Annotated in this window: 47 protein-coding genes and 1 pseudogene (1 of these 48 running past the window's edge); 20 read left to right on the top strand and 28 right to left on the bottom strand. The window is 73.8% G+C overall.

Features of this window, described 5'->3' with window-relative positions; all coding sequences use genetic code 11:
- The 3 genes from ACF1AK_RS19965 to cpt form a co-directional block, all read left to right on the top strand.
- A partial coding sequence (locus tag ACF1AK_RS19965; RefSeq protein WP_391500103.1) for an ABC transporter ATP-binding protein occupies positions 1 to 464 on the top strand: 464 nt, incomplete at its 5' end.
- A gap of 74 nt (positions 465 to 538) precedes the next feature.
- Positions 539 to 3097: an ABC transporter permease gene (locus ACF1AK_RS19960; RefSeq protein ID WP_391500102.1), complete on the top strand. Its 2559-nt coding sequence runs from the start codon at positions 539 to 541 to the stop codon at positions 3095 to 3097.
- A 225-nt stretch (positions 3098 to 3322) separates the two neighbouring features.
- On the top strand, positions 3323 to 3865 hold the full coding sequence (gene cpt, locus ACF1AK_RS19955) for a chloramphenicol phosphotransferase CPT (RefSeq protein WP_391500101.1): 543 nt from the start codon (positions 3323 to 3325) through the stop codon (positions 3863 to 3865).
- A gap of 149 nt (positions 3866 to 4014) precedes the next feature.
- On the opposite strand, the gene ACF1AK_RS19950 is transcribed toward cpt, so the two are convergent.
- The 5 genes from ACF1AK_RS19950 to ACF1AK_RS19930 all read right to left on the bottom strand — a co-directional run bounded on the left by ACF1AK_RS19950 (position 4015) and on the right by ACF1AK_RS19930 (position 7275).
- Positions 4015 to 4527: a DinB family protein gene (locus tag ACF1AK_RS19950; protein ID WP_391500100.1), complete on the bottom strand. Its 513-nt coding sequence runs from the start codon at positions 4525 to 4527 to the stop codon at positions 4015 to 4017.
- A gap of 257 nt (positions 4528 to 4784) precedes the next feature.
- The gene (locus tag ACF1AK_RS19945; RefSeq protein WP_391500099.1) at positions 4785 to 5051 is read right to left on the bottom strand and encodes a DUF4235 domain-containing protein; all 267 of its coding nucleotides are present in this window, start codon (positions 5049 to 5051) and stop codon (positions 4785 to 4787) included.
- A complete protein-coding gene (locus ACF1AK_RS19940) occupies positions 5048 to 5572 on the bottom strand; it encodes a DUF3618 domain-containing protein (RefSeq protein WP_391500098.1) in 525 nt (174 codons plus the stop codon). The genes ACF1AK_RS19945 and ACF1AK_RS19940 overlap by 4 nt, the downstream gene beginning before the upstream one ends.
- Positions 5569 to 5985 carry a phage holin family protein gene (locus tag ACF1AK_RS19935; RefSeq protein ID WP_391500097.1) on the bottom strand — a complete coding sequence of 139 codons (417 nt, stop codon included), beginning with the start codon at positions 5983 to 5985 and terminating at the stop codon, positions 5569 to 5571. Before ACF1AK_RS19935 ends, ACF1AK_RS19940 begins: the two co-directional genes overlap by 4 nt.
- A gap of 261 nt (positions 5986 to 6246) precedes the next feature.
- Entirely contained in the window at positions 6247 to 7275 is a 1029-nt protein-coding gene (locus ACF1AK_RS19930; protein ID WP_391500096.1) for a YihY/virulence factor BrkB family protein, read from the bottom strand.
- Positions 7276 to 7467: 192 nt separating this feature from the next.
- Here ACF1AK_RS19930 and ACF1AK_RS19925 point away from each other — a divergent pair, with 192 nt between their 5' ends.
- Complete coding sequence (locus ACF1AK_RS19925) at positions 7468 to 8238, top strand: hypothetical protein (protein WP_391500095.1); 771 nt, start codon at positions 7468 to 7470, stop codon at positions 8236 to 8238.
- Positions 8239 to 8811: 573 nt separating this feature from the next.
- A complete protein-coding gene (locus ACF1AK_RS19920) occupies positions 8812 to 9486 on the top strand; it encodes a hypothetical protein (protein ID WP_391500094.1) in 675 nt (224 codons plus the stop codon).
- Between the two features lie 72 nt (positions 9487 to 9558).
- Here ACF1AK_RS19920 and ACF1AK_RS19915 read toward each other — a convergent pair whose 3' ends face one another.
- Together ACF1AK_RS19915 and ACF1AK_RS19910 are read right to left on the bottom strand one after the other, a co-directional pair.
- The gene (locus tag ACF1AK_RS19915; RefSeq protein WP_391500093.1) at positions 9559 to 10458 is read right to left on the bottom strand and encodes a DUF1963 domain-containing protein; all 900 of its coding nucleotides are present in this window, start codon (positions 10456 to 10458) and stop codon (positions 9559 to 9561) included.
- Positions 10455 to 10850 (bottom strand): hypothetical protein, encoded by a 396-nt coding sequence (locus ACF1AK_RS19910; RefSeq protein WP_391500092.1) that lies wholly within the window; start codon positions 10848 to 10850, stop codon positions 10455 to 10457. The genes ACF1AK_RS19915 and ACF1AK_RS19910 overlap by 4 nt, the downstream gene beginning before the upstream one ends.
- 472 nt (positions 10851 to 11322) lie before the next feature.
- On the opposite strand from ACF1AK_RS19910, the gene ACF1AK_RS19905 reads away from it, so the two are divergent.
- Entirely contained in the window at positions 11323 to 11799 is a 477-nt protein-coding gene (locus ACF1AK_RS19905; protein ID WP_391500091.1) for a DNA starvation/stationary phase protection protein, read from the top strand.
- Between the two features lie 263 nt (positions 11800 to 12062).
- Here the strand turns inward: ACF1AK_RS19905 and ACF1AK_RS19900 are convergent.
- The 4 genes and pseudogenes from ACF1AK_RS19900 to ACF1AK_RS19885 form a co-directional block, all read right to left on the bottom strand.
- Positions 12063 to 12170: pseudogene (locus tag ACF1AK_RS19900) on the bottom strand (IS5/IS1182 family transposase); the annotation flags it as partial.
- 162 nt (positions 12171 to 12332) lie between these two features.
- Positions 12333 to 13004 (bottom strand): DUF1963 domain-containing protein, encoded by a 672-nt coding sequence (locus tag ACF1AK_RS19895; protein WP_391500090.1) that lies wholly within the window; start codon positions 13002 to 13004, stop codon positions 12333 to 12335.
- Between the two features lie 400 nt (positions 13005 to 13404).
- Positions 13405 to 13599 (bottom strand): ATP-binding protein, encoded by a 195-nt coding sequence (locus ACF1AK_RS19890; RefSeq protein ID WP_391500119.1) that lies wholly within the window; start codon positions 13597 to 13599, stop codon positions 13405 to 13407.
- A 1-nt stretch (position 13600) separates the two neighbouring features.
- Positions 13601 to 13762 (bottom strand): hypothetical protein, encoded by a 162-nt coding sequence (locus ACF1AK_RS19885; protein ID WP_391500120.1) that lies wholly within the window; start codon positions 13760 to 13762, stop codon positions 13601 to 13603.
- Positions 13763 to 14083: 321 nt separating this feature from the next.
- On the opposite strand from ACF1AK_RS19885, the gene ACF1AK_RS19880 reads away from it, so the two are divergent.
- The 3 genes from ACF1AK_RS19880 (at position 14084) to ACF1AK_RS19870 (ending at position 15422) form a co-directional block, all read left to right on the top strand.
- Positions 14084 to 14458, top strand: a complete 375-nt coding sequence (locus ACF1AK_RS19880) for a hypothetical protein (RefSeq protein WP_391500089.1) — start codon at positions 14084 to 14086, stop codon at positions 14456 to 14458.
- A 194-nt stretch (positions 14459 to 14652) separates the two neighbouring features.
- On the top strand, positions 14653 to 14964 hold the full coding sequence (locus tag ACF1AK_RS19875) for a tetratricopeptide repeat protein (protein ID WP_391500088.1): 312 nt from the start codon (positions 14653 to 14655) through the stop codon (positions 14962 to 14964).
- An 86-nt stretch (positions 14965 to 15050) separates the two neighbouring features.
- On the top strand, positions 15051 to 15422 hold the full coding sequence (locus tag ACF1AK_RS19870; RefSeq protein WP_391500087.1) for a hypothetical protein: 372 nt from the start codon (positions 15051 to 15053) through the stop codon (positions 15420 to 15422).
- 627 nt (positions 15423 to 16049) lie between these two features.
- On the opposite strand, the gene ACF1AK_RS19865 is transcribed toward ACF1AK_RS19870, so the two are convergent.
- On the bottom strand, positions 16050 to 16391 hold the full coding sequence (locus tag ACF1AK_RS19865) for a DUF6193 family natural product biosynthesis protein (RefSeq protein ID WP_391500086.1): 342 nt from the start codon (positions 16389 to 16391) through the stop codon (positions 16050 to 16052).
- A 240-nt stretch (positions 16392 to 16631) separates the two neighbouring features.
- Between ACF1AK_RS19865 and ACF1AK_RS19860 the strand changes: the two genes are divergently transcribed.
- Positions 16632 to 16754 (top strand): hypothetical protein, encoded by a 123-nt coding sequence (locus ACF1AK_RS19860; RefSeq protein ID WP_391500085.1) that lies wholly within the window; start codon positions 16632 to 16634, stop codon positions 16752 to 16754.
- Positions 16755 to 16808: 54 nt separating this feature from the next.
- The gene (locus ACF1AK_RS19855) at positions 16809 to 17339 is read left to right on the top strand and encodes a MarR family winged helix-turn-helix transcriptional regulator (RefSeq protein WP_391500084.1); all 531 of its coding nucleotides are present in this window, start codon (positions 16809 to 16811) and stop codon (positions 17337 to 17339) included.
- Here the strand turns inward: ACF1AK_RS19855 and ACF1AK_RS19850 are convergent.
- Positions 17267 to 18322, bottom strand: coding sequence for an LLM class flavin-dependent oxidoreductase (locus ACF1AK_RS19850; protein WP_391500083.1), 1056 nt, complete (start codon positions 18320 to 18322; stop codon positions 17267 to 17269). The two genes, ACF1AK_RS19855 and ACF1AK_RS19850, sit on opposite strands and share 73 nt — an antisense overlap.
- A gap of 268 nt (positions 18323 to 18590) precedes the next feature.
- Here ACF1AK_RS19850 and ACF1AK_RS19845 point away from each other — a divergent pair, with 268 nt between their 5' ends.
- Positions 18591 to 19652: a serine aminopeptidase domain-containing protein gene (locus ACF1AK_RS19845; protein WP_391500118.1), complete on the top strand. Its 1062-nt coding sequence runs from the start codon at positions 18591 to 18593 to the stop codon at positions 19650 to 19652.
- A gap of 475 nt (positions 19653 to 20127) precedes the next feature.
- On the opposite strand, the gene ACF1AK_RS19840 is transcribed toward ACF1AK_RS19845, so the two are convergent.
- The 5 genes from ACF1AK_RS19840 to ACF1AK_RS19820 form a co-directional block, all read right to left on the bottom strand.
- Positions 20128 to 20784, bottom strand: coding sequence for an HNH endonuclease family protein (locus ACF1AK_RS19840; protein ID WP_391500082.1), 657 nt, complete (start codon positions 20782 to 20784; stop codon positions 20128 to 20130).
- A 230-nt stretch (positions 20785 to 21014) separates the two neighbouring features.
- Positions 21015 to 21872: an iron uptake transporter permease EfeU gene (gene efeU, locus ACF1AK_RS19835; protein WP_391500081.1), complete on the bottom strand. Its 858-nt coding sequence runs from the start codon at positions 21870 to 21872 to the stop codon at positions 21015 to 21017.
- Between the two features lie 56 nt (positions 21873 to 21928).
- Positions 21929 to 23260: an iron uptake transporter deferrochelatase/peroxidase subunit gene (gene efeB, locus ACF1AK_RS19830; protein WP_391500080.1), complete on the bottom strand. Its 1332-nt coding sequence runs from the start codon at positions 23258 to 23260 to the stop codon at positions 21929 to 21931.
- A gap of 129 nt (positions 23261 to 23389) precedes the next feature.
- Positions 23390 to 24529 (bottom strand): iron uptake system protein EfeO, encoded by a 1140-nt coding sequence (efeO, locus tag ACF1AK_RS19825; protein WP_391500079.1) that lies wholly within the window; start codon positions 24527 to 24529, stop codon positions 23390 to 23392.
- Between the two features lie 304 nt (positions 24530 to 24833).
- Positions 24834 to 25700: an ABC transporter ATP-binding protein gene (locus ACF1AK_RS19820; RefSeq protein WP_391500078.1), complete on the bottom strand. Its 867-nt coding sequence runs from the start codon at positions 25698 to 25700 to the stop codon at positions 24834 to 24836.
- 308 nt (positions 25701 to 26008) lie between these two features.
- Here ACF1AK_RS19820 and ACF1AK_RS19815 point away from each other — a divergent pair, with 308 nt between their 5' ends.
- Entirely contained in the window at positions 26009 to 28132 is a 2124-nt protein-coding gene (locus ACF1AK_RS19815; RefSeq protein WP_391500077.1) for an AMP-binding protein, read from the top strand.
- A gap of 102 nt (positions 28133 to 28234) precedes the next feature.
- On the opposite strand, the gene ACF1AK_RS19810 is transcribed toward ACF1AK_RS19815, so the two are convergent.
- Both ACF1AK_RS19810 and ACF1AK_RS19805 read right to left on the bottom strand, forming a co-directional pair.
- Positions 28235 to 29569 carry a hypothetical protein gene (locus ACF1AK_RS19810; RefSeq protein ID WP_391500076.1) on the bottom strand — a complete coding sequence of 445 codons (1335 nt, stop codon included), beginning with the start codon at positions 29567 to 29569 and terminating at the stop codon, positions 28235 to 28237.
- Between the two features lie 23 nt (positions 29570 to 29592).
- Complete coding sequence (locus ACF1AK_RS19805; protein WP_391500075.1) at positions 29593 to 30024, bottom strand: GNAT family N-acetyltransferase; 432 nt, start codon at positions 30022 to 30024, stop codon at positions 29593 to 29595.
- A gap of 163 nt (positions 30025 to 30187) precedes the next feature.
- Between ACF1AK_RS19805 and ACF1AK_RS19800 the strand changes: the two genes are divergently transcribed.
- On the top strand, positions 30188 to 31783 hold the full coding sequence (locus tag ACF1AK_RS19800) for a M4 family metallopeptidase (protein ID WP_391500074.1): 1596 nt from the start codon (positions 30188 to 30190) through the stop codon (positions 31781 to 31783).
- Positions 31784 to 31994: 211 nt separating this feature from the next.
- Positions 31995 to 32618 carry a dihydrofolate reductase family protein gene (locus ACF1AK_RS19795; protein WP_391500073.1) on the top strand — a complete coding sequence of 208 codons (624 nt, stop codon included), beginning with the start codon at positions 31995 to 31997 and terminating at the stop codon, positions 32616 to 32618.
- 9 nt (positions 32619 to 32627) lie between these two features.
- Here ACF1AK_RS19795 and ACF1AK_RS19790 read toward each other — a convergent pair whose 3' ends face one another.
- The 6 genes from ACF1AK_RS19790 to ACF1AK_RS19765 all read right to left on the bottom strand — a co-directional run bounded on the left by ACF1AK_RS19790 (position 32628) and on the right by ACF1AK_RS19765 (position 40370).
- Positions 32628 to 37046: a hypothetical protein gene (locus ACF1AK_RS19790; protein WP_391500072.1), complete on the bottom strand. Its 4419-nt coding sequence runs from the start codon at positions 37044 to 37046 to the stop codon at positions 32628 to 32630.
- Positions 37047 to 37066: 20 nt separating this feature from the next.
- Positions 37067 to 37396 carry a hypothetical protein gene (locus ACF1AK_RS19785; protein ID WP_380294123.1) on the bottom strand — a complete coding sequence of 110 codons (330 nt, stop codon included), beginning with the start codon at positions 37394 to 37396 and terminating at the stop codon, positions 37067 to 37069.
- A gap of 134 nt (positions 37397 to 37530) precedes the next feature.
- Positions 37531 to 37866: a hypothetical protein gene (locus ACF1AK_RS19780; RefSeq protein ID WP_391500071.1), complete on the bottom strand. Its 336-nt coding sequence runs from the start codon at positions 37864 to 37866 to the stop codon at positions 37531 to 37533.
- Positions 37867 to 37925: 59 nt separating this feature from the next.
- Positions 37926 to 38900: a glycerophosphodiester phosphodiesterase gene (locus ACF1AK_RS19775; RefSeq protein ID WP_391500070.1), complete on the bottom strand. Its 975-nt coding sequence runs from the start codon at positions 38898 to 38900 to the stop codon at positions 37926 to 37928.
- Positions 38901 to 39049: 149 nt separating this feature from the next.
- Entirely contained in the window at positions 39050 to 39511 is a 462-nt protein-coding gene (locus ACF1AK_RS19770) for a pyridoxamine 5'-phosphate oxidase family protein (protein ID WP_391500069.1), read from the bottom strand.
- 121 nt (positions 39512 to 39632) lie between these two features.
- The gene (locus tag ACF1AK_RS19765; protein WP_391500068.1) at positions 39633 to 40370 is read right to left on the bottom strand and encodes a phosphotransferase family protein; all 738 of its coding nucleotides are present in this window, start codon (positions 40368 to 40370) and stop codon (positions 39633 to 39635) included.
- Positions 40371 to 40449: 79 nt separating this feature from the next.
- Between ACF1AK_RS19765 and ACF1AK_RS19760 the strand changes: the two genes are divergently transcribed.
- Positions 40450 to 41241, top strand: a complete 792-nt coding sequence (locus ACF1AK_RS19760; RefSeq protein WP_391500067.1) for an SDR family oxidoreductase — start codon at positions 40450 to 40452, stop codon at positions 41239 to 41241.
- 711 nt (positions 41242 to 41952) lie between these two features.
- Here ACF1AK_RS19760 and ACF1AK_RS19755 read toward each other — a convergent pair.
- A complete protein-coding gene (locus tag ACF1AK_RS19755) occupies positions 41953 to 42192 on the bottom strand; it encodes a hypothetical protein (RefSeq protein WP_391500066.1) in 240 nt (79 codons plus the stop codon).
- Positions 42193 to 42544: 352 nt separating this feature from the next.
- On the opposite strand from ACF1AK_RS19755, the gene ACF1AK_RS19750 reads away from it, so the two are divergent.
- Positions 42545 to 43357, top strand: a complete 813-nt coding sequence (locus tag ACF1AK_RS19750; protein ID WP_391500065.1) for a hypothetical protein — start codon at positions 42545 to 42547, stop codon at positions 43355 to 43357.
- Positions 43358 to 43606: 249 nt separating this feature from the next.
- The gene (locus ACF1AK_RS19745; protein WP_391500064.1) at positions 43607 to 44047 is read left to right on the top strand and encodes an NUDIX domain-containing protein; all 441 of its coding nucleotides are present in this window, start codon (positions 43607 to 43609) and stop codon (positions 44045 to 44047) included.
- 125 nt (positions 44048 to 44172) lie between these two features.
- Here the strand turns inward: ACF1AK_RS19745 and ACF1AK_RS19740 are convergent, their stop codons facing one another.
- Positions 44173 to 44748, bottom strand: coding sequence for a GNAT family N-acetyltransferase (locus tag ACF1AK_RS19740; protein WP_391500063.1), 576 nt, complete (start codon positions 44746 to 44748; stop codon positions 44173 to 44175).
- 276 nt (positions 44749 to 45024) lie between these two features.
- On the opposite strand from ACF1AK_RS19740, the gene aroA reads away from it, so the two are divergent.
- Both aroA and ACF1AK_RS19730 read left to right on the top strand, forming a co-directional pair.
- On the top strand, positions 45025 to 46269 hold the full coding sequence (gene aroA, locus ACF1AK_RS19735; RefSeq protein WP_391500062.1) for a 3-phosphoshikimate 1-carboxyvinyltransferase: 1245 nt from the start codon (positions 45025 to 45027) through the stop codon (positions 46267 to 46269).
- 317 nt (positions 46270 to 46586) lie between these two features.
- A protein-coding gene (locus ACF1AK_RS19730; protein ID WP_391500061.1) for a lysozyme crosses the window boundary here: on the top strand, positions 46587 to 46632 show its start. The gene runs 905 nt beyond the window's last position; only the first 46 of its 951 coding nucleotides appear in the window; it begins with the start codon at positions 46587 to 46589; its stop codon lies off the right edge, out of view.

Here is a 46632-nt window from a genome sequence, read left to right as displayed (position 1 = left end):
AGGCCTTCAACCTGCTGCCCACCCTCACCGCCCTGGAGAACATCACCCTCCCGATGGACATCGCCGGCCGCAAGGCCGACAAGCAGTGGCTCGACCGGGTCGTCGAGACCGTCGGCCTGTCCGGCCGCCTCTCCCACCGCCCCAGCCAGCTCTCCGGCGGCCAGCAGCAGCGCGTCGCCTGCGCCCGCGCCCTCGCGAGCAAGCCCGACATCATCTTCGCCGACGAACCCACCGGCAACCTCGACTCCCGCTCCGGCGCCGAGATCCTCGCCTTCCTGCGCAACTCCGTGCGCGAACTCGGCCAGACCGTCGTCATGGTCACCCACGACCCCGTCGCCGCCTCCTACGCCGACCGCGTCGTCTTCCTCGCCGACGGCCGCATCGTCGACGAACTGACCCACCCCACCGCCGACGCCGTCCTGGACCGCATGCGCCGCTTCGACGCCAAGGGCCGCACCAGCTGACGCCCCGCGTCCGCCGCCCGAGCCGTTCCCGAACCGGCCGCCGTCCCCACGACCCTCAGGACTGACACCACTCCATGTACCGCACCGCCCTGCGCAACGTGCTGGCCCACAAGGCCCGGCTGCTGATGACGGCGCTCGCCGTCCTGCTCGGCACCGCCTTCGTGGCCGGCACCCTCGTCTTCACCGACACCTTCGGCAACGCCATGCGCTCCCAGAGCGCCAAGAGCTACACCGACATCGCCGTCACCGTCAGCGACGGCGCCGCCGTCGGCAAGGGGTACGACCACGGCAACCGGACCGGCGGCGGCCCCTCCCTCACCGAGGACACCCGCAAGGCGATCGCCGCGCTGCCCGGCGCCGCCGAGGCCCGCGGCGTGGTCAGCGGCTTCGCCGGGATCGCCGACCGCAAGGGCGCACTGATCGGCAACGGCTTCTCCACCACCGGCACCAACTACGTCCCCGGCGCCGACGGCACCGACCCGCGCTACCCGCTGGTCGACGGCCGCGGCCCGCGCACCTCCGGCGAGGTGGCGCTGGACGCCAAGACCGCCGAGAAGGGCGACTACAAGGTCGGCGACACCGTGCGCGTCGCCGTCAACGGGCCGGTCATGGAGCTGACGCTCACCGGCACCGTGACCACCAACGACCCACGGGTGCTCTCCGGCGGCTCGCTCGCCGCCTTCGACACCGCCACCGCCCAGCAGCTCTACCTGGCGCCGGACCGGTTCGCCGAGATCGACGTCAAGGCGAAGCCCGGCACCGACGACACCGCGCTGCTCGCCGCCGTCGAGCGGACCCTGCCCGCCTCCGACGACGTGGAGGCCCGCACCGGCCGCGAACTCGCCGACGAGCAGGACAGGATGATCGAGGCCGGCACCAAGGGCATGTCCACCGCCCTGCTGATGTTCGCCGCCATCGCGCTCTTCGTCGGCGTCTTCATCATCGCCAACACCTTCACCATGCTGGTCGCCCAGCGCACCAAGGAGCTCGCGCTGCTGCGCGCCGTCGGCGCCAGCCGCAAGCAGATCACCTTCTCCGTGCTGGCCGAGGCCGTGCTGGTCGGCCTGACCGCCTCGATCGGCGGCCTGCTCGCCGGCATCGGCATCGCCGCCGGGCTGCAGTCCGTGATCGGCTCGCTGGACACCGGCATGCCCACCGGCCCGCTGGTGATCGCCCCGTCCACGGTGATCGCCTCGGTCCTCGTCGGCACCGTGGTCACCGTGCTCGCCGCCTGGCTGCCCTCGCTGCGCGCCTCCCGGATCGCGCCGGTCGCCGCGATGAGCTCGGCCGAGCAGCCGGCCACCCAGAAGTCCCTGCTGGTGCGCAACGTCATCGGGCTGTTCTTCGCCGCGGCCGGCATCGCTGCCCTGTTCGGTGGCGCGGCCGCCAAGGAGGTCAATGTGGTCGCCCTCGGGGCGGGCGCGCTCATGATCGGCGTCTTCGTGCTCACCCCGCTGCTGTCCCGCCCGATGATCGCACTGTTCGCCCCGGCGCTGCGCAAGCTGTTCGGCACCCCCGGCAAGCTGGCCCGCGAGAACGCCGTGCGCAACCCGCGCCGCACCGCCGCCACCGCCTCCGCGCTCACCATCGGCGTCACCCTGATCACCGCGCTGACCGTGGTCGGCGCTTCGGTGAACAAGGCCGTCGACGAGGCCACCGAGGTCGACCTGAAGGCCGACTACGCCGTCGCCATGGAGAACTTCTCCATGCTCTCCCCCGAGGTCTCCGGCCAGATCGCCAGGACCTCCGGGGTCACCGTGGTCAGCGCGGTGCGCGAGGTGCCGGTCAAGGCCGTCGCCGATGGCGACACCACCTGGCTGACCGCCGTGGACGCCACCACCTTCGAGCAGCTGGTCGACCTCAAGGTCACCACCGGCGCCGCCGACTCCCTCCGGCAGGGCAAGCTGCTCGCCACCACCGGCTACGCCGAGCACAACGACCTGACGGTCGGCTCGACGCTCGACATCACCTACCCCGACGGCAGCCGGGGCACGCTGGCCGTCGGCGGCCTGGTCGAGCCGAACACCGAGGTCTCCGGGGTCATCGCCCCCGAGCAGGTGGTCGGCGCGCACGCCGCCGCCGGCTCCGGCCTGAAGAAGGTCCTGGTCAAGGGCGCCGACGGCGCGACCCCCGAGCTCAAGCAGGCGCTGCGCGACGCCACCGGTGGCAACCCGCTGATCAGCGTCAAGGGCGAGAAGGACATCAAGGCGGAGAACAGCCAGCTGGTGACCGCCCTGCTGAACATCATGTACGGCCTGCTGGGCATGTCCGTGGTGGTCGCGGTGCTGGGCGTCATCAACACCATGGCGATGTCGGTGTTCGAGCGCCGCCGGGAGATCGGCATGCTGCGGGCGATCGGCCTGGACCGACGCGGCATCAGCCGGATGGTCCGGCTGGAGTCGCTGATGATCGCGCTGTTCGGCGGCGTGGTCGGCGTGCTGCTCGGCATCGTCACCGCCTGGGCCGGCACCCGCACCCTGGCGGACTCGTTCAAGAACATGACCCTGGTGGTCCCGCCGGGCAGGATCGCCTTCTTCCTGGCCGCCGCCGCCGTCATCGGCCTGCTGGCCGCCCTCTGGCCGGCCCGCCGCGCCGCCCGGATGGACATCCTGGGCGCGATCAAGAGCGAGTAGCCGCCACCGCCCCCGCACCCACGGCGCCCGCCGGGATCACTCCCGGCGGGCGCCGTGCTGTCATGAGGAGGCCGGCCCGGCGCAGGCCTCCGCCGGCGGTGCCGAGGGCCCGGCCGCGGACGGCACCCCGGCGTCCTGCCCCTGGAATCCGCCTGCCCTGCCGGGGTGTGCCGGTTCGTCCGAAAAGATGTTGGATTGCTCCCCGGACCACCTTAGAGTGGCGCGATGGCGACTCAAGTGATCATTCTCAACGGCGGTTCCAGTTCGGGGAAGACCGGTCTGGCCCGCTGCCTCCAGGCCGTCCTGCCGGACCCCTGGCTGACGTTCGGGGTGGACACGCTGATCCAGGGCATGCCCCCGTCCGTCCTGGCCTCGGAGGAGGGGATCGACATCGGCACGGACGGCTCGGTGTCGGTGGGCGACGGCTTCCGGGAGTTGGAGGACGCCTGGATGGCGGGGATCGCGGCCATGGCCCGCTCCGGGGCGCGGGTGATCGTGGACGAGGTCTTCCTCGGCGGCCCCGCCTCCCAGCAGCGGTGGCGGCAGGCCCTGGCAGGGCTCGACGTGCTCTGGGTCGGAGTGCGGTGCGAGGCGGAGGTCGCGGCGTGGCGCGAGGTCACCCGCGGTGACCGGGTCACCGGAATGGCAGAGGCCCAGGCCGAGGCCGTCCACCAGGGCGTGCACTACGACCTGGAGGTGGACACGGCCGGTGCCGAGTCCGTGGAGTGCGCGCGGCTGATCGCGACTCGGCTCGACCGACCCGCCTGACCGCTCCTGCACCGCCGGCAGGCCCGGAGCCGCCCCACCCGGAGGGACGACCCGCCAGCACGGTGACGGAGATGCGCACCCGCGAGAGGACCGCCGGGCGCCGCGGCGCCCGGCGGTCCTGCGCCCGTGCCGGGCAGCATGATCCGGCGCTACACGCCGGTGGCGCCATCGATGCGTTCCCGGACCAGGTCGGCGTGGCCGTTGTGGCGGGCGTACTCCTCGATCATGTGGACGTAGATCCAGCGAAGGCTGACGTCCTGCCCCATGAAGCGACCTGTATCGGTCAGAGCGTGCTCGGCGCAGGTCGCACGGGCGCGGGAGATCTCCGCCTGCCAGGTGGCGAGGGCGTCGCTCAGGGTGGCGCCCGCAGCCACGTCGAAACCACCGTCGGGGGCATCCGGGTCGGCCTGCGGGTCGTAGATGGGCGGAGCCTGTTCTCCGGCGAACACGCGGCGGAACCAATTCCGCTCCACCTCCGCCATGTGCTGGACCAGGCCGGTCAGCGTGAACTCGGACGGCGGCACGGACGCCTCGGCGGCCTGCTTGTCGTCCAGCCCTTCGCACTTCATGGCCAGTGTGGTGCGGTGGAAGTCGAGCCAGCTTTCAAGCGTCGTGCGCTCGTCGGCGTTCAGGGGCGGCATAGGGCGATCGATGGCGCTCATCGGTCGATTATGGCCGGTGTCCGAGGCCGCCGGCAGGCACGGCCTCACTGCACAGGGCGAACGTTGCCTGATGCGGCTGCCGGAGTGCAGCATGCTCCGACTGGAGGCAAGCTCCGCCAGATCCACGCCGAACGGCCTGGCTCGGACGGGCCGGCGGTTGGCAACACGGCCTTCGATGTCCGACGTGGGGACGAGACCGACGCGAAGTTCGAGGGCTCCGCCGGCGTGGGCCGGCGGAGCCCTCGCGGTGAGCCGGTTCAGCCGGGCCAGGTCCCGGTCAGCCGCCGGGTGGTGGTGGCCCCTGCCCGGTCGACGGCCGCCTTCGCGACGGCGAAGATCGCACCCTGCAGGGCCGCGGCGAGCAGGACCTCCTTCCAGGTGCGGTGCTCGTCGGTGGCGTCCGGTGCGTCGTCCTCGCGGCCGATCATCTTCCACGCCTGCTTGAAGGCCATGCCTGCGGCCAGGCCGCTGACGGCACCGAGGGCGAGCCCGACGGGCTTGTAGGCGATCTTGGATGCCTTCACTTGTGCCTCCGGTTGCGGCGCAGGAACAGGAAGACCGCCAGCGCCGTGGCAGCGGCCAGCAGCGGGATGCGGTTGCTCCGAGCCACAGCGGCGGCCGAGGCGGCCTTCTCGCGCACGGGGTCCGGGGTCTTATCGGCGATCAGGTGCCCGGCGTGGGCCGCACCGTCGCGGACCTGAACCGCGGCCTGGGCTGCTGTACCGAGGACCGGGTCAGGGGTCTTGTCCTTGATCAGTTCGGCGGCCTGGGCGGCCTTGTCCCTCAGCCGGCCGGTCACGAGCGCGGCCTGCTCGGCGGTCTGCTCCTTGGCCTCGGCTGCTTTCGCCTTGGCCTGCTCCTTGACCTCGGCTGCTTTCGCCTTGGCCTGCTCCTTGGCCTCAGCTGCTTTCGCCTTGGCCTGCTCCTCGACGTCGGCCTTGCCGGCCAGCGCCTCGACGGTCTGGCCGAGTTGGTCACGGGTGTGCTCGACCTGCTCGCGCAGCCGGTCGGGGGTCGGCTCGTCGGCCTGGGGCTGGTTGCTCATCGGTGTGCCTTCTCCTTGATCTCGGCCACGTCGGCCTTGACGCTGTCGATGGTCTTCTCAGGGGCGGGACTGCCGGCCCGGGCGACCTGCTTCTTCCCGGCGACGGCCAGCACGGCGGCCACGCCTGCCAGCACGGCGCCGACGAGCAGGGCCGATGCCCACCACGGCAGGACCAAGGCCAGGGCCGCGATCGCGGCGGCCAGCAGGGCTTGGGCAGCCAGGACGCCGACGAGGCCGGCGCCCCCGAACAGGCCGCCGCCCAGCCCGTACCGCTTGCCCTTCTGCGTCATCTCGACACGGGCCAGCTGCATCTCCTCCCGGACCAGTTCCGAGATCTGCTGCGACGCTCGCGTCACGAGCGCGCCCACCGACTCGTCGCTGCCGTGGCCGGGACGGCTTCCAACGGCGCTCATGGACTCCTCCACCTTCCTCCGTTCGCCAAGGTCCCCGGGCCGCGCATACCCTGCCGCCCGCCGGTCACCCCTCGCGCACGCGTCGTCATCGCCGGCAGCGGACCAGGAGAGAGGGCCCCGTACGGACCGGGGCCGCGGCCGCGCCGCCGGTGAGTTCCGGGCGGCCACCCGCCTGGTCAACTGACGATCCTGGTCCTGGAGTCCTGCCGGCACCTTCGTCTCCGTCTTCGTCTCCCCCCGGTCGTCACCCACGACCGGCGTTCACTCCGCTTGGCGCCGCTCTTCATCACTCATTGCCCGGGTGTCGCGGGGCTCGACGTACGGCTCCTCGTCCGCCGGGAGCCCGCCGTCGATCGCGCGCTCGCGGGCCATCTCGGCGTCGAACTCCAGGCCCAGGAGTACGGCGAGGTTGGTGATCCACAGCCACACCAGGAAGATGATCACGCCGGCGAGGGTGCCGTACGTCTTGTTGTACGAGCCGAAGTTCGCGACGTAGAACGCGAACCCGGCCGAGGCGATCATCCAGATCAGCAACGCCAGGAAGCTGCCCGGGGTCACCCACCTGAAGCCGCAGCCCTTGGCGTTCGGCGCAGCCCAGTACAGCAGCGCGATCATGACCGTGACCAGGACCAGCAGCACCGGCCACTTCACGACCGACCACACTGTCACCGCCGTGTCGCCCACCCCCAGCGCCGATCCTGCCTGCCGGGCCAGAGCGCCGGTGAACACCACGATCAGCGCACTGGCCACGGCGAGGACCATGAGCACCACGGTCAGCCCGACCCGCAGCGGCAGGACCTTCCACACCGGTCGGCCCTCGGGCATGTCGTAGACGGCGTTCGAGGCGCGGATGAACGCGGCCACGTAGCCGGACGCCGACCAGATCGCCACGAGCAGGCCCACGATGGCCAGCAGCGAACCGATGCCGGCGTTGCCCTGCAACTGCTGCACCGCGTTGGTGATCACGTCCCGTGCCGCGCCGGGGGTGAGCTTCTGCAGGTTGTCCAGGACCTGGTTTGTCGCCGACTTTCCGGCGATGCCCAGCAGCGACACCAGGACCAGCAGCGCGGGGAAGAGGGCGAGGACCCCGTAGTAGGTCAGGGCCGCCGCCCGGTCTGCCAGCTCGTCGTCCTTGAACTCCTTGAGTGTCCCGCGCAGCACCGCCCTCCAGGACCGCTTGGGCAGCTCGGAGAGCCGGTCCGGCGCCCGCTCCTCGACCTCCCGGTCAGGGCCTGGGCCGGCGGCCTTGTCGGCGGGCCGGCCGTCACCCCCGGGCTCGGGTCTCTGCATGGGTCTCATGGACGGCGCCTTCCCATTCCGGCCACGCCCATGCCGCACGCGCACGTGGCTCATGCGACGGAACCGCCGAGCCCAAGAGTTGGCAGGGACTCTTGACAGCCGGGTGGTCCAGACCACGAGTATTGGTCCAGGCCAGAGTGCTTCAGGTCGCCGAAGTCCCCACCTTCGAAGGGAGCGCGGTCCATGGCCGGACCCGTTCGCGCACCACTCCGAGCCCTGCTCGCCGCCGCCGTCACCGCCGCCGCCATCGCCGGCGTGGCGCTCACCGGCACCGGCATCGGCACCGGCACCGCCCACGCGGCGGGCACCCCACTGCCCGCCCAGGTGTTCACCCCGTACGTCGAGGCCCGGGCCGGCGACAACCTGTCCAGGCCCGCTTCGCAGTCGGGTGACCAGGACCCGACGACGGCCTTCCTCCAAGCCGCCGCCACCACCTCCGCCCCGTCGCCCTCCGCGTCGAGTGTCCAGGTGCCCGCCATCCAGGTCCAGGTCAGCCCGTCCTCGGGCACAGTGACCGCCGGCTCGTCGACCACGGCCACGGTGAGCACGGCCATCATCAACAACGGCTCGAACACATCCATCGCGCTGACGGTCGGCGGCGTTCCCGTGGGGGTCACCGCCTCGGTCAGCCCGTCCTCGGTCAACGGGAGCTCCAGCGCCGCCCTGTCGGTGTCGACCGTGTCCACGGTCGTCCCCGGCACCTACACGCTGACGGTCAAGGGCACGCTGACCGGCACCTCGGCCACGTCCTCCGCGACCTACACGCTCACCGTGACCGGCACCGCCACCACCCCGGCATGCTCCACCGCCCCCTGGGTGAGCACCCAGGTCTACACCGGTGACACCACCGTCTCGTGGAAGGGCCACCAGTGGAGCGCCAAGTGGTGGACGCTGGGCGAGGAGCCCGGCACCACCGGTCAGTGGGGCGTCTGGCAGGACCTCGGTACCTGCTGATCCGCCGGGATTCCTGCTCACCAGCGGCGAGAGGATCGACCCCTGCGGGGTTCCGGCGCTGGTCTCCCGGCACAGTCGCGGTCTCGGCACAGGTCGGCCTATGCCGATACTCGAAGGTCAGCCGGGGACATCTCGTTGCCGGCAGGGCGAGGTCTCGCGAACCTGGCAGAGGTTGTGGCCGCCCGGGGCCCGGGGATCTGCGGGTGTCGGACCCGGTTCGTACGCTGCGGCCATGAGCAAAGGGTCTTGGGCGGGCGTCCGCGAGCGGATAGCGGCGGTTTCGGGAGCCGCGGGTTGGGGCGGTGAGTTCGGGAGCCACCCATGTGATGGCGTGGGACATGCCGCTGTTGGCGTAATGAAGGCTTTGGGCTGTTTGGCCGCTCACTCTGTGCTTGTTGATCACGGTCGTGTCAGGAGGCCGGTGCGGCGGCTCGTCCGCGCCGCCCGCTCCGAGCCAGAGCGGAGAGGCCGGTGAGGATGAGACCTAAGACCCTCTGGTTCACGCCTGCATTGCGTTCGCTCACGGCTCTCATGGGTGCGGGGTCATTCGGGTTGGGCGCACGTGCAGTATTCGTGACGCAGAACGGGACCGGTGCGGCAGCGCTCATCGTGTTCGGGGGCGTCTTGCTTCTTGTCGCTCTGCTCGGCAGCCGCATCGAGAGCCTTGAGTTCGGAGGAGCCACGCTAAGGATTCGGGCTGCCGCAGCAGAGAAGTTCGCGTTGGCGGAAGAGTCCGAGCGCCGCGGAGACATCGCCACCGCTCGTGAACTGCGTACAGAGGCGAGTGCCCTGCTGGACGCTGCGGGACCTATCGCCGACGACTACAGCTCAGTACGCGGCTCGATGCCCGCCGGCGCCTCGCGCACCTGGGCCTTGGAAGAGGTGATTGCACGTGCGCGCCGCTTGGCTCAGGAACAGTCCTTCGAATCGGCCGAGGTCTTGCGCTGGCTGCGGGACGGCACAGACGAGCAGCGCATCACCGCCTTGGCCATGATGCAGGCCCGACCCGAACTGCGGAACTTCGAAGCCACTCTTGCCGCCATCACGCACCCGCGCACCCCATTCGAGCAGTACCACGCCATGTACCTCGCGCTGCAAATGATTGACGAACTCAACGCGGAGCAAGCCAGGAGGCTGGCCGAAGCAGTCGAGGCACAAAGGAGCATTCGCTTCAGAAGGGACTCGGATCGCGCGCGGCTTCGCGAGGAGATCCTCCGGAGAATGCGTGGGCATCCTCCGGAGCAGTAACACAGAGCTGCGGGCCAGTCAGCCCAGGTACAGTCGCTCCCCGGCGTCAGGCCCCCGCGGATCACGGCGCGCTCACGAACAGTCCCAGTGGTGGTCCACCGGACGGTCCGGGCACGACGTGCACTCGAAGATGTAGACGCCGCCCGCGTCCCCGAACATCACCTGGGCGGGGCTGTGCGCCCCGCGGCCCCCGGTGGCGTCCCGGCGCTCCTCGCCGGTCTCGCTGTCGCGGTCCTCCAGCGGGAGCCAGGTGCGGTACGACAGGCCGTCGTACTCCCAACTGCTCACCGTCAGGAGGTGGTCCATCGTCCGCCCGCAGGTCGGGCAGTGCGGCCAGCAGGGTTCCTGGGTCCAGCTCGGGTATCCGCCGAGCTTGATCCCCGGGGCCTCGGCCAGGTGGTGGCTGTATCGCAGGCCGGTGCGGGCCTTCAGTTCCTCCATCCGGAACCGCAGCTCCTCGACCAGTTCCTCCGGCATGTCCCAGCTCGGGTAGTCGACCACCGGCTCGGGGTGCAGGATGCACGGGGCCGGGATGCTGTCCTTGGGCGCCGTGCTGACGGTCGGCGGCGCGGCGGCGAGGACGGGGCCGAGCGAGTCGGAGCTGCGCCAGACCACCCGGGGCGTCGGCTCGGGGCAGAGGTGGACGATGAACGGGCACCAGAGCACCTGGAGCAGGTCGGTCCCGGCAGGGAAGTCGAGTTGCGGCACTTCCTGCCGGTGGATCTGGACGACGGACACCATGGGCACCGGCCCCTCCGTGCCGGGCCGGCCCCACTCCCCCGGGTGGCTGGTGCTCGGGCAGAGCGGCCACGGCTCGTCGGCGGGCCACAGCAGCGGCCCGCCGACCGAGCTCCCGGCGGGGGACGGGCTGCCGGCGCGCGGGTGGAGGCGTATGGCGTCGCGGCGCAGCAGCGCCAGTTCGGGGAAGAGCTGCTCCACGTCTACGGGGCGTTGCGGGGTCGTGCGGGTCATCTCGTCTCCAGAGTGCGGTGCGTGGGGGCGGTCGGGCCGGCCGGGGCTGCCGGGCCGAGTCGGGTGTCGTCGGTCCGGGGGAGGTACGGCTCGGACGGCTGGCGCGGTCGGGGGATGACGTGCGCTCCGAGCAGGCCCTGGCCGGCGCGTGCTGCGGCGCGCCAGATCGGGGGTACGCCGTCGAGAAGGGCGTCGATGTCCTCCTGGTTGCCTTCGGAGTGGAGGGCGGCGGTGAGGAGCAGCTCGGCCCGGCGTCGGGTCTCGGTGGTCCAGAAGTCCCTGGATTCGGGGAGTGTGGCTTGGGCCTCGACGGCCGGGGCCAGTTCTGTCGTGTAGTGCACGACGGTGTCGGCGTGCACGGGTACCAGGCACCACATCCCCGAGAAGCTCACGATGGCTCCCTTCCGTCCTCGTGGTGGTGCGATGTTGACATACCGGCCTGACACCGGGTTGGCGCCCTCTTCCGCGGCAGCCTCATCGGCGGAACCGGACGGTCACAGGCGCGGGGGGATCCGGCTGCGCCACGCGGAGCGGCGAGCGGCGTCGTGCGGAAGGGCTCGGCCGGGCGCGGGCCCGCATCCGGCCGCCGCCTCCGCGGGATCCCCTGTCCTGTCCCCGGTGTCACCCGGCCGGACGCCCGCCCCCGTCCCGGCTGGTCGAGGACGGGGGTTTGTTCACGGGAAGAGGGGGAAACCGCCGAAATGTCCGCCGCCCGGGGGCCACTGGTGCCCGTCCGGACGCCTCGGGAGTCGCCCTCTGAGCGGGCGCCGCTTCCACGAGGCCGAACGGGCCGGGCGGCGGGCCGGACACCAGTCACCGTACGAAAGCCGGACGACGGCTCCTGCGACCGGAAGGAATTCAGCGATGGGCATCGTCATCAGCAGCCCGCTGCCGGACAGCGAACGCAAGACGACCGGAGAGGCGCTCCAGGGCACTCTGGTCGACCTGCTGGACCTCTCGCTGGTGGCCAAACAGGCACACTGGAACCTCTACGGGCCCCGGTTCCGCTCGGTCCACCTGCAACTCGACGAGGTGGTCACCACCGCACGCGACTTCGCCGACGAGGTGGCCGAGCGCGCCGCCGCCATCGGGGTCAGCCCGGACGGCCGGGCCGCCACGGTGGCCGCCTCCAGCGGTCTGCCCGAGTTCCCCGAGGGCTGGACGGCCGACGCGACCGTGGTCGCGTACCTGGTGAAGGCGTTCGGTGCCGTGATCGAGCGCATGCGGGCGCGAATCGACGAGACGGGCCCGACGGACCCCGTCACACAGGACCTCCTGATCGGACTCACGGCCGCGCTGGAGAAGCACAGCTGGATGTTCCAGGCGGAGAGCCAGGGCTGACACCGGCCGAGCGGGCAGCACGCGCCCGGCCGGGCCGGGACCGGTGGCTGCACCTGGTCCCCGGCTTCGCTCACGCCGGACGGAGCGCCGGGGTGAGGGCCCGTCGTCGGCTCGCGGCCGTCGCGGGGGCCGGGCGCCGCCCCTCGGAAGTCGTCCCCCGCCAGGCCCGGGGGTCAGCCCAGTCGGCCTTCCTGCTGGGGCCGTGCTTCCATGCGGGTCCAGGAGCCAGTGGGCGAGCGGGGATGGGTGACGAGACAGCAAGCAAGCGTGCGGCGGTGGTCCGCCCACCGCCGCCCACGGACCGGATCGGCCGGCATCGACGGCTCGATCCGGTCCCACATCGCATCACTGATCACCAACCGGACAGGCACATCGGATCAACTGCTCAGCGCATCAAAGAGACACGCCTTAGCGTGATCGAACGAGTTGGCCGGCGCCTGCGCGAGATAGTGCTCATGTGTGTGACGCAGCACGCCGACTGTCGTGTCGGCACGGCACCTGGCGCCGGCCCTGGCGACCGGAGCCCTGTCGGCTCAGGAGTCCTGGATGAGCAGCTTGCCCTGGGCGCCGTCATCGGACACGAAGGCGAACAATCTCGGCGACGCGCCGAGATCGAGGTGGAACGGCACCCAGTTCGAGTCCAGTTGCAGCAGCAGCTGCCAGGGTCCGCCGTCTGGGTACTCGTCCCCCTGGAAGAACACCGGTGTTCCGCCGATCTTGTCGCCGTCGATCCGCTCGACGTAGCGGTCCCGCTTGGCAGAGGGCAGAGCTTCGAGTTCCTCATCCGTCATGCACTCGGGCTCGTCGACGGGGCGGAGGTCGACGGTGAACTCCACCGCCGACCCGTCGCGGCCGTACAGCGCGGGCCCGGTCGCCAGCGGGCGCACCTGGCCGGCATAGTCACCGCCCGGCTGCACGATCACCGCATTCTCTCCACCCTCGGGGTCGATGATGTCGGGGTCGAAGAAGTTCTCCTCGTGATCGGCGTGGGTCACAAAGACGTAGGCCAGCTTCCCGTGGCCGGCCGCTCCGAGTACCGGGCCCAACTCGATCTGGCCGACGAACCGCATCGGCCGTCCCCAGGCCGCGCTGATCGGCCACTGCGGGCCTGTCAGCCAGACGGGCTGGCCACCAAACTTGGTGGCCGGCGTGGAGACCGGCCGACCGGTCACGGAGAAGCCCTCGATGCGCTGTGTTCTCACCATGACCGGCATCATGCCTGGCGATGGCGACATCACAGCTCGGGATTGCCTGCGTCGCCACCGCGACGCCCACCGCCGTACCAGGAGCCTGCGCAACGCAGAGGGCTTTGCACGCGGGGCCCCCTTCCGACGCGACGGCTTGTCTGCGATTGCGCACCAGTCGTCAGATGGCTCGCTGATCCAGCGACAGACGTCGTGCTGACCCGGCCGGGGTACCGCACCCTGAGTAGCACCGTCGGCGACAAGTAGCACGCTGAGTCATGATTTGCGGAGCGAGGGCCAGCCGTCCCCGTTCGAGCAGGACTCATAGTCGTAGCGGGTCAGGCGATCCCACTCCCTCCCGCTCGCCTGCTGAGAGCCAGCCATCGGCGGGGATCAGCCCTTCGTCCTGCCTGGCGGGTTGTCAGCTCTGAGCGAGAAAGAGGGACTCCTGGGTGGCCTGGTCGCGGTAAGACTCGGTGCCGGTCTGGAGCAGCGTGCAGCGGAAGGTGATCCGGTAGGCGGTGGCCGCGCTGAGGCGGGCGTCGCCCAAGGTCTTGTCCCACTCGGTGAACGGGGAGTTCGTGGCGACGGCGGTGGCCCTGAGAAACGCCGGCAGGTCAGGGACTCGGCCGGTCGCGGGGTAGCTCCGCGTCGCGCTCTCGGACGAAGTCCATCGCCTCGCGGGCCGTGCAGCCAAACGCGTCTCGGTACGCCTTGGCCGCATGACTGAACCGGCCGCTCAGAATCTCGCGGTCCACGGTCTCCAGCAGGTTGTCCATGGGATGACCGTACCGACGCCCGTTCGATGGCGCCGGTCAATATCACCTGGCAACCGGTCAAGATCCGCCTGGCAGGGGACAGTAACTGTCCTGTCTCATCAAACCTTGACCGCTCTCATTGAACTCTGGCCGATACCTTCGACCACGAACCATCAAGGCCGGCAGAACGCGGCTCCTCGATCCGAGGGCGGAGATAGCTGGCCGATTCGTGCTCTACCCAGCGTGCGCCGCCAGGTGCTGAACTGGTCGCTGTCGGGGACCATTGCGGCCGCCCGGCCGCAGCCCCTGCACACAGCGCCCAGACTCAGGGGGTTTCACCGCATGAGGAAGACGCTCACGTCCGCCGTCGCCGCGCTCGGGCTCGCCGGCTCGGTTCTCGTGATCACCGGGCCGACCGCTGTCGCCGCACCCTCAGCCGTCCAGTCCTGCTACGGCGGCGCCGTCAGCTACTCCACCACCGTCGGCTACTGGCCCACGGGATCCGCCTATGCGCGGACGTCGTCGGCTTGCACCGACATCAACGTCAAGCCCAACAAGACCATCACGGTTGCCACCTGCTGGAAGAGCGGTGGCTGCAACGCCTGGCGCACCATCAGCGGAGGAACCTGGGGCGTGGCGGCCACCAACGTCGCCGATGGAACGGACTACTTCTTGATCTTCGCCACCGACTCAAGCAGCGGCCTGGTCGCCGACTAACAGTGGCACCCCACTTCCCACCCAGCCCCGGCAGGCACCTTCCCGTGTGCCGGGGCTGGGCATCCTCCGCAACCCCAGCCAGGACCAGGCCAAGCCTGATGGGGCGAAACAGAGCAGATCCGATGGTCGTCAAAGTCCAGTGAGACCCGCCGTTTCCACCTCTGACGCAACCTCGGAGAAGTCGCGGAGCGATCGTGCTACCGGCAGGCCGAACGCACCGGCGAGGCGATCACGATCGAGGAACAGGTACTCGCCGACCCGACGGCAAACGACGACTCGGCGACGACCACCCCGGCACCCTCGCCGCAAGCGTCAACCTCGCCGCCTCCTGCCGGCGAGCAGGGCGTACCGGCGAAGCGATCGACCTGTTGGAGCAGGTGCTCGCCGGTGCCAGGCGGATCCAGGACGACGCCCGCCTCCACCGGAAAGGTCCGGGATCGGACGGGCTGTTGGAGAGGCTGGTCCGGCGGGCCGTTGGTCGCGAATGGCCGGGACAGGGAACATGAGGGGGGATCGACGGGGTCCGTCCCGGGCTTCTGATCAGGCTTGCCGACCGCCGTACGAGTCTCCTGGCGGGTGAGATGATGTGCCGGTGACCGACTTCACGAGCAGCGATCCCGACGGGCCTCGGCCCCACGCCGACGAGACCAACCAGCCGGGGACCGGCTCGTCGGAGGCCGGCTCCGAGAAGAACCGGCCGTCCAAGATTGGCGTGTACGCCGTCCGGGCCGCCAAGTACGGTGCCGTTCTGCTCGCGGGCGCAGCTGCCGGAGTTGCGGCGCAAAAGGCGATCGGCCGCAAGCAGGCCGAGTCTGCTGATGCCGAACACGCTGCGGAGAAGGAGAACCTGATCGGCATCATAGCTGGCTACGTGGCCGATCTTGCCGGAGCCGTGGCAGAGATCGACTACCTGAAGTCCCCGGCCGGTGCCTCGGAGAACCTTCGCAGGTTCGGCAATCTCTGATGGTGCTCTCCGACGGCAGCTGAGCAAGTCGAAGGGTCTGCCTCGTCCACGACCGCCGGCGAGAAGGTCGGCGACCCGCCTCTCGCTCAGGACCTTGACGGAGGAAAGCACATAGCGGCGGCGGAGCTTCGTCCTCGCCCGGCGCCACACCCGGGTAGCCTCGCCGCCGCCAACTCGACGCCTCGAACCGCCGCGACTGACGTGGAACCCGCCACCGACCGGCTCTCACCGAGCCGTCAACCTGCCGTGACCACCGGCCCGCAGCGGCAACCGCTGCCACTCCCCCGAGCACGCAACACCGAGACCTTCGCCAGCCGCCGGACGGCAGCGCCCGCACGGCGGGGCCCGCGGGCGGCGAAGGCGCTCGCAAGGGGCCGCCGTCCAGCCACATCCCGCGCTGCGTCGTCCGGGTGCGCAGCGGGCCAGGGATGGAGGTCACGGCGGCCAGCAGCAGGTGGTCTGGGGGCTGCCCAGGATCTGGTGGCGGTGGGCCGTTCCCGCACCGGCGGCGGGCCAGGCACGGCCGAGGTCGTCGCGGCCGGCCTCGGGCGTCATCTGGTGGACGTGTGGACGATCACGTAATTCCCCTGGCCCACAGTCACGTGATTCCCCAGGCTCTGACCTGACTCACTCGTCCGAGATCGAGCTGTCTGCCGACAGATGAGCCACTACGAGAGCAGCGGCCCCCTCTGGCGTCGCTGCCTCGCCGAGGACGGTGGTGTAGCCAGATGTGTAGACCTTGTAGGGCGGTCCGCCGCAGACGATGAAAGGCAGGTCGTCGTGGTCCCCGTGCCATGGCGGAGCGGATCGGAGGAACTTCAACGTGCCGTGGCTCGGCCACGGATAGAAATCGCGGAGTCGCGGTTGGGCATGCGCGGCTTCGACGACCAACGGATCCCCTTGCCGGGTTCCCGGAGTACGTTCCAGCAGCTGACGCCAGGCAGTCGGGATGTCAGAAGCTTCAGGCATGAGCCGATCCTCCAAGATCGCGGGGCCGCGAACAAGTGGCACTGCCACAGCCCCACGTCGGCAGAATGGCTCATGACCATCACGGTGTCCGGTCAGGCTCCCGGGGTGGGCATCAAGGTGTTCTGGATGTCCCGGCCGGATGGCTGGCCAAGCGGCCGGCCAAGGGCGCAGCGCGGTTCCGCCTCAGCACCCGGGGCAGACCTGGACGTTCGTCACCCCCGGGGGCCCTGCGGCCGCTGGTTGACGCGCACCACCGACCACGTCCTGGTCGTCGTCCTCCAGTACCTGGTCGACGAGACCGGCACCCACTGGCCGGGCTGTGAGCCCGCCCCCGCGAGCCCGCATCGTGAGCCCGCCCCGTGAGCGCGGGCGCCGGCGCGTTCCGGCCGGTGGCCCGGCTCGGTACAGTGGGGGCCCATGCGGCAGCGAGAACGCGAACGTGCACTGTGGGACGCCTTCTTCCACATGGACGCCGAGCTGTGGCAGGTGCTGACCCGCAGGCTCCAGCAGGACACCGGCCTGTCCGAGCCTGACTGGCAGGTCCTGGACGGTCTGGGCAACGCCGAGGGCCACACGCTGCGCGCGTTCGAACTCGCGAAGGCGCTGATGTTCGGCAAGAGCCGGCTCCACCAGCACGTCGGACGCATGGAGCAGCGCGGCCTGGTGGAGCGGGGGCCGGTGCCCGGCGACGCCCGCGCCATCACGGTCTCCCTCACCCCGCACGGCCTGTCGGTGTTCCGCCGGGCGCAGGCCTACCGCGCCCGGCACATCCGCGAGGAGCTGGTCGGCGCGCTGACCGTGGAGGAGGTGGAGCGGCTCATCGCCATCTCCGGCAAGATCCGCGCCCATGTGCGCCGCGACCGGTCGGCGGGGCGTCACTCCCAGACGGTGGTGGGCACTTCGGCCCGCAGGACGGGCGCCACCTCGGCGAAGAACCGTTCCAAGTAGTCGCGGGTGACGGCGACTTCGGTCGTGTAGGTGGAGAAGAACCCCTCCACGCCGACGCCGAACACCTGGTTGCCGAACTTCCGCTGCAGGCCGAGGAGTTTCTCGGTGATCTGCTCGGCGGTGCCGACGAGCGCGGACCCGTTCTCGATGAAGTCCTCCAGGGAGTCGAACGGGAAGCGGGCGCCGGCGCGGTAGTGCGCGGCGACCGAGGCCTCGAACATCGGGCGCGCGATCGCCAGGGCGTCCTGCGAACGGTCAGCGATGACGGGAGAGTGCACGCCCACCCCGACCGGCGCGGTGTCGGGATCGTGGCCGTGGAAGGCGAGCCGCTCGCGGTAGTGGGCGACCAGGCCCAGGTAGTGGTCGACCCGGTCCGTGCCGTTGGCCGAGTACAGCGGGTCGCCCCAGCGCGCCGCCAGTTCGGTGGAACGCCGGTCGGTGGCCGAACCGTGCCATACCCGGGGCGCCGGCCGCTGCAGCGGCCGGGGTTCGAGGGAGACCTCGGTCAGCTTCGGGCGGTAGCGGCCCTCCCAGGTGACCTTCTCCTCCCGCCACAGCCGCCGCAGCAGCTCGTACCCCTCCTCCAGCCGGTCCCACAGCTCGGCCGGGTCGACGCCGAAGACGCCGGGCGCGACCGCGTCGCCGCCCTTGCCGATGATCAGGTCGAGACGCCCGCCGCTGAGCTGGTCGAGGGTGGCGTAGTCCTCGGCGGAGCGGACGGGATCGGTGAGCGAGAGCACCGCGACCGTGGTGACGAGCCGGATCCGGGACGTCCGGGCGGCGATGTTCGACAGGATCACCGCCGGTGACGCCGACAGCAGCTCCGGATTGTGCCGCTCGCCGACCCCGAACGCGTCGTACCCCACCCGCTCCGCCCACGAGGCGAGGTCGACCACCTCCGCGAACCGCTCCGCCCGCCCCAGCGGCGGGCTCCCCAGCCCCCTGCTCCGCCTGGGAACCAACGTACTGGCCAGGAACTTCATGACCACACCCCTCCCGATGAGTTCACATGTGAACTCTGAAGGGCGCGCCTCTCCCCGTCAATACGACAACCGGATGACCCCGCCGTCGACACCCGGTCAGTTCCGCGATGAACCGGCTCGGCGTCCACTGCCGCGCCCTCCCGGCCGCACGTCAACGCGCCGTTGACCGATCTTCCGCCCGGATCGGGATCTCCCGCATGGCGGCGATCCTAGACCGCTCACATCTGATACGTTCGACTCAGCAACGAAAGATTGATGGGTGAACGTTATGGGGATTTGTGACGGACGCGGGGCCCGCGGCAGTCGCGGCCGCAGGTGGATCTGGGGATCGCTGGCCGCCGCCCTGGTGCTGCTGGTCGGTGCCGGGGGCTGGGTGGTGTACCAGAACGAGTACGACCTCAAGGAGGAACGCGTCACCGTCACCGGCGGCAAGCAACCGCTCCAAGGCATCCTCGCCCGCCCCACCGGCGGCCACGGACCGTACGGGCTCGTCGTCTTCGTCCACGGCGACGGACCCACCGACGCCACCCACGACACCTTCTACCGGCCCATCTGGGAGGCCATGGGCAAGGCCGGGTACGCGACCCTGTCCTGGGACAAGCCCGGCGTCAACGGCGCCCCCGGGAACTGGCTCGACCAGAGCATCCAGGACCGCACCGACGAAACCCTCGCCGCGATCGCCTGGGCCAAGACCCAGCCCGGCATCGACCCCGACCGCATCGGTCTCTGGGGTGCCAGCCAGGCCGGCTGGGTCATGCCCAAGGCCGCCCGGCAGTCCCCGGACGTCAAGTTCCTGATCGCCGTCGCCCCCGCCATCAACTGGCTCCAGCAGGGCCGCTACAACCTGCTCGCCGAACTGCGCGAGCGCGGCGCGACCCCGGCCGAGACCGAAGCCGCCGTCGCCCGGAGCGACCGCACCCGGGCCGCCCTCCAGGCCGGCCAGAGCTTCGACCAGTACAAGGCCGGCGGCGGCGACGTGGCCGGACTCACCCCGCAGCGCTGGGAGTTCAACAAGCGCAACTTCCGCTCCGACGCCACCGAAGATCTCTCCCAGGTCCGCATACCCGTCCAACTCATCCTCGGCGGCCAGGACGTCAACGTCGACATCGCCGACACCGAAGCCGGCTACCGCCGCCTCATCACCGCGCCCGGCAGCCTCCAGGTGCTGCGCTTCGAGGACTCCACCCACAACATCGTCCCCAAGAGCATCGAGGACTCCGAGCTCAGGAGCACCCTCCTGGCCATCGCCGCGCCCCGCTCCCTGTTCACCCAGGGGTACCTCGACGGGATGAAGCACTTCCTGTCCACGCTCGGCACCCGGAAGGGCTGAGGGACTCGAAGGCCGGGCCGCCGTCCGGGTCCTGCTCGCTCAAGAGCGGTCTCCTCGCCGCTGGGACGATGCGACCGGGGCCGACGTGAGCTCCGGCCCGGCCGGCCGGAGCGTGCGCCAGTCGTGCTTCTCGGCCGCCGTCGCGGCGGCCCGGTCCAGGCACCGGCGGGCGTCCTCGATCAGCTGCTTCGGCCGGCAGTCGGCCTCACCGGCCTCACCGGCCTCGTCGGCCTCGCACTTCGCCGGTCGAGCCGCGCCCGCAGGCAGGCGACCCGGGCGAGGACGCGCTCGCGCCACGCGGATCTCTGTCTCCGCCGCGGATCGTTGGTCCGCCGGGGTACCCGTCTCGGCCACGCTCCCGGGCCGAGACGTTCTCGTCCTCCGCCGGAGGCGCATTCGGGCCGCGACGGGGCACCGGCGCCCCCGTGGTGGCGGTGGGGCGCCGGTGCGTGCGTCACAGTGGGCGAACGTTTCCTCAGCAGCCGTTGAGGATCGAGGAGAGGGCGCTCTTCTCGGCGCTGTCGACGGAGAGGCCGTAGTAGTACTTCACCTGGACCCAGGCGCGGGCGTAGGTGCAGCGGTAGGAGGCCTGGGGCAGCCAGTGCGCCGGGTCCTGGTCGCCCTTGGAGCGGTTGGAGCTCGCGGAGACGGCGACCAGCTGCGGGCGGGTCAGGTCGTTGGCGAGGGCCTGGCGCTGCGCGGTGGTCCAGGCCCAGGCGCCGGAGCGCCAGGCCTCGGCGAGCGGCACCAGGTGGTCGATGTCGAAGGCCGACGCGGTGGTGGTGGTCGCGTTGTCGTAGACCGAGACCCAGCTGCCGCTGACGGCGGCGCAGTTGGCGTCGGTGACGACGTTGCTGCCGTCGCGCTTGAGGACCGTCTCCCGGGTGTTGCAGGTGCCGGAGACGGTGATCCAGTGCGGGAAGAGCGCACGGTCGTAGGTGGTGGTGTGGGACTCCGCGGCCACCGCGAGGGTGGCGAGGTAGCCGCGGGCGGTGGCGGCCGAGATCGGGGTCGGCAGCGCGGCCTGCGCGGTGCCGGCGCCGGTCAGCACGGCGGTGAGGGCGAGCAGCAGGGCGCCGAGGACGGCGGCCGGGGTGCGGCGGGACGCGGATATGGCGGACGTCGCGGACATGGGGGACTCCTGGGTCGAGGAGGGCAGGGGAAAGCCCCCGGGCGGGAACCGGCCCGGGCATGCCGACCAGCATGGGACCTCAGGGGTTTACGCGGGTAGAGCCGCGAGGTGAACTTTGACTCCGCGTCAGCCCTCGCGGCGGCCGGAGGCGTCCGCGAACGCCGACCGCCCCGCCCGGCGGGTGGCCGGACGGGGCGGTCGGGGGTCCTGCGAAGGCGCGAAGTGTTCGCTCAGGCGGCCGACTTGGCGGCGCCGGGCTTCGCGGCGACCGGCTTGGCCGGGCCGCCGCCGGTGGCGGTGCCGACCAGGAAGGCGGTCAGCACCGGGCCCAGGTACGCCTCCCAGACCGCCAGCTGGAGGACGGTCGGGTCCGGCTGGAAGTTGAACACGCCCTTGAGGAGGGTGCCGTACCAGCTGTCCTTGGGGATGGTCGAGGAGATGTCGAAGGCGGTCTTGTCCAGGCCGCCGAGCCAGCCGGCCTCCTGGAGGTCGTGCACGCCGTAGGCGAGCACGCCGGCCGCGACCACGACCAGCATGGCACCGGTCCAGGTGAAGAACTTGGCCAGGTTGATCTTCAGCGCGCCCCGGTAGAACAGCCAGCCCAGCACCACCGAGGTCAGCAGGCCGAGCGCCGCGCCGATGACCGGGTTGTAGCCGTCCGAGGTGGCCTGCACCGCGGTCCAGATGAACAGCGCGGTCTCCAGTCCCTCGCGGCCGACCGCCAGGAAGGCGGTGAGCACCAGGGCGCCGGTGCCCATCGCGAGCGCGGCGTCCAGCTTGCCGTGCAGTTCGGTCTTCAGGTGCCGGGCGGTGCGCCGCATCCAGAACACCATCCAGGTGACCAGACCGACGGCGATGACCGACAGCGTGCCGCCGAGCGCTTCCTGCGCCTCGAAGCTCAGCTGGGTCGAGCCGAACTGCAGCACGGCGCCGAACGCCAGGCTGAGCGCGACGGCCACGCCGATACCGGCCCAGACCGGGCGGAGCCGGTCCCTGCGGCCGGTCTTGACCAGGTAGGCGATCAGGATGCAGACGACCAGGCTGGCTTCGAGCCCTTCGCGCAGACCGATCAGGTAGTTGGCGAACACGCTGGCTCCCTGGGGGGTGAAGAGGTGGAACGGGCGAGACGGGTGGGGGGTCGGCCTCAGCCGAAGAGGGCCTGGCCCCACCACTCGCCGGGCTTGCGGACGCCCGCGGGGCAGGCGAAGTGGGCGGAACCGACGTGCTGGATGTACTCGTTCAGCGCGTCGGAGGCCGCCAGCCGCTGCTGGAGCGGGACGAACGCCTTGCGGCTGTCGCGCTGGTAGGCCAGGAAGAACAGGCCCGCGTCCAGGCGGCCGAGGCCGTCGGTGCCGTCGGTGAAGGAGAACCCGCGGCGCAGGATCATCCGGCCGTCGTTGGAGTCCGGGTGGGCCAGCCGGACGTGGGCGTCCACCGGCATCGCCTTGAGGTCCGGGTCGTCGTGCTCCTTGGTCCGCCCGTACGGCGCGCCCTCGCCCTTGGTACGGCCGAAGACGTCCTCCTGCTCCTTGAGCGGGGCGCGGTCCCAGGTCTCGATGTGCATCCGGATCCGGCGGGCGACCAGGTACGAACCGCCGGTCATCCACTCCGGGCCCTCGCCGGGGGCGACCCAGACGTGCTCGGCGAGCTTGGCGGTGTCGGTCCCGGCGATGTTGTGGGTGCCGTCCTTGAACCCCATCATGTTGCGCGGCGTCTGGGCGTCCGGGGTGGTGGAGGACGTCTTGCCGAAGCCCAGCTGGGACCAGCGGATGTTGACGGTGCCCATCCCGATCCGGGCCAGGTTGCGGATCGCGTGCACGGCGACCTGCGGGTCGTCGGCACAGGCCTGGATGCACAGGTCGCCGCCGCTGCGCTGCGGGTCGAGGTTGTCGCCCTTGAACCTCGGCAGGTCGATCAGGGCCTCGGGGCGCCGGGCCTTCAGGCCGAAGCGGTCCACGCCGTCCTTCTCGAACAGGCTCGGGCCGAAGCCGATGGTGAGGGTCAGCCGGGAGGCGGGCAGGCCCAGCGCCTCGCCGGTGTCGTCCGGCGGCGCCTCCGGCAGGCCGCTGGCCGCGCCGCTGCCGACCTCGCGGCCGCCGGTCATCGCGGCGGCGGCCTTGGTCCACTCCTTCAGCATCCTGATCAGCGACTCGCGGGTGGCGCTCGCGGAGACGTCGAAGGCGGCGAAGTGCAGCCGGTCCTGGACCGGGGTGGCGATGCCGGACTGGTGGTCGCCGTAGAACGGGATGTCGACGGTGGCCGCGGCCGGGGCGGCCGGGGCGTCGTCGTCCTGGCGGGTGGCGGCGGCGACCGAGCCGACGCCGGCCGCGCCCAGGGCGACCCCGGCGCCGGCCCAGCCGATCACGGCGCGGCGGCTGACCGGCGTACGGGCCGGGGCGGTGGGGTCGGCGACGGCGTCCGCGCCGGCGCCGTTGCCGGCCGGCGTCCCGTTCTGCTGCTGGTTCTCGGCGTCCATCGGCGGGCGGCCCTTCTCTTGCTGGACTCACGGATGCCGTGACGGCCACGGGGGCCGCCACGGCGGAGTGCGGGTGCGGTGCGCGGTGACCGGTGCGCGCCGCGCACGGGCGCGCACCGGAGGCGGGTGCTACTTCGCGACCACCGCGGCGGCCAGCTTCGACAGCGGCTCGGCCAGCGAGTTGACGGCGTCGGACAGCGTCTTGCGCTCGGGCTCGGCGACCTTGTCGTACGCGAGGTAGCCGCCGTCGGCCTGCTTGTACTTGGCGAGCAGGGTCTCGATCGCGGCGAACTCGGAGTCGAGCGTCTTGGCGAGCTCGGCGTCCTTCTCGGCGGCGACCGGCTTCAGCAGCTCGTAGGCCTTCTTGGCGCCCTCGACGTTGCCGGCGAAGTCGGCCAGGTCGGTGTGGCTGTAGCGCTCCTCCTCGCCGGTGACCTTGCCGGTGGCGACCTCGTCCAGCAGCTCCTTGGCGCCGTTGGCCATGCTGGTCGCGGTGATCTCCGCCTCGGGGATCTTCTTCTGCCAGTCCTTCAGGTCGGCGACCAGCTGGTCGGCGAGCTTCTTCTCGGCGTCGCCGATGGTGGCGTCGGCCCAGAGCGACTTCTCCAGCTTGTGCCAGCCGGTCCACTCCTGGCCGGGCTCCAGGCCGTCCTCGCGGGCGTCGGTCTTCGGGTCGATGTCGCCGAAGCTCTCGGCGACCGGCTCGGTGCGCTCCCAGCCGGTGCGCGAGGGCGCGTAGAGGGACTTGGCCTTCTCCAGGTCGCCGGCGTTGATCGCGGCGGCGAACGCCTCGACGGCCGGGATGGTGGCGTCGGCCTGCTCCTGGACGTAGGTGCGGTAGGCGGTGACGGCCGCGGTCAGCCGCGGGTCGGCCGGGGCGGCCGAGCCGCCGTCACCGGTGACGGTGATCTTCTGGCGGATGCCGTCGCCGACCATGCCGGGCTTGCAGGCGATCTCGTAGGAGCCGGCCTTGATCTCGGCGGTGATGCTCGCCTTGGTGCCGGGGCCGATGTTCTCGCGCTCGGTGACGATCTTGTCGCCCTCGGCGTAGACGTAGACCTCGGTGACCTTCGCACCCTTGTTGGCGATGTCGAGCACGACGTGACCGGCCGGGAAGCTGGTCTTCGAGACCTCGCAGGCGGTGTCGGTGGCGTTCACCTTGACGGCGTCGGCCGCGGCCTTGTCGTCCTTCTTCGAGCAGCCGGCCAGTGCGGCGGTCGCCACGGCGAGGGTGAGCAGCGTGGCTGCGGTGGAACGACGGGCGGACATGCGGGCTCCAGCGGTCGGGGCAGGGCGTTTCAGGGCAGGGCTCACCGCGGGTGGGGGCAAGGGCGCCATCGGCGCCGGACCACCCGCTTAGCTAAGGCATACCTTAGGGATATCGGATTTTGCCGTCTACACCGGGGTCGTCATGGAACGGCGCAGGTGGGAGCAGGGCGACGGCGCCCCGACGGTCGGTCCACCGACGATTTCCGGCCACCGGGGGCGCAGGAGGGCGTGGAAGTCAAGGCAAAGACGTGGTAAAGGGGCGCGCACCGGCGGTGCGCGCCCCTCATGTGCTGCCGGGTCCTCCTCAGACCTCCGCGGTGCGCCCCGACCTGCGGGGCGCGGCGGCCCGGGCGGTCCAGCGGCCCTCGTTGCGGGTGATCCGGATCGGGTGCCCGAAGGTGGCGCTCACCAGCTCGGTGGTCATCACCGCGTCCACCGGTCCGGCCGCGACCGTCTCCCCGCCGCGCAGCAGCAGCGCGTGGGTGGTGGACTCCGGCAGCTCCTCCAGGTGGTGGGTGACCAGCACGCTCGCCAGCTCCGGGTGCTGCTGGCGCAGCAGGTCCAGGCTGTCCAGCAGCAGTTCCCGGGCGGTCAGGTCGAGCCCGGTGGCCGGCTCGTCGAGCAGCAGCAGCCGCGGGCTGGGCATCAGCGCGCGGGCGATCAGCGCCCGGCCCCGCTCCCCCTGCGAGAGCGTCGTCCACGCGGACTCCGCGGCGGCGGCCATGCCGAGGGTGTCGATCAGCAGCTCGGCCCGGTCCAGCTCCTCCGGGGCGGGCTTGCGGTGCAGGTCCGGTTCGATGGTGTTGGTGACGCCGGTGAGCACCACCTCGCGCACGGTCAGCGGCGAGCGCAGCGGATGGCGCGGGTTGACGTGGCCGAGGTGGGCGCGCAGCTCGCGGATGTCGACCCGGCCGAGCCGGCGGCCGAGCACGTCCACCTCGCCGCGGGTGGGGTGGGAGACCGCGCCGAGCAGGGCGAGCAGGGTGGACTTGCCGGCGCCGTTGGGGCCGAGCAGCGCCCAGTGCTCGCCGGGGCGGATGGCGAGGTCGATCCCGCGCAGCAGGTGTCGTCCGTCGCGGACGACGTCGACGGCCCGGGCGCGCAGCAGCGGTTCCGTGGCGGGGTCCGCGACGGGCGGACCGGAGGGCGGGCGCGGATCGGTCGTGCTCATGCGGGCGGGCCTCCTACGGGTCCGGTGCCGGGCGGGGTCACGGGCAGGGTCACGGGCAGGGTCACGGGCACGGCGCCGCACCGGACGGGCCGGCGCCGACCGTCCGCGTGCAGAGTACAACCGTTCGCCCGGACGGCGGTCCCGGTGTCCGAGCGGTGGACACCTCGGCCCGCCGACCGGTCGGTGCACGGCCCTTTCGCCGCACGGGAGTTGGCGGCAGGATCGGGGAACCGGCGCAGGGCGGCGGAGCGTGGAAGCGATGCGGACGGAGCCCGGCGGCGGTGCGGGCCGGATCGAAGGGGGCGGGCATGACGGGGACCGACGAGCGGGCCGGGGCGGGGCGCGCCGGGACGCTGCCCGGACGGTTCGAGGAGCAGGCGCGGCGCGCCCCCGCGGCGGTCGCCGTCCGGTGGGAGGGACGGGAGCTGACCTACGGCGACCTGGACGCGCGGGCCGACCGGCTGGCCCGCCACCTGGCCGCCCTCGGGCTCGGCCCCGGCGAGCGGGCCGCGGTGGCGCTCGGCCGGGGCACCGAGGTGTACGTCGCGCTGCTCGCCGTGCTGAAGACGGGCGCCGCCTACGTACCGGTGTCGCCGGGCGCACCGGACGCGCTGCTGCGGCACGTGCTCGCCGAGGCCTCCCCGGCCGTGGTCGTCACCGAGGAGGGCCACCGGATCCGGCTGGCGGACGCGGGCGCCCGGACGCTGGTCTGCGTGGACTCGGCCGCCGCCGCGGTGGCGGCGCTGCCCGCCGGGCCGCCGCCGGCGGTGTTCGGGCCCGAGGACGCGGCGGTGGTGTTCACCACCTCGGGCACCACCGGCGCGCCGCGCTGCGCGGTGGTCGGGCACCGCAATCTGCTGGCCGCCCACCACGGCTGGGTCACCGTCTACGGCATCACGCCCGCCGACCGGGTGCTGAGCGCCGCGAGCCTGGAGTTCGACGTCTTCACCGCCGACTGGGTGCGCGCGCTGTGCTCGGGCGCCACCCTGGTGGTCGCCCCGCGCGACCTGACCCTGGACCGCGGCGCCGACATCGCCGATCTGCCCGCGCTGGTGGCCGCCGAGCGGATCACCCTGCTGGAGCTGAACACCCGCACCGCGCGCCGCCTCGCGGAGCATCTCGCCGCGACCGGCGGCGGGAAGGGCCTTCCCGGCCTGCGGCTGCTCAGCGTCGGCGCCGAGAAGTGGTGGCTGGACGAGCAGCTGGCGATGCGCCGGCTGCTCGGCCCCCGCACCCGGGTGGTGAACGTCTACGGGCTGGCCGAGGCCGGCGTGGACAGCACGTACTTCGAGGCCCCGGACGGCGACGCGGTGGCGGACAGCGGTGCGCTCTCGGTGGTCGGCGTCCCGTTCCCCGGCGCCCGGGTGTACGTGCTCGGTCCGGACGGCCGCCCGATCGGGCACGGGGCGGTCGGAGAGATCGCCCTCGCCGGACCGGGCCTCGGCCGGGGCCTGCCGGGCCGGTCCCTGGAGACGGCGCGGCGGTTCGTCCGGGCCGACTTCGACCCGGACGGGCGGGTCCTGCGCACCGGGGACCTCGGCCGCCTCGCCGAGGACGGCACCCTGCACTTCGTCGCCCGCGCGGCGAACGTGTCCGGGCCCGCCGAGGCGCCCGCGTCGGCCGCCGTGGTCGCCCGGGCGCGCACGGCGGCCCGCGCCGAGGCCGCGCTGCGCGCGCACCCCGGGGTGCGGGAGGCGGCCGTCGCGCAGTTGGAGGTGGCCCCGGGCCGGCGCGAGCTGGTCGGGTACGCGGTGACCGAGCCCGGCGCCCCGGGCACCGACGGCTGGTCGCTCTCGTCCCACCTGAGCGCCCGGCTGCCGGAGGGCGGGGCTCCCGCCGCCGTGGTCCCCGTGCCGGAGCTGCCGCGCACCCGGGCCGGCAAGCTCGACCGGAGCGCGCTGCCGCTGCCCGCGCCGCCCGACCACGCGGCGCCGCGGCGGGCGGGCGGCGGGAAGGGGTACCGGGGCAAGGGCGGCGGCGGCCGGTCCGGGGGCGGCGCGGGGACGGAGTCCCTCCTCGGCTGCGGCGCGCTCCTCGTCGGGGTGTCCGGCGCGTTCACCGCCTGGCTGCTCACCCGCAGGCTCTGGCCGGGGTCGACGGACGTCTCGGCCGTGCCGGGTCCGTACGACGGCTTCTTCCGGGTGCTCTACCTGTTCGAGTGGGCCTCGTTCGGGCTCGGTGTGAGCTGGCTGTTCTTCGGGGCCGCGGTGATCGCCCGGTTCGGGCGGCCGGCCGGGCTCTCGGTCGCCGCGCACCTCTCGGTGTTCTGGCTGCTGGCCTCGTGGTGGCCGCAGGACAACCTGTACCGGACCGCCGACCGCTCGGTCCTGTCCACCGAGGTGTGGCTGGTCTACGTGTTCAACATCGCGCTGATGGTCGCGGCGGCGGTGCTGGTGCGCTTCCTCACCTGGCAGCCGAAGCGGCTGCGCTGAGCCGAGGGGCTGCGCCGGGCCGAGGGGCTGTGCTGCGCCGAGAGGGCTGCGCCGGTCCCGGGCCGGTGCGCCGGTCCGGGCCGCCGACGGGGCCGCGGTCGGTCAGCGCAGGGCCTCGAACATCCGCCCCAGCGCGTGGTGGGCCGCCCCGAGCAGGGCCTGCGCCGCGTCCAGCGCCTCGGTGCTGCGCGCGGCGAGGGCCAGGCCGACGAAGGGCTCGGACTCGTAACAGGCCGTCACGATCAGTGGCAGGACGACCGCACCGAGCCGCGCGCACTGCGGGCGCAGCCGCTCCAGGTGCCCGTACAGCGCCTCCTGGGAGAGCCGGGCGCCCAGCGGCATGGCGTCCAGGGTGCGGACCAGGTGGCCGGGGCCGCGCACCTCGTCCAGACGGTGGCGCAGCACGAAGGCGGTCGCCGGTCCGGTGAGCCGCAGGTTGGCCTCGGTCGGGGCGAGCCGGCGGTCCCGGTCGGTGACGAAGTCGACGTCGTACCAGCCGCGGTGGCCGGCGGCGGCCAGCCGCTCCCCCACCGCGAGGCCGAACCGTTCGGCGACGGCCGCCGCGCCGGGCGGCACCACCCCCGGGCCGACCGTCACCCCCTGGTAGCGGGTGCCGTCGACGGCCATCTCGCCGACGCCGACCGGGTGCACCCGCCCGTCGGGGCCGATCACCGCGTCGAAGGTGAGGTCCCGCAGCCGGCCCGAGCCGGCCGGCCCGCCGTCCACGTACTCCTCCACCAGCAGCTCGCCGCCGGGCGGCAGCACGTCCTCGCGGACCAGGCGGCACAGCAGCGCCCGGGCACCGCCGGCCGCGAGCACGTCCTGCGGGGTGATCAGGGCGGTGCCGTACCCGCCGACCCCGTGCGGGGACTTGAGCATGGTGGTGAGTCCCCGGGCGGCCCGGGCGGACAGCCGCCGGGCGGCGCGGCGCGGGCCGTCGGCGTGCTCCTGGCGGGGCACCCGGACGCCCGGGTGGCCGGGGGCGAGGGCGGTGAACAGCTCGTGCGCGGTGGCCTTGGACTCGTAGCGGCGCACGGCCGCCAGCTCCGGGCCGTCGCCCTGGTCGGGGGTGCGGCCCCAGTGCAGCACCGGGCCGGGGGCGGTGGCGAGCCGTCCGGCCAGCGCGGGGCGGGCGGCGAGCGCACGGGCCACCGTCGTGCCGGGGGCGATGCCGGTGTACGACTCGACCGGGCCCCAGTCGAGTTCGCGGGCGAGCAGGTCGATCCAGGCCCGGTCGACCTCGGCGGGCAGCACCAGGGCGGCCGGGTCGGGGCCGTAGGCGACGGCGAGGCCGGCGTAGTGGTGTGCCTGGCGCAGGCGGCGGGCGTCCTGGCGGCGCCGCTCGTCGCCGTCGAGGAACTGCTCGTTGAAATCGGCGACGTTGCCGATGTGCACGGCGCGCCGTCCGCCGGTCCAGGCCCCCACCCATCCGTCCATGGCGCGAGCGTACGGGACGGCGGTCAGAGGCGGAGCAGGCCGGCGTCGGTGGGGCGGAAGCCGCAGGCGTCGAGGTAGTAGCCGCGCAGGTGGGGCTCGAAGTCGACGTGCAGCCAGTCGCAGCCGGCCGCGCGGGCGTTGCCGGCAGCCTCGGCGACCAGGCGGGTGCCCAGGCCGGCGTGCCGGGCGGCGGGGGCGACGGCGGTGTCGAGCAGGAAGGCGTGGACGCCGCCGTCCCACAGGACGTTGACGAAGCCGAGCAGCGGGCCGCCCGGGGCCGGGCGGGCGCAGACCCAGCCGAGGCTGTGGCGCTCCAGCCGGGCCCGCCAGGGCGTGGCGGGGCGGTCCGGGTCGTGGGTCCCGCCGAAGGCCGCGGCGTGCAACGCGTCGAGTTCACGGTCGGTGAAGCCGCCCCGCCAGTGGAGGTCCGGGGGCGAGGGCTGGGAGGTCGTCATGGCATGAGCGTAAACAGGCTGCTCACGGCCGATCACTTGTGATCAGCACAGGACACGACTTGGCAAAAATCCGACGGTTGCTCTAGCCCCGGCTGACTGTTCACCGTCAATCTCTTCGCAGCCCTCGTCCCTGCACCACGCAGCATCCCCCACTGGAGTCAGAGTGAGCCCCTCCTCCTCGCCCCGCCGCCGCCCCACGGCCGGAGCCATAGCGGCCACCGCCGCCCTCGTGGCCGCCACCGTCACCGCCGGCACCGCCTCGGCCGCCCCCTCCGGCCGTGACGCCGCCATCGACCGCGCCCGGAGCAACGTCGCCCGCAACGCCGCGGTCTTCGGCTTCACCGGCGGGCAGGACCTGGTCGTCAAGGACGTCGTGCTGGACGCCGACGGCACCCAGCACGTCCGCTTCGACCGGACCTACCTCGGCCTGCCGGTGGTCGGCGGCGACCTGGTGGTCCACCAGGACGCCCGCGGCCGGCTCAAGGACTCCTCCCGCGCGGCCGCCCACGACGCCGCCGTGCGCACGATCGTCCCCGAGGTCCCCGCCCGGCTCGCCGCCGGGCGCGCGCTGGAGGCCGCCCCCGGCATCGCCGACGCCGGCAGCAGCCCCGAACTCGTCGTCTGGGCCGCCGACGGCACCCCGCGCCTGGCCTGGCGCACCACCGTCCGGGGCACCGGCGACCACGGCCGGCCGGCCGGCCGCGTCGTCGTCACCGACGCCACCACCGGCGAGCAGATCGAGGCGTACGACGCCGAGCACCGGGCGAGCGGCACCGGACACTCCGAGTACACCGGCGACATCACCATCGACACCACCGCGCAGGGCGCCGGCGGCTACACGCTGACCGACCCGCTGCGCGGCCACGTCACCAAGGACGCGCACAACGTCTCCGCCAACGCCCTCAACGCCGGCTCCGGCACCCCCTTCACCGACGCCGACAACGTCTGGGGCGACGGTCGGAAGTTCTCCACCGACCGCGCCACCGCCGCCGTCGACGCCCACGCCAACACCGCCTGGACGTACGACTACTACAAGAACACCTTCAACCGCAGCGGCATCAAGAACGACGGCAAGGGCGCCACGGTGTTCGTGCACGTCGGCACCGGCTGGGACAACGCCCAGTGGTCCGACAGCTGCTTCTGCATGATGACCGGGGACGGGAACGGCACCACCGACCCCGAGCAGGTCGACCTCGACACCATGGGCCACGAGATGACCCACGGCGTCACCAGCGCCACCGCCAACCTCCGCTACAGCGGCGAGTCCGGCGGCCTCAACGAGGCCACCTCGGACATCTTCGGCACCATGGTCGAGTGGTACGCCCACAACACGGTGGACACCGGCGACTACCTGTTCAGCGACCAGTCCACCCCGCCGTGGCTGCGCCGCTTCGACAAGCCCTCGCTCGACGGCCGGTCCGCCGACTGCTGGAGCCGCAAGGTCGGCCAGCTCGACGTCCACAACTCCTCCGGCGTCGGCAACCACTGGTTCTACCTGGCCAGCGAGGGCAGCGGCGCCAGGACCGTCAACGGCGTCGCCTACGACAGCCCGACCTGCAACGGTTCGACCGTCACCGGCATCGGCAACCAGAAGGCCGCCGCCGTCTGGTACCGCGCGCTGACCGTCTACATGACGTCCACCACGGACTACAAGGGCGCGCGCACCGCGTCCCTGAACGCCGCCCGGGACCTCTACGGCCTCAACAGCACCGAGTACACGGCGATCGCCGCCGCCTGGAGCGCCGTCTCGGTCGCCTGACGGTCCCGCGCGCCCCGCCGCGCCGTCCCCCGCCGTCCCCCACCGCCCGCCGCCCGCCGCCCCCGCCGCCGTCCCGCGAGCGAGGGCGGCGTCCGTCGTCGCCGCGTACGGCGTGGCGGGACGGCGGCACGGGCGGCGCTCTGGGATCTTGGGTCCCGGGGGCCGCAGCCGAACCGGCCGAAGGCCGGCCCGGCCGAACCGGGGAGACCCCATGGCCAAACTCGTCCTGACCACCTTCCTGACCCTCGACGGCGTGATGCAGGCCCCCGGCGGGCCGGAGGAGGACCGCGAGAACGGCTTCGCCCACGGCGGCTGGCTGTTCCCGTTCGCCGACGAGGAGTTCGGCGCCCTGATGAACGGCGTGATCGCCCGCGCCGGGGCCTTCCTGCTCGGCCGCCGGACGTACGACATCTTCGCGGGCTACTGGCCCCGGGTGACCGACCCCGGCCACCCCGTCGCCGTCCCGCTCAACACGCTGCCCAAGTACGTCGCCTCCACCACCCTGCACGACCCGGCCTGGCACCCCACCACCGTGCTGACCGGCGCCGCCCCCGGCGGCCTGGCGGGCGAGGTGGCGGCGCTGAAGGAGCGGCTGGGGGACACCGAGATCCAGATCCACGGCAGCGGCGCCCTGGCCCGCGCCCTGATGCCCCACGGCGTCATCGACGAGTACCACCTGGTCACCGCGCCGGTCCGGCTGGGCACCGGCCACCGCCTGTTCCCCGACGCCGGTCCGCCCACCGCCTTCCGGCTCGTCGGCACCCGCACCACGCCGTCCGGGGTCACCGCGAACACCTACCGCCCGACGGGCCCGGCGGCGTTCGGGACGTTCTGAGGCCCGGGGTCACGGACCGTGGGTGTCCTTGCGCCAGGGGCGCCACCGGGCCGGGGGCTTCGGTTCCTCCGCCGTCGTCGCGGCCCTCAGCTTCCGCATGATCGCGCCCCGTTCCTCGGAACCGACCAAGTAGACCACCGTCAGCGCGTCCTCGGCGTCCGCGCCGAGGCCCGCCCGGACCAGGTGGCTCAGAAGGGTGTTGGCCTGCGACTCCCCGCCGCCCTCCCGCGAGCGGGGGCGGTGTGAGTGCTGGCGGCAGAACCCGCGGACCAACCGCTGCCGGAGCTCCGCCGGCACGTGCGCGCCGGCCAGTCCCACCACCACCTCCGCGACCTGGGCGCCGTCGCGTGCGGCGATCACGGTCGCGTCGATCAGCGCCTCGGCGCTCCGGTCGTGGCCGGCCATCAGCAACCGGCCGGCGAGAGCGGCCGTCACACCCTGGCCGAGCGCGGACGCGGCGATCAGCCCCGGCGCCACCGGTCCGCCGCCCATCAGGCCGGCGATCCTGCCCGCCGGCTCCTCGGCGACCAGCCGGTCGGTGACCAGCCTGGCCACGTCGTCGCGCCCCCGCCCGGCCAACGGCTGCAGGATCGCGTCGAGTTCGGCGCTCCGCCGGGCGGCGGCGAGGATCCGCCGCAGCTCCGTCCACCGGGCCGGGTCACCGACCGGCGCGAACAGCAGGCCCGCGATCTCGGCGGGCGGCCGGTGCAGGACCGCCGTGATCAGGGCCGCCCTGGCCGGCCCGGCGCCCGCGACGAGTGCGCCGAGCGGGCCGTCCGCCCCGCTCTCCCGCAGCAGCGCCTCCCGGTCGGCATCCGGAGTGTCCGGCAGCTGCCGGAACCACGGGACGACATCGGTGTCCGGAGGGAGTCGGTCAAGCAGGACCGCGGCGTCCCGGAACCAGCCGAGTGCGTGCAGGCGCAGCCAGACGGACGGGGCGTCCGAGGTGGGCGCGACCGCCCTCAGGACGGGCAGGACCGCCTCGTGCGGTCCGTTGCGGTGCACATGGTGCAGCAGCTCCATCGTCTGCTCGCCGGTGAGTGGCTCCAGGACCAGGGTCTCCAGCGCGGCCCGGCGCCGTTCCCCGTCCTCCCGCCCCAGGGCGCTCAGCAGCCCGATGAGCTCCTGCGTCACCCCGGACCAGGGGGCGGCGGCGAGGACGGCGCCCGCCACCGGGCCGCGGCGGGCGGCGAGCAGCTCGACGAGCACGGCCCGGCAGCGGTCCGGCGCGGTGAACCGGCCGACGGTCCTGGCCAGTTCGTGGTCCGGCGCCCCCGCGTCCCCGAGCAGGGCCAGGATCTCGGCAACCGCTTCCGGAGGCCGTTGCTCCGCCCCCCGGCACACCTGCTCGCCGAGCGGCCCGCCCAGGTACTGGGTGAGCAGGCCGGCCACGACCGAGGGGGGTTGCAGGCGGCCCAGCCGGCCGAGCACGTCGAGGGCCTCCTGGAGACTGCCGTTCCCGTACAGGTTCCTGAGGAGGTCGTCGACCTCGTTGATCCGCAGCGGCGGTTCGTCGCGGAACGCGTCCAGCACGTAGCGGGTGGCGCCCTCCGCCCCGCTCGTCCTGGCGGCGTGGAAGAGCAGGGGCGCGTCGGCCCGGACGGCCGCCGCGAGACGGCTGCCGGGCGCGGACCCGGCGTTCCGGGCGTGCAGTTCCCGCAGCAGTGACGCGATCTCGTCGGCCGGTCTGGCCCTGAGGAACGCGTCGAGCAGGCCGGTGACATCGGTGGGCAGGTGGTGTTCCGGCCCTCCGCCGTCGGCGGCCACCAGCAGGTCCGCCACCTCCGCGGGCGGACGCCGTTCGGCCACCCGGCGGAGCATCGCGGCTCCCAGGGCCGCCGCACCCGGTGCGTCCGGATCGCGCGTCAGGGCCGCGGCCAGCTCGGCCAGGAAGACCGCGCTCCGCTGCCCGGCCGCCTGCACCAGCAGACGCGTGGCGAGTTCCGGCTCCCCGGCCCGCAGGTGCGCGTGGAGCAGGGCCACGTCCCGCGCGCCGCCCTCCTCGGCCACCCGGGCGAGCTGTGCGGCCGCGTGATCGTGCAGGCCGTGGGAGAGCAGCCACTGCACGAACCGCTCCGGGTGGGCCGGGCCCATGCCGAGCGCCACCTGCCCGAGCAGCACCTGCTGGGCGACCGCCCGGCCGCGCGCCCCGAGTTCGGCGAGCACGGCCGCGATCGTCCCGTCGTCCGTCCCGACGAGGAAGACCGCCGCCATCTGCGCTCCGAGGCCGCCGCGCAGTTCCCCTTCGCAGGCCAGGTGGAGCAGTTCGGCGAGCTGCTCCGGGGACGGGCGGGCGGCGAGGACCTGCTCCAGCATCAGGGACCGGTCCTGGTCACCGGCCTCGTCCAGCATCGGCAGCACCTCCGCCGGCGGCCGGCCGAGGAGCAGCTCGCGCTGGAAGCGGTTCGCGAAGGCGGGGCGCGCGTGTTCACGGAGCGCCCGCACCAGCGGCACGGCCCCGTCCAGGGGATACGAACGCCCCAGGGACGACGCGACCGCCGTGGCGAGCGTGTGGGTCGTCCCCATGTGCCGGACGAACGCCGCCACCTGGACCGGGGGTTCGCCGGACAGGTGCCGGCAGAGGGACTCCAGCAGCGCGGCAGGTCCGTGGCGGTCGAGCAGGACGGCCAGTTCCGCCGCCTCCTTCGGGCGGAAGGGAAGGAGCGCGCGGGCCAGCACGGCGCCGGCGTCCCCGGTCGCACCGCGCCCCGTCAAGTGCCGCAGCACCGCGTGCACGTCCGCGACCGGGAGCCGGCAGCACTCCCCGAGTGCGGTGTCGAGGTGGTCCGGCAGTCCGGCGTCCCCCAGAGCCTCCAGCAGGACGTGCCGGTCCTCGCGCCGGGCCACCGCGGTCCGCAGGACGAAGGCGGCGTCCGCGTCGGAACCGGCGGGCCGGCGGACGGCCGCCAGCCAGGCGACGACGGCCTCGTGGGGCCCCGTCGCGAGGAGCGTCAGTACGGCGGTGCGGTCCTCGGCCCGGCCTGCGCGGGCGAGCCCCTCGCAGAGCTCGTCCACCTCCTGCGGACCGTACGCGGCGACCGACTCCCGCAGCAGCCGGTCGGCCTCGGCCGTCAGGTCCTCGGCGGCCAGGGCGACCACGAGCGGCAGCAGGTCCGCCGGCGGACGCGGCCGGGCGAGCACCCACGCCGCCTCGTCCTCCAGGCCCGCCCGCCCCAGGGCGAGCACGCCCGCCACCAGGAGGGCCGCCGGCAGACCGCCCAGCGTCCGGAGCACCGTCACGCGAAGCTCGTCGGCCGTTCCCCCCGGCAGGCCGGCGGCGGCGAGGGCGTGCAGCAGCTCGTCCGCCGGGCGTACGGCGGCCGCCGCCGCCAGCAGCCGGTGCGCGCGCTCGGCGCTGCCCGCCGCGCAGAGGACCGCGGCCAGCTCCACCAGCGACGCGGGCGTCCTGCGGAGGGCGGCGGCCTTCCACAGCGCGGCGACCGCCTCGGGGGCGGCCGGCAGGGAGTCCAGCACGAGCAGGTCGGCCGCGGGCGCGACGGCGGCGTACTCCTCCAGGAGGTCGGTCCGCCGAGCGGTCTGCAGCTCGAAGACCGCGCGTCCCAGCAGCCGGCGGGGGTCGGCGGCGAGCGGTTGCAGTACCGGCGCCGGTCCGTCCGCGGCGGGGGCCGCCGCGGGGGCCGCCGTGGGGGCGGTCGGGACGGCCCCGCCCCGGGCCGGCCCCGCGACCACGAACGCGGTCTGGTCGACGTCGGTGAGCACCCGGACGCTCTGCGCCCGGCCCTGCTTGCCGTACCCCCGGTGGAACTCCTGGATCCGGGCCTGGGTGGCGACGCGCAGCTCTTCCAGGTTCAGCGGGCCGTCGTGCGCGAGCAGCGTGTCCAGGACGGCCCGCGAGAACAGGCTGAACGAGCCGCCGTCCGGCCCCCGCCCGGGCTCGCCGGCACCGACGAAGCGCGCGTACTCGCCGGGCGAGCAGGCGTACAGGTGGGCGACCTGCCGGCCCGCGACGACCAGGGCGTCGCGGCTGGCCCAGCCGACGGTGCCGCTCATGAAGTCCTGCCGGACGCCGTTGCGGCAGGCGTCGATCAGGAACAGCACCCGGGCGGCCGGGGTCCACTCGACCTCGCGCCGCCAGTCGATGGCGATGCAGCCGGACCAGGGCGGCTCCACCCCGGAGTGCAGGTCCTCGGGGATCAGGTAGTCCTGGCCCTCCGCGTGCAGGCCGTGGCCGCTCAGGCAGACCAGCAGCGTCTCGCCGCGCCGGGCGGTCCGCAGGAAGTGGCCGACCTCGCCGTTCACGAAGTTGGCGCCGACCCGGCCGTGGGCCGTGGGCAGCACGACCCGGAAGCCGCGGTCCCGCAGCGCCCCGCCGAGCCGTTCGAGGTCCCGGGGGACGAAGGGCAGCGGCGTGCAGCCCGCGAGGTCGTAGTCGCTGGCGCCGATCAGCAGCGCGGCGAAGCCGGCCATCGAGTCCGGTCCGTCGGGCGTCAGCGGCCGAAGACGAAGGTGATCCCGCGCGTGCCCTGCACCTGGGAGCTGCCGATCAGCTGCACGCCGCCGGAGGCGGAGACCTGGAAGCTCAGCTGCACCTCCTTGAGCGGCAGCGGGCCGCCGCGCTCCGCGATCCGCTCGAACACGGCCTGCAGCGCGTCGACGGTCTCGGTGAGGTTCTCGCGCAGGGCGCCGAGCGGGACGCGGCGCAGCACGGCCTCGCGGTCGCGGCCGAAGACGCCCATCGTGTCGGCGTCATCCGTGTCGTCCTCGGTGACCCAGAACTCCAGGGAGTCCGGCCCCGTGATCTCCGGCTCGTCCGCCATGTCTTCCCCCACCCAACCCAGCGATCCGTGTTCAGGCTGCTGCCGGTGCGCCGCCGCACCGCAGGGCGAGGATAGCCGCCGGGCACCCCGGGTTGAAGTCGATCTCCCGATTTTCCTGCGGGATTGACGAGGTGTCAGGGAGCCGGCGGGCCGGCGGTGTCCGGGAGTGGCGGGCGGCCGAGGCGGTGGCCCCGGGCGGTGGACTCGACCCAGTCCCGGCCGAGCTTCGCGCGGAGGTAGCCGAGGCGGACCGCCACCTCGCGTTCGCCGGCCCAGGAGAAGTTCCAGACCCGGCGGCCGAGGTCACCGGCGTCGCGGAACTCCTCGCCCTGCTCGATCAGGCCGAGCAGGAGGCTGCAGTCGCCGTAGGTCAGGTCCACGACGCGGCCGTCGGCCACGGCCCGCCGGGCGTGGAAGTCGACCGTGAGCCGCCCGTCGGGTGTCCGGCCGGTCGTCGCGCGCCGTTCCATCGCCGCCTCCGTCGCGTCCGCCGCCTCCGTGGTCTCCCGGTTCACCCTAGCGTGCGCGGCTACTGCCGGGCGGAGAGCCAGCCGGCGAGTTCGGCGGGGTGGTTGGTGATGATGCCGTCGACTCCGGCGGCGTCCAGGGCCTTCCAGCGGACGGCCGTGTCGACGGTCCAGACGTTGACCGCGACGCCGGCCGCGTGCAGGGCCGTGACGATCTCCGGGCGGGAGGCGAGGGCGCTGTCGGACGGGTGGTAGGCGGACAGGCCCAGTTCCCCGGCGACGGCCACCGGGTCGGCGTCCAGTTCGCTGCGCAGCAGGGCGAGCGGCAGGTCGGGGGCGAGTTCGCGGGTGAGGCGCAGGGCCTCGGCGTCGAAGCTCTGGACGAGGACCCGGCCGGCCATGCCGTGGTCGCGGACGTCCTGGACGACGCGGGCGACCTCGTCGCGGCTGTGCGGGCCCTTGATCTCCAGCAGCAGGCTGCCGCCGCGGGCGTGCAGGTCGTCCAGCTGGGCGGCGAGGCTCGGCACCCGGGCGCCCGCGAACGCCGGGGCGAACCAGGAGCCGGCGTCGAGCGCGTCCAGCTGGGCGGCCGTCAGGTCGCGGATGCGGCCGGTGCCGCTGGTGGTGCGGTTGACCGTGTCGTCGTGCAGTACGTACGGCACGCCGTCCCGGCTGGGCTGGACGTCGTTCTCGATCCACTCGACGCCGGAGCGGCGGGCCACCTCGTCGGCGAGGAGGGTGTTCTCGGGCGCGGCGGAGGAGGCGCCACGATGGGCGTACACGGTGAGCGGCGACCCCGGCCCGCGCAGCGGGGCCCCCGGCGCGGGCGCGGCGGCCCTGAGGCCGTCGACCAGCCAGCGGGCGGTGGTGCCGTGCGTCCCGGCGGCGACCCGCAGGTCGCGGCCGGTGCCGGCGGAGGCCGGGGCGGAGGCGCTCAGCGCGACGGTGGTGACGCCCAGCGCGGAGGCGAGCAGCGCGGCGCGCAGTCCGCAGCGGCCGTTCTCCGGGTCCAGGATCGGCAGGTGACACATGGTCATGTGCGGAAAGGTATGCGATCGCGGTGCCACCGGGGAAACCGCGCGCCGCGGGCCCTGCTCCGACGGGGTCCGTCGACGAGGCCCCGGGGCCGTTGCCCGTCCGGGGAGTGCCGGGCGGCCGGGCGCCGTCCCGCCGGCCCCGTCGCCCGCTATTCCAGCCACGTCCCGTCGCGCATGATGACCCTGCCGCGCAGTTCCCGTTCGCCGTGCCAGGCGCGCACGGTCTCCGGCACCACGCGCACGTAGAGGAAGGAGCCCTCCTCCGTGCGCGGGTCCCAGCCGAACTTGGCGGTGTACGCCTCCGCGGCGTCCGCGGGCACGTCCTGGTCCGGGAACCACTCCGCCTCGCCCTGGAGGAGCACCACGTCGTAGCTGTCCGGCAGGGCCAGCCGCACCCGCGGCTCCGCCCGGACGTTGCGCGCGGTCGCGGACGCGGCGCCGGTGCACATCCACACCGCCCGTCCGTCCCACAGGAACCACAGCGGCACCTGGTGCGGCCCGTGCTCGGGGTGCGACGTCGAGACCCAGACATCGCGTTCGGCGACGAGCCGTTCCACCGTGTCGTGCCTGCGTTCCGCCGTCGTGCGGCGGACGATCTCCGTACTCTGCATGATCACGGACCCTAACCGGCGGGCCGGGAGCGCGCATGGGGCCGGGGACCTACGCCCGGCGACCGAGGAGCCCCTCGGCCTCCGGCCCGGGGACGACCGCGGCCGGCACGGCCCGCCCTGCTCACACCCGGGACCGCAGGACGTCGATCTCGCAGCCCGGCGCGGCCGGGTCGAAGCCGTGCTCGGCCAGCCAGCGGACCGTCACCAGGCTTCGCAGCGACCACCACGCACGGATCACCTCGCGGTCGGCGTCGGCGCCGTAGCCGGCGAGGACGTCGCCGAGGTGCTCCGGGTGGCCGAGGGTCAGCAAGGCGAGGTCGTACAGGGCGTCGCCCCGGGCCGCCTCGGACCAGTCGATCACGCCGGTGACCGCGTCACCGTCGACGAACACGTGGGACAGCTGCAGGTCGCCGTGGGTGAACACCGGTGTCCACGGGCGCAGCGCGGCCTCGGCGATCCGGCGGTTGCGGGTGACCAGGCCGGCGGGAAGGACGTCATGGGCGAGGAGCCACGCGCATTCGGCGTCCAGCCGCGCGGCCCACTCCTCGCGGCTGCGGCCCGGCCACGGGGGCAGCGGCGCGTCGTGCAGCCGCCGTAGGGCGGCGCCGGCGGCGGCCCACGCCGCGGGCGGCGCGGCCGACGGCTCGCCGAGCCGGCCGAGCGCCGTGCCCGGGAGGGCGGCGAGCGCGAGCACCGGCGGCCTGCGCCACAGCACCGCCGGGGTCGGGACCGGCGCCAGGGCCATCGCCTCGACCTCGACGTCGGTGCGCGTCCGGTCGGCGTCGATCTTCAGGAAGACGTCGCCGACGCGCAGGGTCGCGCGCTCGCTGTGGGCGACGACCACCTCGACCTGCTCCATGCCGGCCATTCTCGCGGGCAACGCCGCCGGTGCGCCAACGATTTGACGTGCCGCCGCGCAGCACGGACGATCACTCGTCATGACCGCCGCCCACGAAGCCCCGCACTCCCCCGCTCCCAGCCGTCCCGTCGCGCTGGTCACCGGCGTCGGCCGGACGGTCGGGATCGGCGCCGGCATCGCGACCCGGCTCGCCGCCTCCGGCTGGGACGTCGCCTTCACCTACTGGACCCCCTACGACCACCGGATGGCCTGGGGCGCCGAGGCCGGCGCCGCCGAGGCCGTCGGGCGGGTGCTCGCCGACCGGGGTGCGGCGAGCACGGCCGTGGAGGCCGACCTCGCCGAACCCGACGCTCCCGGCCGGGTCTTCGACGAGGTGGAGGAGCGGCTCGGCGGTGTGACGGCGCTGGTGCTGGGCCACTGCGAGTCGGTGGACTCCGGTCTCCTCGACACCACACCGGAGAGCTTCGACCGCCACTTCGCGGTCAACGCCCGGGCGAGCTGGCTGCTGATCCGGGAGTTCGGACGCCGGTTCGCCGGACCGGCCGGCAGCGGCCGGATCGTCGCGCTCACCAGCGACCACACGGCGGGCAACCTGCCCTACGGCGCCAGCAAGGGGGCGCTCGACCGCATCACGCTGGCGGCGGCCCACGAGTTCGCCCACCTGGGGGTGACCGCCAATGTGGTCAATCCCGGTCCGGTGGACACCGGCTGGATGACCGAGGAGGTGCGGGCGGAGGTCCTCGGCCGCACCCCGCTGGGCCGCCTCGGCACGCCCGAGGACACCGCGAACCTCGTCGCCTTCCTCTGCTCGCCGCAGGGCCAGTGGGTCAACGGCCAGCTGCTGATGAGCAACGGGGGCTTCGCGGGCTGACCGGGCGAGGTCACCCGCCGGTGCGGCGGCGGGCCGCTCGGCTCGGGAGCGGGCGGCGTCCGGGAGGACCGGGTCCGTCCAGCGGACGCCGGAGCGGCCGTGCAGGCCGGGGCGTTCGCTGTGCAGCAGGGGGTGCAGCCCGTGCGCGGAATCGAGGGCGAGCACCTCGGCCGCCGGGGCGTCGTACACCCGGCGGCCCGCTGGAACGGGGCCGTGGCGCAGGCAGAGGAGGAGCCGCCCGGCGGGGGCGAGCAGCCCGGCCGGCGCGCCCGTGGCCGCCGGGCGTTCCCCGGGCGGCAGGTGCATCCGGACGGCGGTCAGCAGGACGACGTCGAAGCGGCGGCCGGCCGCGCCGGGGCGCGGGCAGGGCGTCGTCCACCCAGCGCACGCCGCTGCCGGCGTGCCGGTGTTCGCCGATCCGGCGCAGGTCGCCGGCCGGCTCGGCGGCGACGTCGAGGGCGTCCGAGGGGCGGGACGGGAGCAGGTGCGGGCTCTCGCGGTGGACCTCGGCGAAGGTGACGCTCTCGTACCCATCGGGCGGTTCGCGCGCTTCCCCCACGGCCGTTCCCCCTCCGTCGTCCGGACGGCCCGGCCGGCCGGCGGGCGGGCGCCCGGCGTCGGCGGCTGTCACCGGGGCCGTCGGGGTGCCAGGCCGCCAGGGCCGTCAACGGGCCGCGTCGACCGTACCCCGGACGGCGGTCACGCTTGCGGTCAGGCCTCGCCGGGGTGCCAGGCGGGCCACTCCCAGGGGCGGTCCTCCCAGTGGACGCGGACCGGGTCGCGCGGGTCGAGGTCCGGGAACAACTGGTGGAGCCGTGGTTCGAACTCCTCCGGGCCGAGCGGCTCCCAGCCGTGTCCCTCGAAGTGGACCAGCCGGTAGCGGCTGTCGGTGCGGAACTCGGCGACCTTGACCTGGGGCTGCGCCGATCCGGACGGGCTGTTGGTTTCCATGCCCCCAGCATGTGGTGGACCCCGGTCGAGCGCACCCGGGGCAGGGCAGGCAGCGTACGAGCGGGGCGCGAGGCGGCCCGGGCGCGCCCCGGGGCCCCTCTTCCGGGTCATGTCCCGCCGTCGGCGCGCTCGTTGAGCACGGCGAGCGGGGCCCTGCGGCGGCGCCGGACCGGCCCCGTTCCCGTACGACCGGGCGCCGGCGCCGGGCGAGCCGCCGGGGTGCCGGAGCAGGCGATGGCAGGAGGACCAGGACATGAGCGGGCAATCGGCAGGCGGCGGGGCACCGACGGGGCAGGGGTCACCGGCGAGCGGCGGTCCCCCGCCGCCGCGCGGACCGGTGGTGGGCGGACCGGTGACCGGCAGACCGGCGACGGGCAGACCGGCGGCGGGCTGGGAGCGGACGGCGGGCCCGGGCGTCACCAAGCCGTCCGGCACGGTGCAGTGGCAGTGGCCGGCGCACGCGTGGCAGCCGCCGCCGGTGCCGGAGCCGCCCACGACGCCGCCCGGCGAGCCGCCGGCCTGGGAGGCGCTGGCCCGGGCCGCCGAGGCGGCCCGTCGACGCCGCCGGCGGATGTGGATGGCGGGCTCGGCGGGGATCGTCGCCGGGCTGGCGGCGGTGCTGGCGATGTGCGGGCCCGGACCGGGCGACGAGTCGTCCGGGGTGGTGGCCTTCCCGGCGCCGTCCGCGACCCCTCCGCTGCCGCCGTCCCCGGTGGCCTCGGCGGCGGCCGACCGGCTGCCGGTACCCGCCCCGTCCCCGCTGCCGCCGCCGACGACCAGCGGCGAGGGCGCGCCCACCGCCGCGGCCGCCGGCCCGGCGGCGAGCGCAACGACGAGCGCGGCGACGAGCAGCGCGGGCGGGGCGCAGCCGGAGGCCGCACCCCGGGCCGACGGCGGGGACCACCCCGCGTCGCCGCGGCCGAAGCCGAGCCGTTCGCCGCGCCCGGCGCCCAGCCGGTCGGCGGGCGCCCCGGCGGGTGGTCCCGCACCGGCTCCCGCACCGGCGTCCGGCGCCCCGCACGCGCCCTCCGCGGCCGCGAGCGCTCCGCCGACCGGTGCGGCGGCGGGAGCGGCGACGGACACGATCTGCGACCAGGCCGAGCGGTTCGGCCGGTGGCCCGCCGGTTCCGAGCAGGCCCGGCTGTGCCGCAGCATCTACGGCTGAGCGGGCGGCGGATCCGCAGGGTCCGCCGGGTCCGCGGCGAGCGGCGCCCGCACGCGTCCCGGACGGCGCGGGGTCGGCGAGAACGGCGCGCAGCGGTCCGCCGGAGCCGGCGGGCCGCGGGGTTCGTCCGGGGGCGGGGCGCAGCGCCGGGCGCACGGAACCCGGCCGCCGCACGGAACCGGCCGCATGGGACCGGCCGCGCGGCCCCCGCCCGGAGCCGGACGAGCGGCGGCTGGGAGAATCACGATCATGTTCGAGCACGAAACACCGGAGACCGATCCCGCACCGCTCACCGTCGTGGCCGCCGCCGTGGTCCAGGACGGCCGGCTCCTGGTCGTCAGCAAGAAGGCGGCACCGGACGTCTACTACCTCCCCGGCGGCAAGCCGGACGCCGGGGAGGAGCCGCTCGCGGCGCTGACCCGCGAGCTGGCCGAGGAACTGGGCGCGGCCCCGGTCGGACCGCGCCACCTCGCCGAGATCGAGGCGGTCGCGGCGCTGGAGGGCGTACCGATGCGGATGACCGTGTTCGAGGCCGGGCTGGACCGCGCGCCCGCCCCCGCGGCCGAACTCGCGGCGCTGCGCTGGACGGACGGTCTGGACCCCGAGCTGCGGCTGGCCCCCGCCGTCCGCGACCAGGTGCTCCCGCTGCTGCGCGAGCGCGGTCTGCTGCCGCGGCCGGCCCGGGCCTGAGCCGCGGGGCCTGAGCCGCGGGCCCGGTCCACGGGGACCTGTCCGCAGGCGCCGGGGCGGCGCGGCAGCCGCCCCGGCCCGTCCCGCCCCGGCCCGGCCCGGGCCCGCCATCGTTACCGCGACCGCTACCGGGCGGTGAGCGCCTTGGTCAGCTTCTCGAACCGCAGGTCCGCACGGAGCGGGATGCCGAAGCGCTCGTCCCCGTACGGGAACGGCGCGTGGACGCCGGTGCGGTGGAAGCCGCGGCGCTCGTACCAGGCGATCAGCTCGGCGCGCTGCTCGATCACGGTCATCTCCATCTCCACCGCGCCCCACTCCTCGGCCGCGTACCGCTCGGCCCGCGCGAGCAGGGCCCGCCCGAGGCCGCCGCCCTGACGGCCGGGGCGCACCGAGAACATCCCGAAGTAGGCGTGCTCGCCCCGGCGTTCCAGCTGGCAGCAGGCGAGCAGTTCGCCGTCCAGCTCGGCGAGCAGGACCACCCCGTCGGGGTGGGTGACGGCCGCGGTGACGCCCTCGGTGTCGGTGCGCTGGCCCTCCAGCAGATCGGCCTCGGTGGTCCAGCCGGCCCGGCTGGCGTCGCCCCGGTAGGCGGACTCGACCAGGGCGAGGAGGGCGGGAACGTCGGCGGTGGTCGCGGTGCGGAAGCCGAGCCGGTCGGCGGCGACGGCCTCGGCGGCCGCTCGGGTGCTGCTCTCGGGCACGGGGGCCTCTTCTCGGGCGGTCCCGGACGAACGGCCCGGGCGGGGCGGCGGCCGTTCGGCCGATCCCTGGCATGGTGCCACAGCCGGCCGGGCCCCCGACCTGCCCCGACGCCCCGGCCGGCGCCCCCGACGGGCGGTGCGGCCCCGCCCGGACGCGCCGCCGGGCGGCGGCCGTCCAGCAGCCGGACGCCTCCCCGGGCCCCGCACCCCCTCCGGCAGGATGGCCGGGACGACCGCCCCACCCCTCCCACCAGCCCCATTCATCCCGGAGGCCCCATGACGACCGTCGAGATCCCCGGCTCCAAGTCGGTCACCGCGCGGGCGCTGTTCCTCGCCGCCGCCGCCGACGGCACCACCACCCTGCTCCGGCCGCTGAGCTCCGACGACACCGAGGGCTTCGCCGAGGGCCTGCGCGCGCTCGGCTACGCGCTCACCCGGGAGGAGGAGGGCTGGACGATCGAGGGACGCCCGCAGGGCCCGGCCCACGACGCCGAGGTGTACTGCCGCGACGGCGCGACCACGGGCCGCTTCCTGCCCGTGCTCGCCGCGGCCGGCCGCGGCTCCTTCCGCTTCGACGCCTCCGCCCAGCTGCGCCGGCGCCCGCTCGGCCCGCTCACCGCGGCGCTGCGCACCCTGGGCGTCGACCTGCGGCACGAGGAGGCCGAGGGCCACCATCCACTGCGGATCACCGCCGACGGCGTCCGCGGCGGGGAACTGAGCCTGGACGCGAGCCTGTCCTCGCAGTACCTCACCGCGCTGCTGCTGCTCGGCCCGCTCACCGAACGGGGCCTGCGGATCACGGTGACCGACCTGGTCTCCGCGCCGTACGTGGAGATCACCGTCGCCATGATGCGGGCCTTCGGCGCCACCGTGACCCGCACCGGCCGGGTGTTCGAGGTCGCGCCCGGCGGCTACCGCGCCACCCGTTACGCCGTCGAGCCGGACGCCTCGACGGCGAGCTACTTCTTCGCGGCCGCCGCGCTCACCGGGCGGGAGCTGACCGTCCCGGGGCTGGGCCGCGGCGCCCTCCAGGGGGACCTGCGGTTCACCGACGTACTGGCCCGGATGGGCGCGCGGGTCGAGACCGGCGCCGACCGGGTCACCGTCCGGGGCCCCCGGGACGGCCGGCTGTCGGGCCTGACCGTCGACATGCGCGACATCTCCGACACCATGCCGACGCTCGCCGCCCTCGCGCCCTTCGCCGACGGGCCGGTGCGGATCGAGAACGTCGCCAACACCCGGATCAAGGAATGCGACCGGCTGGACGCCTGCGCGGGGAACCTGCGCCGGCTGGGGATCGACGTCGCCACCGGCCACGACTGGATCGAGATCCGGCCGGGCACTCCGCGCGGCACCGAACTCGTCTCGCACGGCGACCACCGGATGGTGATGTCCTTCTCCGTCACCGCGCTGCGCACGCCCGGCATCACCTTCGACGACCCCGGCTGCGTCCGCAAGACCTTCCCCGCCTTCCACGAGGTGTTCGGACGGCTGCGCGAAGAGTGGGCGACGGCCGGCTGACCGGGGCGGAAAGACCCGGCGGTCCGGGGCGCCGGCGGGGGCGCTCGCGGATCGCCGCACCACCCCCGGTCCCCCGGCCGCCGCACCCGCGTCCGCCCAGGTGGGCGGCGCGCGGGGCGGGGCGGGCCGGCGGTGCGGAGCGTGCGCACGGGGGCGGACGACGGGGACCACCGGCATGTGACCCCCGTTCAGGATGGGGCCACCGATACCTGGCGGGCTGGCACGTACATGGCTACCCTGCTCCAGCCGGTCGCCGTCCCCGGCGCACCGGCTGTCCGCAAATCCAACGGGTCGTCATCACGGACCAGAGGAGTGTCATGCCCAGCACTTCCCGCTCCGCCAGCCCCACCCGCAGTACCGGCC

This window comes from Kitasatospora sp. NPDC015120 (genome assembly GCF_043080305.1).
Lineage (GTDB): Bacteria > Actinomycetota > Actinomycetes > Streptomycetales > Streptomycetaceae > Kitasatospora.
Note: the sequence above shows the minus strand (reverse complement) of the source record. Positions and strands in the feature narration are given on the sequence as shown.

Excerpts from the sequence above, each read along its gene's own strand:
- ACF1AK_RS19960 (WP_391500102.1), top strand. The coding sequence starts at position 539 with ATGTACCGCACCGCCCTGCGCAACGTGCTGGCCCACAAGGCCCGGCTG.
- cpt (WP_391500101.1), top strand. The coding sequence starts at position 3,323 with ATGGCGACTCAAGTGATCATTCTCAACGGCGGTTCCAGTTCGGGGAAG.
- ACF1AK_RS19950 (WP_391500100.1), bottom strand. The coding sequence starts at position 4,527 with ATGAGCGCCATCGATCGCCCTATGCCGCCCCTGAACGCCGACGAGCGC.
- ACF1AK_RS19940 (WP_391500098.1), bottom strand. The coding sequence starts at position 5,572 with ATGAGCAACCAGCCCCAGGCCGACGAGCCGACCCCCGACCGGCTGCGC.
- ACF1AK_RS19935 (WP_391500097.1), bottom strand. The coding sequence starts at position 5,985 with ATGAGCGCCGTTGGAAGCCGTCCCGGCCACGGCAGCGACGAGTCGGTG.
- ACF1AK_RS19930 (WP_391500096.1), bottom strand. The coding sequence starts at position 7,275 with ATGCAGAGACCCGAGCCCGGGGGTGACGGCCGGCCCGCCGACAAGGCC.
- ACF1AK_RS19925 (WP_391500095.1), top strand. The coding sequence starts at position 7,468 with ATGGCCGGACCCGTTCGCGCACCACTCCGAGCCCTGCTCGCCGCCGCC.
- ACF1AK_RS19915 (WP_391500093.1), bottom strand. The coding sequence starts at position 10,458 with ATGACCCGCACGACCCCGCAACGCCCCGTAGACGTGGAGCAGCTCTTC.
- ACF1AK_RS19905 (WP_391500091.1), top strand. The coding sequence starts at position 11,323 with ATGGGCATCGTCATCAGCAGCCCGCTGCCGGACAGCGAACGCAAGACG.
- ACF1AK_RS19895 (WP_391500090.1), bottom strand. The coding sequence starts at position 13,004 with ATGGTGAGAACACAGCGCATCGAGGGCTTCTCCGTGACCGGTCGGCCG.
- ACF1AK_RS19885 (WP_391500120.1), bottom strand. The coding sequence starts at position 13,762 with ATGGACAACCTGCTGGAGACCGTGGACCGCGAGATTCTGAGCGGCCGG.
- ACF1AK_RS19880 (WP_391500089.1), top strand. The coding sequence starts at position 14,084 with ATGAGGAAGACGCTCACGTCCGCCGTCGCCGCGCTCGGGCTCGCCGGC.
- ACF1AK_RS19865 (WP_391500086.1), bottom strand. The coding sequence starts at position 16,391 with ATGCCTGAAGCTTCTGACATCCCGACTGCCTGGCGTCAGCTGCTGGAA.
- ACF1AK_RS19855 (WP_391500084.1), top strand. The coding sequence starts at position 16,809 with ATGCGGCAGCGAGAACGCGAACGTGCACTGTGGGACGCCTTCTTCCAC.
- ACF1AK_RS19850 (WP_391500083.1), bottom strand. The coding sequence starts at position 18,322 with ATGAAGTTCCTGGCCAGTACGTTGGTTCCCAGGCGGAGCAGGGGGCTG.
- ACF1AK_RS19845 (WP_391500118.1), top strand. The coding sequence starts at position 18,591 with ATGGGGATTTGTGACGGACGCGGGGCCCGCGGCAGTCGCGGCCGCAGG.
- ACF1AK_RS19840 (WP_391500082.1), bottom strand. The coding sequence starts at position 20,784 with ATGTCCGCGACGTCCGCCATATCCGCGTCCCGCCGCACCCCGGCCGCC.
- efeB (WP_391500080.1), bottom strand. The coding sequence starts at position 23,260 with ATGGACGCCGAGAACCAGCAGCAGAACGGGACGCCGGCCGGCAACGGC.
- efeO (WP_391500079.1), bottom strand. The coding sequence starts at position 24,529 with ATGTCCGCCCGTCGTTCCACCGCAGCCACGCTGCTCACCCTCGCCGTG.
- ACF1AK_RS19820 (WP_391500078.1), bottom strand. The coding sequence starts at position 25,700 with ATGAGCACGACCGATCCGCGCCCGCCCTCCGGTCCGCCCGTCGCGGAC.
- ACF1AK_RS19815 (WP_391500077.1), top strand. The coding sequence starts at position 26,009 with ATGACGGGGACCGACGAGCGGGCCGGGGCGGGGCGCGCCGGGACGCTG.
- ACF1AK_RS19810 (WP_391500076.1), bottom strand. The coding sequence starts at position 29,569 with ATGGACGGATGGGTGGGGGCCTGGACCGGCGGACGGCGCGCCGTGCAC.
- ACF1AK_RS19805 (WP_391500075.1), bottom strand. The coding sequence starts at position 30,024 with ATGACGACCTCCCAGCCCTCGCCCCCGGACCTCCACTGGCGGGGCGGC.
- ACF1AK_RS19795 (WP_391500073.1), top strand. The coding sequence starts at position 31,995 with ATGGCCAAACTCGTCCTGACCACCTTCCTGACCCTCGACGGCGTGATG.
- ACF1AK_RS19790 (WP_391500072.1), bottom strand. The coding sequence starts at position 37,046 with ATGGCCGGCTTCGCCGCGCTGCTGATCGGCGCCAGCGACTACGACCTC.
- ACF1AK_RS19785 (WP_380294123.1), bottom strand. The coding sequence starts at position 37,396 with ATGGCGGACGAGCCGGAGATCACGGGGCCGGACTCCCTGGAGTTCTGG.
- ACF1AK_RS19780 (WP_391500071.1), bottom strand. The coding sequence starts at position 37,866 with ATGGAACGGCGCGCGACGACCGGCCGGACACCCGACGGGCGGCTCACG.
- ACF1AK_RS19775 (WP_391500070.1), bottom strand. The coding sequence starts at position 38,900 with ATGACCATGTGTCACCTGCCGATCCTGGACCCGGAGAACGGCCGCTGC.
- ACF1AK_RS19770 (WP_391500069.1), bottom strand. The coding sequence starts at position 39,511 with ATGCAGAGTACGGAGATCGTCCGCCGCACGACGGCGGAACGCAGGCAC.
- ACF1AK_RS19765 (WP_391500068.1), bottom strand. The coding sequence starts at position 40,370 with ATGGAGCAGGTCGAGGTGGTCGTCGCCCACAGCGAGCGCGCGACCCTG.
- ACF1AK_RS19760 (WP_391500067.1), top strand. The coding sequence starts at position 40,450 with ATGACCGCCGCCCACGAAGCCCCGCACTCCCCCGCTCCCAGCCGTCCC.
- ACF1AK_RS19755 (WP_391500066.1), bottom strand. The coding sequence starts at position 42,192 with ATGGAAACCAACAGCCCGTCCGGATCGGCGCAGCCCCAGGTCAAGGTC.
- ACF1AK_RS19745 (WP_391500064.1), top strand. The coding sequence starts at position 43,607 with ATGTTCGAGCACGAAACACCGGAGACCGATCCCGCACCGCTCACCGTC.
- aroA (WP_391500062.1), top strand. The coding sequence starts at position 45,025 with ATGACGACCGTCGAGATCCCCGGCTCCAAGTCGGTCACCGCGCGGGCG.